This is a genomic window from Sulfurimonas sp. ST-25 (assembly GCF_048079205.1).
In the GTDB taxonomy this organism is placed as follows: domain Bacteria; phylum Campylobacterota; class Campylobacteria; order Campylobacterales; family Sulfurimonadaceae; genus Thiomicrolovo; species Thiomicrolovo sulfuroxydans.
In genome coordinates, this window is record NZ_CP182225.1 from 392,985 (window position 1) to 450,147 (window position 57,163).

Annotated in this window: 52 protein-coding genes and 5 tRNA genes (2 of these 57 only partly in view); 41 read left to right on the forward strand and 16 right to left on the reverse strand. The window is 58.4% G+C overall.

Going from position 1 to position 57,163, the window contains the following annotated elements:
- On the forward strand, window positions 1–574 hold the 3' portion of the coding sequence (locus ACM66T_RS01980) for a 7-carboxy-7-deazaguanine synthase QueE (RefSeq protein WP_231020091.1). Its footprint begins 185 nt before the window's first position; 574 of the gene's 759 nt are visible here — the last part of the coding sequence; the start codon falls outside the window, past its left edge; the stop codon is at window positions 572–574.
- 6 nt (window positions 575–580) lie between these two features.
- On the opposite strand, the gene ACM66T_RS01985 is transcribed toward ACM66T_RS01980, so the two are convergent.
- The gene (locus ACM66T_RS01985) at window positions 581–1,852 is read right to left on the reverse strand and encodes a TAXI family TRAP transporter solute-binding subunit (protein WP_231020093.1); all 1,272 of its coding nucleotides are present in this window, start codon (window positions 1,850–1,852) and stop codon (window positions 581–583) included.
- Between the two features lie 34 nt (window positions 1,853–1,886).
- Here ACM66T_RS01985 and ACM66T_RS01990 point away from each other — a divergent pair, with 34 nt between their 5' ends.
- On the forward strand, window positions 1,887–2,819 hold the full coding sequence (locus ACM66T_RS01990) for a hypothetical protein (RefSeq protein ID WP_231020095.1): 933 nt from the start codon (window positions 1,887–1,889) through the stop codon (window positions 2,817–2,819).
- A gap of 1 nt (window position 2,820) precedes the next feature.
- Here ACM66T_RS01990 and ACM66T_RS01995 read toward each other — a convergent pair whose 3' ends face one another.
- Entirely contained in the window at window positions 2,821–5,517 is a 2,697-nt protein-coding gene (locus tag ACM66T_RS01995) for a hypothetical protein (protein WP_231020097.1), read from the reverse strand.
- Between the two features lie 89 nt (window positions 5,518–5,606).
- Between ACM66T_RS01995 and ACM66T_RS02000 the strand changes: the two genes are divergently transcribed.
- Together ACM66T_RS02000 and ACM66T_RS02005 are read left to right on the forward strand one after the other, a co-directional pair.
- Window positions 5,607–6,377: a TrmH family RNA methyltransferase gene (locus tag ACM66T_RS02000; protein WP_231020099.1), complete on the forward strand. Its 771-nt coding sequence runs from the start codon at window positions 5,607–5,609 to the stop codon at window positions 6,375–6,377.
- Window positions 6,378–6,381: 4 nt separating this feature from the next.
- Window positions 6,382–7,533 carry a phospholipase A gene (locus tag ACM66T_RS02005; protein ID WP_231020100.1) on the forward strand — a complete coding sequence of 384 codons (1,152 nt, stop codon included), beginning with the start codon at window positions 6,382–6,384 and terminating at the stop codon, window positions 7,531–7,533.
- Window positions 7,534–7,539: 6 nt separating this feature from the next.
- Here the strand turns inward: ACM66T_RS02005 and ACM66T_RS02010 are convergent, their stop codons facing one another.
- Both ACM66T_RS02010 and ACM66T_RS02015 read right to left on the reverse strand, forming a co-directional pair.
- Complete coding sequence (locus tag ACM66T_RS02010) at window positions 7,540–7,860, reverse strand: thioredoxin family protein (RefSeq protein ID WP_231020102.1); 321 nt, start codon at window positions 7,858–7,860, stop codon at window positions 7,540–7,542.
- 173 nt (window positions 7,861–8,033) lie between these two features.
- Entirely contained in the window at window positions 8,034–8,789 is a 756-nt protein-coding gene (locus ACM66T_RS02015; protein ID WP_416768725.1) for a YaaA family protein, read from the reverse strand.
- Between the two features lie 76 nt (window positions 8,790–8,865).
- Between ACM66T_RS02015 and ACM66T_RS02020 the strand changes: the two genes are divergently transcribed.
- The 18 genes from ACM66T_RS02020 (at window position 8,866) to fusA (ending at window position 26,153) form a co-directional block, all read left to right on the forward strand.
- Window positions 8,866–8,941, forward strand: a tRNA-Thr gene (locus tag ACM66T_RS02020).
- Between the two features lie 55 nt (window positions 8,942–8,996).
- Window positions 8,997–9,082: transfer RNA gene (locus ACM66T_RS02025), tRNA-Tyr, on the forward strand.
- Between the two features lie 2 nt (window positions 9,083–9,084).
- A tRNA-Gly gene (locus ACM66T_RS02030) sits at window positions 9,085–9,161 on the forward strand.
- An 84-nt stretch (window positions 9,162–9,245) separates the two neighbouring features.
- Window positions 9,246–9,320, forward strand: a tRNA-Thr gene (locus tag ACM66T_RS02035).
- A gap of 120 nt (window positions 9,321–9,440) precedes the next feature.
- Window positions 9,441–10,640 carry an elongation factor Tu gene (gene tuf, locus ACM66T_RS02040; protein WP_416768726.1) on the forward strand — a complete coding sequence of 400 codons (1,200 nt, stop codon included), beginning with the start codon at window positions 9,441–9,443 and terminating at the stop codon, window positions 10,638–10,640.
- Between the two features lie 34 nt (window positions 10,641–10,674).
- Window positions 10,675–10,827: a 50S ribosomal protein L33 gene (gene rpmG, locus ACM66T_RS02045; protein ID WP_231020107.1), complete on the forward strand. Its 153-nt coding sequence runs from the start codon at window positions 10,675–10,677 to the stop codon at window positions 10,825–10,827.
- A gap of 26 nt (window positions 10,828–10,853) precedes the next feature.
- Window positions 10,854–10,929 (forward strand) — tRNA-Trp (locus tag ACM66T_RS02050).
- Between the two features lie 105 nt (window positions 10,930–11,034).
- Window positions 11,035–11,220: a preprotein translocase subunit SecE gene (secE, locus tag ACM66T_RS02055; RefSeq protein WP_231020109.1), complete on the forward strand. Its 186-nt coding sequence runs from the start codon at window positions 11,035–11,037 to the stop codon at window positions 11,218–11,220.
- A gap of 10 nt (window positions 11,221–11,230) precedes the next feature.
- Entirely contained in the window at window positions 11,231–11,761 is a 531-nt protein-coding gene (gene nusG, locus ACM66T_RS02060; protein ID WP_231020111.1) for a transcription termination/antitermination protein NusG, read from the forward strand.
- Window positions 11,762–11,785: 24 nt separating this feature from the next.
- Window positions 11,786–12,211 carry a 50S ribosomal protein L11 gene (rplK, locus tag ACM66T_RS02065; RefSeq protein ID WP_231020113.1) on the forward strand — a complete coding sequence of 142 codons (426 nt, stop codon included), beginning with the start codon at window positions 11,786–11,788 and terminating at the stop codon, window positions 12,209–12,211.
- Between the two features lie 73 nt (window positions 12,212–12,284).
- The gene (rplA, locus tag ACM66T_RS02070; RefSeq protein WP_231020115.1) at window positions 12,285–12,980 is read left to right on the forward strand and encodes a 50S ribosomal protein L1; all 696 of its coding nucleotides are present in this window, start codon (window positions 12,285–12,287) and stop codon (window positions 12,978–12,980) included.
- A gap of 175 nt (window positions 12,981–13,155) precedes the next feature.
- Entirely contained in the window at window positions 13,156–13,638 is a 483-nt protein-coding gene (rplJ, locus tag ACM66T_RS02075; RefSeq protein ID WP_231020117.1) for a 50S ribosomal protein L10, read from the forward strand.
- Window positions 13,639–13,669: 31 nt separating this feature from the next.
- Entirely contained in the window at window positions 13,670–14,038 is a 369-nt protein-coding gene (rplL, locus tag ACM66T_RS02080; RefSeq protein ID WP_231020119.1) for a 50S ribosomal protein L7/L12, read from the forward strand.
- Window positions 14,039–14,214: 176 nt separating this feature from the next.
- The gene (rpoB, locus tag ACM66T_RS02085; RefSeq protein WP_231020121.1) at window positions 14,215–18,387 is read left to right on the forward strand and encodes a DNA-directed RNA polymerase subunit beta; all 4,173 of its coding nucleotides are present in this window, start codon (window positions 14,215–14,217) and stop codon (window positions 18,385–18,387) included.
- On the forward strand, window positions 18,365–22,873 hold the full coding sequence (gene rpoC / locus ACM66T_RS02090; RefSeq protein ID WP_416768727.1) for a DNA-directed RNA polymerase subunit beta': 4,509 nt from the start codon (window positions 18,365–18,367) through the stop codon (window positions 22,871–22,873). Before rpoB ends, rpoC begins: the two co-directional genes overlap by 23 nt.
- Window positions 22,874–23,021: 148 nt before the next feature.
- Window positions 23,022–23,396: a 30S ribosomal protein S12 gene (rpsL, locus tag ACM66T_RS02095; protein WP_231020125.1), complete on the forward strand. Its 375-nt coding sequence runs from the start codon at window positions 23,022–23,024 to the stop codon at window positions 23,394–23,396.
- Between the two features lie 114 nt (window positions 23,397–23,510).
- Entirely contained in the window at window positions 23,511–23,978 is a 468-nt protein-coding gene (rpsG, locus tag ACM66T_RS02100; RefSeq protein WP_231020127.1) for a 30S ribosomal protein S7, read from the forward strand.
- An 84-nt stretch (window positions 23,979–24,062) separates the two neighbouring features.
- A complete protein-coding gene (fusA, locus tag ACM66T_RS02105) occupies window positions 24,063–26,153 on the forward strand; it encodes an elongation factor G (RefSeq protein WP_231020129.1) in 2,091 nt (696 codons plus the stop codon).
- 17 nt (window positions 26,154–26,170) lie between these two features.
- Here the strand turns inward: fusA and ACM66T_RS02110 are convergent, their stop codons facing one another.
- From ACM66T_RS02110 to prfB, 4 genes are read right to left on the reverse strand one after another with little or no spacing between them, the layout of a single operon-like run.
- Window positions 26,171–26,917, reverse strand: a complete 747-nt coding sequence (locus tag ACM66T_RS02110) for a DUF3108 domain-containing protein (RefSeq protein ID WP_231020130.1) — start codon at window positions 26,915–26,917, stop codon at window positions 26,171–26,173.
- A 9-nt stretch (window positions 26,918–26,926) separates the two neighbouring features.
- Window positions 26,927–27,670 (reverse strand): arginyltransferase, encoded by a 744-nt coding sequence (locus tag ACM66T_RS02115; RefSeq protein ID WP_231020132.1) that lies wholly within the window; start codon window positions 27,668–27,670, stop codon window positions 26,927–26,929.
- Window positions 27,667–28,269: a hypothetical protein gene (locus ACM66T_RS02120; RefSeq protein ID WP_416768728.1), complete on the reverse strand. Its 603-nt coding sequence runs from the start codon at window positions 28,267–28,269 to the stop codon at window positions 27,667–27,669. Before ACM66T_RS02120 ends, ACM66T_RS02115 begins: the two co-directional genes overlap by 4 nt.
- 1 nt (window position 28,270) lies before the next feature.
- Window positions 28,271–29,368 (reverse strand): peptide chain release factor 2, encoded by a 1,098-nt coding sequence (gene prfB, locus ACM66T_RS02125; protein ID WP_231020135.1) that lies wholly within the window; start codon window positions 29,366–29,368, stop codon window positions 28,271–28,273.
- A gap of 61 nt (window positions 29,369–29,429) precedes the next feature.
- Between prfB and panC the strand changes: the two genes are divergently transcribed.
- Window positions 29,430–30,251, forward strand: a complete 822-nt coding sequence (gene panC, locus ACM66T_RS02130) for a pantoate--beta-alanine ligase (RefSeq protein ID WP_231020137.1) — start codon at window positions 29,430–29,432, stop codon at window positions 30,249–30,251.
- A gap of 166 nt (window positions 30,252–30,417) precedes the next feature.
- Here panC and ACM66T_RS02135 read toward each other — a convergent pair whose 3' ends face one another.
- Complete coding sequence (locus ACM66T_RS02135) at window positions 30,418–32,241, reverse strand: peptidoglycan D,D-transpeptidase FtsI family protein (RefSeq protein ID WP_416768729.1); 1,824 nt, start codon at window positions 32,239–32,241, stop codon at window positions 30,418–30,420.
- Window positions 32,242–32,302: 61 nt separating this feature from the next.
- Here ACM66T_RS02135 and ACM66T_RS02140 point away from each other — a divergent pair, with 61 nt between their 5' ends.
- From ACM66T_RS02140 to ACM66T_RS02200, 13 genes are all read left to right on the forward strand, one after another.
- Complete coding sequence (locus ACM66T_RS02140; protein WP_231020139.1) at window positions 32,303–33,142, forward strand: hypothetical protein; 840 nt, start codon at window positions 32,303–32,305, stop codon at window positions 33,140–33,142.
- Window positions 33,143–33,243: 101 nt separating this feature from the next.
- On the forward strand, window positions 33,244–34,404 hold the full coding sequence (locus ACM66T_RS02145; RefSeq protein WP_231020141.1) for an FtsW/RodA/SpoVE family cell cycle protein: 1,161 nt from the start codon (window positions 33,244–33,246) through the stop codon (window positions 34,402–34,404).
- The gene (gene murG, locus ACM66T_RS02150; RefSeq protein WP_416768730.1) at window positions 34,401–35,417 is read left to right on the forward strand and encodes an undecaprenyldiphospho-muramoylpentapeptide beta-N-acetylglucosaminyltransferase; all 1,017 of its coding nucleotides are present in this window, start codon (window positions 34,401–34,403) and stop codon (window positions 35,415–35,417) included. The genes ACM66T_RS02145 and murG overlap by 4 nt, the downstream gene beginning before the upstream one ends.
- On the forward strand, window positions 35,417–36,034 hold the full coding sequence (locus tag ACM66T_RS02155; protein ID WP_231020145.1) for a DedA family protein: 618 nt from the start codon (window positions 35,417–35,419) through the stop codon (window positions 36,032–36,034). The genes murG and ACM66T_RS02155 overlap by 1 nt, the downstream gene beginning before the upstream one ends.
- A gap of 59 nt (window positions 36,035–36,093) precedes the next feature.
- Window positions 36,094–36,435: a hypothetical protein gene (locus ACM66T_RS02160; RefSeq protein ID WP_231020147.1), complete on the forward strand. Its 342-nt coding sequence runs from the start codon at window positions 36,094–36,096 to the stop codon at window positions 36,433–36,435.
- A gap of 76 nt (window positions 36,436–36,511) precedes the next feature.
- A complete protein-coding gene (gene alaS, locus ACM66T_RS02165; protein WP_231020149.1) occupies window positions 36,512–39,061 on the forward strand; it encodes an alanine--tRNA ligase in 2,550 nt (849 codons plus the stop codon).
- A complete protein-coding gene (locus tag ACM66T_RS02170) occupies window positions 39,058–39,594 on the forward strand; it encodes a hypothetical protein (protein WP_231020150.1) in 537 nt (178 codons plus the stop codon). Before alaS ends, ACM66T_RS02170 begins: the two co-directional genes overlap by 4 nt.
- A gap of 4 nt (window positions 39,595–39,598) precedes the next feature.
- On the forward strand, window positions 39,599–40,162 hold the full coding sequence (gene maf / locus ACM66T_RS02175) for a septum formation inhibitor Maf (protein ID WP_231020152.1): 564 nt from the start codon (window positions 39,599–39,601) through the stop codon (window positions 40,160–40,162).
- A complete protein-coding gene (locus tag ACM66T_RS02180) occupies window positions 40,159–40,911 on the forward strand; it encodes a M48 family metallopeptidase (RefSeq protein ID WP_231020154.1) in 753 nt (250 codons plus the stop codon). Before maf ends, ACM66T_RS02180 begins: the two co-directional genes overlap by 4 nt.
- A complete protein-coding gene (locus ACM66T_RS02185; protein ID WP_231020155.1) occupies window positions 40,908–42,005 on the forward strand; it encodes an aminotransferase class I/II-fold pyridoxal phosphate-dependent enzyme in 1,098 nt (365 codons plus the stop codon). The genes ACM66T_RS02180 and ACM66T_RS02185 overlap by 4 nt, the downstream gene beginning before the upstream one ends.
- 5 nt (window positions 42,006–42,010) lie before the next feature.
- Window positions 42,011–42,706 (forward strand): ATP-binding cassette domain-containing protein, encoded by a 696-nt coding sequence (locus ACM66T_RS02190; RefSeq protein WP_231020157.1) that lies wholly within the window; start codon window positions 42,011–42,013, stop codon window positions 42,704–42,706.
- Window positions 42,703–44,649, forward strand: coding sequence for a penicillin-binding protein 1A (locus tag ACM66T_RS02195; RefSeq protein WP_231020159.1), 1,947 nt, complete (start codon window positions 42,703–42,705; stop codon window positions 44,647–44,649). Before ACM66T_RS02190 ends, ACM66T_RS02195 begins: the two co-directional genes overlap by 4 nt.
- 33 nt (window positions 44,650–44,682) lie before the next feature.
- Window positions 44,683–45,156: a hypothetical protein gene (locus ACM66T_RS02200; RefSeq protein ID WP_231020161.1), complete on the forward strand. Its 474-nt coding sequence runs from the start codon at window positions 44,683–44,685 to the stop codon at window positions 45,154–45,156.
- 221 nt (window positions 45,157–45,377) lie between these two features.
- On the opposite strand, the gene leuA is transcribed toward ACM66T_RS02200, so the two are convergent.
- The 4 genes from leuA to ACM66T_RS02220 form a co-directional block, all read right to left on the reverse strand.
- Window positions 45,378–47,048, reverse strand: coding sequence for a 2-isopropylmalate synthase (gene leuA, locus ACM66T_RS02205; RefSeq protein WP_231020163.1), 1,671 nt, complete (start codon window positions 47,046–47,048; stop codon window positions 45,378–45,380).
- Window positions 47,049–47,181: 133 nt separating this feature from the next.
- The gene (locus tag ACM66T_RS02210; protein WP_231020165.1) at window positions 47,182–48,078 is read right to left on the reverse strand and encodes a sensor histidine kinase; all 897 of its coding nucleotides are present in this window, start codon (window positions 48,076–48,078) and stop codon (window positions 47,182–47,184) included.
- Between the two features lie 111 nt (window positions 48,079–48,189).
- Window positions 48,190–49,620, reverse strand: coding sequence for a type I glutamate--ammonia ligase (glnA, locus tag ACM66T_RS02215; RefSeq protein WP_416768731.1), 1,431 nt, complete (start codon window positions 49,618–49,620; stop codon window positions 48,190–48,192).
- Between the two features lie 126 nt (window positions 49,621–49,746).
- Entirely contained in the window at window positions 49,747–50,526 is a 780-nt protein-coding gene (locus tag ACM66T_RS02220) for a histidinol-phosphatase HisJ family protein (RefSeq protein ID WP_416768732.1), read from the reverse strand.
- Window positions 50,527–50,612: 86 nt separating this feature from the next.
- On the opposite strand from ACM66T_RS02220, the gene ACM66T_RS02225 reads away from it, so the two are divergent.
- The 5 genes from ACM66T_RS02225 (at window position 50,613) to ACM66T_RS02245 (ending at window position 54,566) form a co-directional block, all read left to right on the forward strand.
- Window positions 50,613–51,902, forward strand: a complete 1,290-nt coding sequence (locus ACM66T_RS02225) for a peptidase U32 family protein (RefSeq protein WP_231020170.1) — start codon at window positions 50,613–50,615, stop codon at window positions 51,900–51,902.
- Between the two features lie 62 nt (window positions 51,903–51,964).
- The gene (gene purE, locus ACM66T_RS02230) at window positions 51,965–52,459 is read left to right on the forward strand and encodes a 5-(carboxyamino)imidazole ribonucleotide mutase (RefSeq protein WP_231020171.1); all 495 of its coding nucleotides are present in this window, start codon (window positions 51,965–51,967) and stop codon (window positions 52,457–52,459) included.
- Window positions 52,460–52,635: 176 nt separating this feature from the next.
- Window positions 52,636–53,493, forward strand: a complete 858-nt coding sequence (locus ACM66T_RS02235) for a damage-control phosphatase ARMT1 family protein (protein ID WP_231020172.1) — start codon at window positions 52,636–52,638, stop codon at window positions 53,491–53,493.
- Window positions 53,494–53,617: 124 nt separating this feature from the next.
- Complete coding sequence (locus ACM66T_RS02240; RefSeq protein WP_231020173.1) at window positions 53,618–53,926, forward strand: hypothetical protein; 309 nt, start codon at window positions 53,618–53,620, stop codon at window positions 53,924–53,926.
- A 1-nt stretch (window position 53,927) separates the two neighbouring features.
- Window positions 53,928–54,566, forward strand: coding sequence for an HAD family hydrolase (locus ACM66T_RS02245; RefSeq protein ID WP_231020174.1), 639 nt, complete (start codon window positions 53,928–53,930; stop codon window positions 54,564–54,566).
- Here ACM66T_RS02245 and proB read toward each other — a convergent pair.
- The 3 genes in view from proB to ACM66T_RS02260 are tightly spaced (each overlapping or abutting the next) and all read right to left on the reverse strand, a layout consistent with a single transcriptional unit that may run on beyond the window.
- Window positions 54,563–55,342 (reverse strand): glutamate 5-kinase, encoded by a 780-nt coding sequence (gene proB, locus ACM66T_RS02250; protein ID WP_231020175.1) that lies wholly within the window; start codon window positions 55,340–55,342, stop codon window positions 54,563–54,565. The genes ACM66T_RS02245 and proB overlap by 4 nt on opposite strands.
- Window positions 55,339–56,823, reverse strand: a complete 1,485-nt coding sequence (putP, locus tag ACM66T_RS02255) for a sodium/proline symporter PutP (protein WP_231020176.1) — start codon at window positions 56,821–56,823, stop codon at window positions 55,339–55,341. Before putP ends, proB begins: the two co-directional genes overlap by 4 nt.
- On the reverse strand, window positions 56,824–57,163 hold the final stretch of the coding sequence (locus ACM66T_RS02260; RefSeq protein WP_231020177.1) for a proline dehydrogenase family protein. The gene runs 3,347 nt beyond the window's last position; only the last 340 of its 3,687 coding nucleotides appear in the window; its start codon lies off the right edge, out of view — the gene reads right to left on this strand; its stop codon occupies window positions 56,824–56,826.

A 57,163-nucleotide genomic window follows, 5' to 3' on the forward strand; every position in this document is an offset into this window, starting at 1 on the left:
TTTCGGTGAGCAGTGGCTCTGCATCGAGCATGCCGACGAACTCATTACGATCATGAACAGCTATACCCTGCCGCCGAAAGTCGATGTCGTTATGACCGGCGGCGAGCCGCTGATCTACGCCGAGAACGAGGTCTTCACGGCCTTTGTCCGCCATCTTGTCGACCGGGGCCACCGTGTCACCTTCGAGACCAACGGCGCGATGCCCGTCGATTTTGACCGTTTCCCGGTCTACCGCGACTGTGTATTCGCCCTCTCCGTCAAACTCTCCAACAGCGGCGAGCCATTTGAGAAACGGGTACGCCCGAACGCCTTCGTCCCCATTGCGCAGCAGGCGAAAGAGGCCTACTTCAAGTTCACGATCGACCGGGACTCCATCGGTGAAAACATGGAGCACGAGATCGACGAAATCGTCGCGCATGCGCCGCAGCTCCAGGTCTACTGCATGCCTATGGGCGGCAGCCGCGCCGAGATCGAAGCCAACACCGAGGCGGTCATTGATTTCTGCAAGGCCCGCGGCTACACCTACAGCGACCGCCTTCATATCCGCATCTGGGACGCCAATAAAGGGGTATAGCCCCTCCTAGCTATGGGCGCGGAGCTTGCCCAGGATCAGCTCGAAATGCTGGATCAGGTCGTAATACTCCCGGCGATACGAGAGCGGCACGTCGACTTTCTGGATCTTCTGCAGCGCCTCTTCGAGTTTCATGACCGCTTCGCGCCGCTGTGACGCGTCATAGCTGTCCATCTCATCTTCGATCGCGTTGAGCGTTCTGTACCAGCGGTAGATCTTGGAGCGGCTGCGCCACGTCACGAGCGGCAGGAAGAGTTTCACCAGCGGGATCATCAGGGCGATGACCGGAATGAAAAGCAGCATCAGCCGTTTGATGATCGAGGCGATCCAGAAGGGGAAGAGGCTCTCCAGCCAGCTTTCGCCGTCGCGCAGATAGACCTCCGCATCGGCGTTGATGGGGAACTCCAGGCGGGCGGTGCCGGGGAACTCGCCCTCTTTGCGGAAGACGCCCGCACCGCCGTGGACCTTTTGGGCGGCGCGCAGCACCAGCCGGATAAGATCGGGATGGAGATCGTCGCGGCTGACCAGCGTCGCTGTCGCGGCGATGAGATGCTTGGTCGTTGCGGGGAGGTTGTGTTCAAGGTCCATGACCCCTTCGTCCAGCGTGACGGCATTGAGAAAGGGGTAGCGGACGGTATAAGCGTGGGTCCGGGTGAAGTCGAGCAGTTTGATCTTCGGATCGAGCAGCAGCGTCTTCGTCAGCGGCGCGAAGGCACCGATGATGCTAAAAAGCGCATCGGCGTCACCGTCAAAAAGCGCCTGGGCCCCGGCGTCGTTTCCGAGGGAGAGCAAGGTGCTGTTCTCCGGTGTGATGCCGTTCGCCCCGAGCAGCGTGAGCGCGAGGGCCTTCGTCCCGCTCCCCTCGTCGCCGACGGCAATGCGTTTGCCTTTGAGCTCGCTCAGGTTGTGCAGTTCTCCAGCGGCGGCGGAGTAGTAGACCCATATCGGTTCGTTGTACAGGCTGGCGAGGGAGGTGAAGGGCTCGCTTTTGAACGCATCGGTGCTGCCGCTCTGCACAAAAGCGATGTCGACCTTTTTCGCTTTGAGCAGCCCCAGCGCCTCCACCGAACCGTGTGTGGGAACGATCTCGACCGTGACATGCTGTTTGGCCAGCAGCGCCTTGTAGCGCAGCGCGCTTTGGAAGTAGATGCCCTCTTCGGTGCCGGTGGCAATGGTGACGTGGTCGGGGGCCAGCGGCGGGAGGAAACGGCTGCCGACATAGAGCAGCCCCAGGAAGAGGGCGAGTATGGGCAGAATGATCTTGCAGAGATGACACTTCATGACGCTATAATAACGAAAAAAGCGAAGCGGAACGATGACACGTGTTGTGCTGGCCGTCTTGATGCTGTGCCGTGTCCTGTGGGGCGCGGATACGCCCGAAGAGGCGGCAAAGAAAGCGTACCTTGCCAACATCAACGCCCTGATGGTCTTTACGACCAAGGACGGGCTCAACTCCGGGACCTATGAGTTTACCCGGGCCAATACGAGCATGTACATCATCCACCTCCCGCTGCGCTACCAGTTTGAACCTTTCGCCCCGGACCTGAACGCCTTCGTGATCGGCGGGGTGGGGTACAGCGAAACCAAGCTGACCAACGACGTCAATACGTCGACACCGCTCTCCGGCGATATTGCGCTGAGCGCGACGAACATGCTGCGCACCTACACGGGCGGGATCGGCGGGGGGCTGCGCTACCGGCCGGGGCTGGGATTCGAGATGCTCGGCGGGGTCGAGGCGATTTACTCCCGCGTCGGCGTCAGCGCCCGCGACAATAACGGCGCAGGCGACAGTGTCGGTGACCTGTTTAAAGAGAGCTACAACGCCAACATCTCCTACCGCGTTTTTTTTGCGCTGGAGTACCGGCGTGAATGGAAAGGGTATAAACCCTACGCGACACTGACCTACGACCTCTATGAGACCAAAAGCGCCATCAGTACCAAGCAGCTGAGCAAGTTTACCACCCAGACGAACGTCACCTCCTTTTCCATCGGCGGTGAAACGGCGGCGCTGGCGAACTACGACGGAATGTACCTGACGCTGGAGGGGTACCTGCGCGGCAGTTACCTGGGGGGTGACATTACACGCGTGACGCACTTCGACGGCTACGGTACGCTCGGGGGGGTCGGCTACTGGTACGTCAGCGAGGCGATGAACTATATCGAGCGCTTTTTCCTCGAAGTGAGTACGATCCAGGCCGACGGGCTCCGGGGATATAACATCGGACTGGGGTTTACGCTGGATTATTAGGTCAGTAGGCGATGCCCACGCTGAAGCGGACACTGTGGCGGTCCGAGGCCAGCGGGGAGTCGCTGTAATAGTAGTCCACGGTGATGGGCAGCGGGAGTTTGTTGAACCAGAGCGTGTCAAGCGTCAACCCCGCCGAGGTCTCGGAGGTGTAGAGGTGCGGGCTTGAGGGGTTAAAGGGTTCGAGGTCATAGTAGGCGTACCCGGCGCGCAGGGCCTCGCGGCGGAGCGAGACGGGGAAGGTGAAGAAGTACGCGGAGAGGTTGAACACCTTGCGCAGCTCCGCATCGGCTTTGAGCGCGCTTTTGGCATACGTCGTGTCGCGTAGGGTCGGCATAATGACCGTCGAGGGGTCGTTCTCTTTGAGCTTGTCGGCGATGCCCGTCGCGAGTTTGACCCCCCGGGCGTCCAAACCGGTGTCGGCGTCGCTCTGCGAGTACTGCCCGCCCAGGGCGAGATAGAACTCGTGGCTCAGGTCGCGTTCCAACGCCGCTTCCCCGCCCCAAGCAGTGTCCCCCCGGTCGAAGGCGGTATAGGGGGTCAAAGCGTAAAAGGCGTTGCGGTACATGCTGACACCGTACTGCTCACTGCGTGCCAGGGGAAGGGAGAGGGAGATAGGGGTCCGGGTGTCCGCTTCGTAGTCCTGGTAGTAGGCGGCCCTCAGCGCGCCGTACGCGTAGCCGCGCTGCCAAAAGGGGAGCTCCGCTTCCGCCGAGAAGCCGAAAGGACGGGGAGAGGGTTCGGTGGCATTGCGCTCGGGGGCGTCGATGACACCGTAGGCAGTCACGGCGAACTGCAGGAGGTACTCGCTGTTGGCGTAGCGCATCCCGCCGAGTGTGTATTCATCGACATTCCGGGTGACGAACGCGGAGAGGAGGTTACGCGTCAGCGGGTCGGCGAAGTTGAGGGAGAGGTCAAAGAGCACGCCCGCGTCGCTGTCGCTGCCCAGAGCGACGTCCGTGCCGCTGTAGTGCAGCTCAAGGGGCGAGTGGTAGGGGTGTTCGAGGTCGAGAGCCTCCGCCGATGCATTCGTTTCCGGAGGCTTCTCCCCCGCGTGCTCGAAGAAGAGGGTGACCTCGTAGGGTGTCTCGTCGATCGTTTCGAGGGGTATCTTTTGGTAGGTATAGGCATCCGCGCCCATCACGGCCGCCAGGGCATGGGTATCGTCGATGAGGCGCGCCTCGAAGATGGTGTCGGCGGGATGCGCCCGCGTGATTTTGCCGTTATCGTAGCGGAACAGTCCGGAACCGTGCGGCGTATTGGCAATGAAGTAGACGCGGCCGCGGCCGTCGACGCCGCTGACGTTCCCGTAGTAGCCCCGGAGGGAGAAGAGCGGGGTTTTGTTCCTGTAGAGGGTGCGCGTTTTGCCTTCGCCCTGCACGAAGTAGTAGAGGTTGTCCCCGCCGTCGATAAAGACGGAGGAGTTGGTGCGGGCATAAAAGCTGTCGCCGACATAGAGCTGCGGCTGGTCGAAGGAGGCGGGCACGTCGAAGTAGACGGGGGTGCCGTCGCGGAGGTACCCTTCGATGACGCGGCCGGCCGTGCCGTCAACGAGGTGGGCACCTTCCGTATAGAGTCCGGCCTCGATGCGCAGCGGAGAGGTGTAGGCGCTGCTCTGGGTCGCGTAGCGTCCTTCGGGGGTTCTGACGACTTTTCCGGCGCGGTAGCTGCCGCTTTCCCGGCTGAGCCTGCCGCTTTTTTTGTCGTAGACGACCAGCTCGGGGAAGCTTCTGCCGGTCGCGTTGACGGTGAAGTAGACGGCATCGTTGTCGCTGTTGATCGATGTGTAGAACTGGGTGGCGGCTAGGGGCTTTCCTTCAACATCCTGCATCGCTTCCGCTTCCGATGCCATCTTGTCCGCCCAGGTCTGCAGGGCCGTTTCAAAATCGTATCCGATGCTGCGCCTTGTCGTGCGATTCGTGAAGAAGGGCCAGAACCAGTTATACGAATGCAGCCGCCAGTAGGCGTTGACATCTGCCATCCCGAAGGTACTGGCCAGGTCGTACTGGTAAAACCCCCCGAGGGTGTAGAAATGCGAGCCGTAGAGGAAGTCGTAATTGGCATTGTAGACCCGTTCGGGCGTCAGGAGACCCGCCTTTGCCTGCTGCAGGGTCGCGGCCTTGAACCGGCCGCTGTAGAGCCGTCCCCCGTTGCCGTGCCAGGATTCGTTAAGAACGGCATTTCCTTCGAGCAGAAAGCTGCTTTCAACGATGTTGGGCAGGGTGAACCAGGGCAGCAGGACGAAGCCGTTGCCGAAGACGGTGTGCAGCGTGCTGGAGACGGGGTTGTCCTTGACGTTCATCTGATAGTTATGCGCGCTTTCGTGGTAGAGCAGGGTGTTCAGCCAGGAGGTCGTGCTGAAATAGTCGATCATCAGCGCCCCGCCGCCGTAGTTGATCTGGCGGTTGAGGGGATAGGGGGTGGAGAAGCCGTTGGCGATCTGGTTGTGGCTGGAGAGCAGGCCGACATAGAGCGTCTCGTCCATCGTGTAGCCGTAGAGTTTGTCATACTGCGGCAGCAGGACGTTCTCGACCGCGGCTGCTTCCCGGGCAACGGGGAGGTTCCCCTCCGTATAGATCAGTTCGCAGCCGCCGATATCGGCCGTGAAGTAGGGCACGTCGCAGGGGACGGTACTGCTTTGCAGGAGCGCTGCGTGCAGGCCAAGGGCGGGGAGTAACAGAAGGGATGCCAAACGAACCATGCGGAAAAACCTCGGGGGAGTTGCAACATTATAGTGCCTGATCTGTTACAAATCAACCGGGTTCAGTCCCGATGGGTATAATAACGGCTATGAAAGATTCCGCAAGCTACCAAAAGAAGAAGCGTTTTTTCGAGGGGATGATCACCCTTTACGGCCGCAATGCCGTGGAGGAGGTCCTGGATGATAACGCGGTCGAGATCCATGCGCTCCACCTGGCCGAGTCGAACCAGCAAGAGGGGGTGATCGACCGTATCACCGCCAAAGCCCGTGCACGGGATGTGGAGATCAAGTACCACTCCAAAGCGGCGCTGTCGCGCATATCACGGAATGCGAAACAGGATCAGGGGGTCGCCCTCGATGTCATTGCGCCGTCCTATCAAAGCGCAGAAGCGCTGCTGGAATCGCCTGCGTCAAGCGGCCGGCTTCTGGCACTCGACGGCATCCACAACCCGCAGAACCTCGGGATGATCATCCGTTCGGCGGCGGCCGGGAACATCGACGGGATCCTGCTGCCCAAACAGGGCAGCGCCAAACTCTCTCCCCTGGTCATGAAAGCGAGCGCAGGGACGCTTTTCAAGCTGCCGATCTACTACTGCGATACGCTCCCGGAGATCCTGGAGACACTGCAGGCGCAGGGGTGGAGTATTTTTGGCCTCTCCTCCCACGCCGACGCGACGCTGCACACCCTTGCCGTGCCGGCGAAGACGGTCTTCGTGCTGGGCAATGAGAGCGAGGGAATGAGCGACGCCGTGGCGGCACGCTGCAATGCACGGTTGGCTATCCCGATGCAGCGGGGGGTCGAATCGCTCAATGTCGCCGTGACGGCGGCGCTGCTGGCATTTTTGCCGGCTGGGGAGTGAGCGCATGGGACGGGTGTTGCTGGGACTGCTCCTGCTCTGTCTGGGGGCAATGGCGGAGAGCCAGTTCGAGACGGGGATGGAGCATTACCGTCAGGGAGACTACCCCACAGCGTTCGAGATTTTCAAGGCCGCGTACGAGGCGACAGAGGATGAAGACGCGGCCTACATGCTTGCCAGGATGTACGAAAAAGGGGAGGGGGTCGACGCCGACCGCGCCAAGGCGGACAGATGGTACCGCCGTTCGGCGCGGCGCTACTTCGAGGCGGCGGCAGACTCCTCACTGCACCGGGAGAACAAACGGCTGCTTTCGACCTACCGCGAACTCGACCCGGTCGAGGACAACGAGACCGCCGAGACGATCCGCAAAAGCATCATTGCCGATTTCGGCCTGAAGACCTTTCACGAGAACTACCTGCTTCCTTTCGGATACCGTGAAGGCGTGTATGACAGCTATGTGCCTTCGGACCATTACAAGAACATCGAAGCGGAACTGCAGTTGAGCTTCCGCCTCGACTTCCTTCCCAACCTATTCGGCCTGAACGAGACCTATTCGGCTGCCTACACCCAGCGCTCTTTCTGGCAGGTCTATGCCGGCTCTGCGCCCTTCCGGGAGACGAACTACCAGCCCGAACTCTTTGTCACCTTTCCGACGGCGTCGCACAAAGTGCCGATCAAGTCGGTCGCAGTCGGGTTTGCCCACCAGTCCAACGGACAGGGGAACATTACCCAGCAGGACCTCGGCGATATCAACGTCAGCAACCCCGGTGCCCTTACCCCCTATCTGCGCAACCGTTCGCGTTCGTGGAACTACGCCTGGACGGAGGCCGTTTTCCAGACGGGCAGCCTCTTTACGGCGCTGAAGTTCTGGTACCGTTTCAAAGAGAGCGAAGAGGATGACAACCCGGACCTGACCGATTACCTTGGGTACGGCTCGGTGCGCCTGGTACTGCCCTACGGTAAAAGCATGACAAGTCTTCTGCTGCGGCACAATTTCGTGACGGGCAAGGGAGCGCAGCAGCTGATCTGGACCTATCCGCTCTCGCACCGCGAGAACGTCTTCTGGTGTCTGAAAGCCTTCACCGGCTACGGCGAGAGCCTCATCGACTACAACAACTACGTGACGAAGTTTTCGATCGGGTTCAGCTTTTCGCGCTAGCGGCGCCTAGGAGAACATGATCTCGTAGGGGCGGCGGATCGCTTCGACGACCTCGCCGACGCTCATATGGCGGCTTTTGCGCAGGAACTCCCGGCCGTCGAGAAAGACGAGGAGGGTCGGGATCGCGAAGACGCTGTAGTGCGAAGCGATCTCGGGGGATTCGGAGATATCGATACTGACGATCTCGACGGCGTCGAAGTTGGTTTCGATCGCGTCGACGAGTTTGGGCTTGAGGGCGTGGCAGACGTTGCAGGTCGGTGCGCTGAAATAGAGCATGACCGCCGGTTTTTCCCGGAGGATGTTTTCGATCTCTGTGAGTGTTTGCATAACCGAATTTTACCATGCCTTAGCACGGTTTATCTGTGCACGCCTTGCAAGAAGTGCTCTCGGAGTGCGGGCTCTCCGCCGAGGATGCAGCGAAGCGGAATTTCGCAACGCAGTGAGGACAAAACATAGCGTTAGCGTAGGCAGCCGGGCTTTTGCTCGGGAGCCGTTATGACTTATAGGATATCGAAGACCGCTTCGCGCTTGCCCTTTTTCTCCAGAATCTCCCGGCAGGCGAGGCCGGGGATCTGCGAAGCGAGCAGGGCATCAACTGTCTCATAGCGCTGCTGAGAGAGGTGGCGCAGTACGATGCCGCGGTACGCCTTCGCCCAGTGGCTCACCACTTTCCCCTCTTTCATGAACTTCATCGTTGTGACCGGCCGGGAGGGTTTGAAGAACTTGTCGTAGTAGCCTGCCCGCAGGTCGAGGATCTCGCCGTCGCCGATCAGGGCGTCGAGCGCGGCGTTAAACGCATCCTTATAATAGCGTTCGGGCGCGATGTCGCCGACCGTGTTGCCCTGCTTTACTTTATAGGTGGGGATGAGGTCGCCGCCGCGCAGCGGGCCGAAGAGGTTGGAGAAGATGACGAGCCGTTCCTGCAGATAGGCGCTCGCTTCCGTGTCGAGGGAGGGGTAATCGAGGTAGTCGTAGGCGACGCCGTCGTAGCGTTCAACGGCGGGCATGGTCGGTGCGCTGTAGAGGTCGGCGATATAGGCCCGGGCGTCCTCGGCTTTTTTCAGACCGAAAAGGGCGAGCACAGCATCCTGGTCCTGGCCGTTAACCAGGCGGTTGTAGGCATCGAGGATGGGGCCGCGGTCCGCCAGACCGAAGAGGAGATGTTCCTCGCTGAGGTTGGCGGAACTGCCGCCGGCGCGTTTTCCTTCGGAGGGGGAGAAGAGGGTGTAAATCATGCTGAAATCTCTTTTTTGCATATTGTACAAAATTTTTTCATTTTAGTCTTGACATTGCGTGTGGAATCGACTATAATTCTGGCTCAATTTCAAATACGCCGGCATAGCTCAGCTGGTAGAGCAACTGATTTGTAATCAGTAGGCCCGGGATTCGACTTCTCGTGCCGGCACCATTTCGAAATTGAATTTTCATTTAGAAACAGTGTTAGACCAGATTTAACAGGCCGTGGTGAGATACTCAAGTGGCCAACGAGGGCAGACTGTAAATCTGCTGGTTTTTACCTTCGGAGGTTCGAATCCTCCTCTCACCACCATTGCGGGAATAGCTCAGTTGGCTAGAGCGTCAGCCTTCCAAGCTGAGGGTCGCGAGTTCGAGTCTCGTTTCCCGCTCCACTGGGAGCTGTAGTATAAGTTGTTTACTACTTCACAACTACATAAATAGTTTTTAGTTTCCCATTATTACTTTATCGATTACATGCCCAGTTAGCTCAGAGGTAGAGCACTTCCTTGGTAAGGAAGAGGTCGGCAGTTCAATTCTGCTACTGGGCTCCACGGAACGTTTGGGTACGTTTCACTGTAATGCCAAAGTAATAATTGGAGCCTAAAAAGCTATTTTGTACGCTTTATCTGGTATAATTCCGTTTCCATTAATTCTTAAAGTCGGAGGACACAATGGCAAAAGAAAAATTTGAACGTACGAAACCGCACGTTAACATCGGTACCATCGGTCACGTTGACCACGGTAAAACTACACTGACTGCTGCGATCACAGCGGTACTCGCTACTAAAGGTGAAGCGGAGCTGATGGACTACGATCAGATCGACAACGCACCGGAAGAGCGCGAACGCGGTATTACGATCGCAACGTCTCACGTTGAATACGAAACAGACAACCGCCACTATGCGCACGTTGACTGTCCGGGCCACGCCGACTACGTTAAGAACATGATTACGGGTGCGGCACAGATGGACGGTGCGATCCTCGTTGTTTCTGCAGCTGACGGCCCGATGCCGCAAACACGTGAGCACATCCTCCTCTCTCGCCAGGTCGGTGTCCCTTACATCGTTGTCTTCATGAACAAAGAAGATATGGTTGACGATGAAGAACTCCTCGAGCTCGTCGAGATGGAAATCCGCGAACTGCTCGACCAGTACGAGTTCCCGGGTGATGACACTCCGATCGTTGCAGGTTCTGCACTCAAAGCACTGGAAGAAGCAAAAGCTGGTGAAGTTGGCGAGTGGGGCGAAAAGATCCTCAAGCTGATGGACGAAGTTGACGCGTACATTCCGGAGCCGGAGCGCGAAACAGACAAAGACTTCCTGATGCCGGTTGAGGACGTATTCTCTATCTCCGGTCGTGGTACAGTTGTTACTGGTCGTGTTGAACGCGGTCAGGTCTGTGTCGGTGAGGAAATCGAGATCGTCGGTATCAAAGACACTCAGAAAACTACGGTTACTGGTGTTGAAATGTTCCGTAAAGAGATGGATTGTGGTGTTGCGGGTGACAACTGTGGTGTCCTCCTCCGCGGTATCGCAAAAGAAGCTGTTGAGCGTGGCCAGGTTCTCTGTAAGCCGGGTTCAATCACGCCGCACACTAAGTTCGAAGCAGAAGTCTACATCCTCTCCAAAGAGGAAGGTGGCCGCCATACTCCGTTCTTCAACGGTTACCGCCCGCAGTTCTACGTCCGTACAACAGACGTTACTGGTGCGATCACTCTGCCGGAAGGTACAGAGATGGTTATGCCGGGTGACAACGTTGCCATCGTCGCTGAGCTTATCGCTCCGATCGCGATGGAAGAAGGTACACGCTTCGCGATTCGCGAAGGTGGCCGTACAGTCGGCGCCGGCGTCGTTTCAAAAATCCTTGCGTAATCGGGTTACCCGATTCGCAAACTAGGAAGAAACCATGCGTGAAAATATCCACCTCGCTTGTGAGAAGTGCACACGTCGCAACTACCACACAAGCAAAAACAAGAAGACACACACTGAGAAGTTCTCTGTGCGCAAATACTGCAAGTTCTGCCGCGAACATACGGTTCACAAAGAAGCAAAACTGTAAGTTGTTCTCCCGCTCGGGAGAATCATAGGCGAATAGCTCCAATGGTAGAGCGCCGGATTCCAAATCCGATGGTTGGGGGTTCGAGTCCCTCTTCGCCTGCCACATTCCTGATCAATGCAGCCTAGGGGCTTCAGTTATCGCGAATGTCAATGGGTACCTCGAAAAATCTCCGCGTCAGGTTCTTCGAGGTGCGCAAGAGGAATAGAAATGAAATCAACACTTAACAGTTATGTCAGAAACGCCCGCATCGAGCTCTCTAAAGTCATTTTCCCGACTAAAGCGCAGGTGAAACAGGCGTTCATCGCCGTCGTGGTGGTTGTTGCTTTCGTTTCGATCTTTTTGGCACTTGTAGACCTGATCATGTCTTCATCACTGTCAGCGATTTTGGGCTAAGGGAGAACATATGGCACATCAATGGTATTCTATCCAGACCTACGCAGGCAGTGAACGCAGCGTTAAAAACGCGATCCTCAACCTTGTCGACGAGCACAACCTTGCCGAGAAGATCAAAGAGGTCGTCGTCCCGACGGAAGACGTCATCGAGGTCAAAGACGGAAAGAAAAAGATCAGTGAACGTTCCCTCTATTCCGGTTACGTTTTTATCAATGTCGATCTTGATACGCCTACGCAGCACCTGATCCAGTCACTGCCGCGCGTTTCCGGTTTCATCGGTGAGGCCAACCACCCGACGCCGCTGAGCGAAAACGACATTAACACGATCCTCGACCGCGTCGAGAACCGCGCGGCGCCGAAACCGAAGGTCTACTTCGAAAACGGCGAGATGGTTCGTATCATCGACGGTCCGTTCGCGAACTTTACGGGCACGGTCGACGAGTACGACCTCGAGCACGGTACGCTCAAACTGAACGTTTCGATCTTTGGGCGCAGCACCCCGGTGGACATTTCGTACACCCAGGTCGAAAAAATTATTTAATCTTACAAAGGAAAAGGAAGCACAATGGCAAAGAAAGTCATGGGTTATATCAAGTTGCAAATTCAAGCCGGCGCTGCCAACCCGGCACCTCCGGTCGGTCCTGCGCTGGGTCAGCGCGGCGTCAACATCATGGAATTCTGTAAAGCATTCAATGAGAAGACAAAAGACAAAGCGGGCTTCAAAGTTCCGACCATTATTACGGTCTACAACGACAGAAGCTTCTCTTTTATCACAAAACAGCCGCCGGCATCTGCACTGCTGATGAAAGCAGCCGGCATCAAGAAGGGTTCTGACAACCCGCTGAAAAACAAAGTCGCCAAGATCACTAAGGCACAGCTGATGGAAGTCGTCAAGATGAAAATCGCCGACCTTAACACCGACGACGAAGAGCAGGCAGCAAAGATTCTTGCCGGTTCCGCTCGTGCGATGGGCCTCGAAATTACAGAGTAACTGTAACCAATCGAACTATCTTCGACCGCAAAGATAGAAAAAAACTGCGGCAGAATAAATTCAGGAGAATAAAATGGCTAGCAAGCGTTATAAGCAGCTGAATGAAAAAATCGACGCAGCGAAACAGTACAGCGTCGTTGAAGCGGCAGCGTTCGTCAAAGAACTGCAGTCTGCGAAATTTGATGAAACGGTTGAAATCGCGATGAACCTGGGTGTTGACCCGCGCCACGCTGACCAGATGGTCCGCGGTGCCGTTGTGCTTCCTCACGGTACAGGTAAAAAAGTTCGCGTTGCCGTTTTCGCCAAAGGTGCGAAAATCGACGAGGCAAAAGAAGCCGGTGCTGATATCGTCGGTACGGATGAACTCGTTGAGATGATCCAGGCGGGCAACATGCCGTTTGACGTTGTTGTCGCTGCACCGGACTGTATGGGTGTCGTCGGTAAGATCGGTCGTATCCTCGGGCCAAAAGGCCTGATGCCGAACCCGAAAACGGGTACGGTAACACCGGACGTCGCTACCGCAGTCAAAAACGTCAAAGGCGGCCAGGTCGCTTTCCGTGTTGACAAAAAAGGTAACATCCACGCCGGTATCGGTAAAGCAAGCTTCGACGCTGACAAGATCGCGGAGAACGTCAAAGCGTTCGTCGCAGCGATCAACAAGCAGAAGCCGGCTTCTTCCAAAGGCCGCTACATCAAGAACGCTGCGCTCTCTCTGACGATGAGCCCGGCGCTCAAATTTGACGTCGCCGAACTGGCAGACATCAAGTAATTTCTTCCCCTCCGGGGGACGGAAGTCTTGCGTTTGACATCACGGATGCCAGACGCAAGATTTTCACTAAACGAAGATCTGAAATCTTTGGACTGAAGAGAGTTGGGGGCAGCCTGTGCTGCTTAATCGGCCTTTCCCCGCCCCGCTTGAAGTTAAAGTCTGGAAAGGAGAACGAATGACAAGAGCTGAAAAAACGGAAGTCGTCAACTACCTCACCGGTGAATTCGGAAGTGTTGCGGCCGTCGTTATCTGTGACTATAACGGTCTTGGTGTTGCTGACCTCGAAGAACTGCGCGGTATGGCACGTCAAAGCGATGCGAAAGTTCAGGTTGTTAAAAACACCCTGGCGAACATTGCTCTGGCAAACGCAGAGATGACAGGCGTCGAGCTGAAAGATATGAACATCTTCATCTGGTCCGACGACGTTATCGGTGCGGCGAAAGTTGCGGCGGATTTCGCAAAGAAAAACGAGAAACTGAGCATCAAAGCCGGTTACCTCGACAAAGAGCCTGCGGACAAAGCGAAAATTGAAGCTTTCGCAAAACTCCCGGGTCGCAACGAACTGCTTGGCATGCTGGCTGCTACCTGGATGGCACCGCTCACCAACTTTACGATCGGTCTCGATGCGCTTAGAAAGAAGCGCGAAGAAGAGGCTTAATTACTTTTACTAAAACCATTAGGAGATAAAAATGGCTGTCACTAAAGAAGACGTACTCGAGTACATCTCTAACCTTTCCGTTCTCGAACTGTCCGAACTTGTTAAAGAGTTCGAAGAAAAATTCGGCGTATCTGCTCAGCCGGTCGCTGTTGCCGGCGCTGCTGTAGCTGCTGAAGCTGCCGAAGAAAAAACTGAATTTGACGTTATCCTCAAAGACGCTGGTGCGAAGAAGATCAACGTTATTAAAGTTGTCCGCGGCCTGACTGGTCTCGGCCTCAAAGAAGCGAAAGAAGCGGTTGAAACTGCCGGTTCTGTCATCAAAGAAGGCGTCGACAAAGAGACTGCCGAAGCTGCAAAGAAAGAACTCGAAGAAGCTGGCGCTTCTGTCGAACTCAAGTAAGTTTCACTATCATATCGGAAGGCCTTGCCTTCCGAGCTTTTTTCCGGGCGCTTTTGCCATCCGTTTTTGTACGGCTGGCAAAAGTGCCCTTACGTCGTTTATGGCAGGGACGCCTGCTTAGACACTGCACTTACTGAACCGCTTTCAGTAATTTAACTTCATTCGAGGTAGCCTATATGTTAAACACACTCTACTCCGGAAACCGCTTACGTGTTGACTTCGCTAAAACCCCGCAACAGATCGATGTTCCTAACCTCCTTCAACTGCAGCTGAGCTCTTACGAAAATTTTTTGATGATGGATCAGAAGGATCGCGCCGAGAGCGGCCTGGAACGTGTATTCCAGTCTGTCTTCCCGATCCATGATGCCCAGAACCGCATTACGCTTGAGTACATGGGTTCTGAAATCGGTACGCCGAAATACACCGTACGCGAATGTATGGAACGTGGACTCACCTACTCCGTCTCCCTGCGCATGAAGACCCGCCTGGTCCTCTGGGAACGCGATGAGAACACGAAAGAGAAAAAAGGTGTCAGCGAGATCAAAGAACAGTCGATCTTTATCCGCGACATTCCGCTGATGACGGACCGTACCTCCTTCGTCATTAACGGTGTCGAACGCGTTGTCGTCAACCAGCTCCACCGTTCCCCGGGCGTTATCTTCAAAGAAGAGGAAGCGACGACGGCCGGTAACAAACTGATCTATACCGGTCAGATCATCCCGGACCGGGGTTCGTGGCTCTATTTCGAGTACGACCCGAAAGACATCCTCTACATGCGCATCAACAAGCGCCGTAAAGTGCCTGTCACGATTATGTTCCGTGCCCTGGGGTACAGCAAACAGGATATCCTGAAGCTCTTCTACCCGCTTCAGACGATCGAGATTGTCGACAACGCCTTCCTGATGCCGTTTGAGCCGGAACAGTTCGACGGACGCCTGGAGTTCGACCTCCGCGACGAATCCGGCGAAGTCCTCGTCGCGGCCGGCAAACGCCTCTCTGCGAAAAAAGCGCAGAAGATGGTCGAAACCGGCACGACGCGTGTCCAGTACCCGGTCGAAGTGCTCTGCGAACGCCACCTGGCCGAGCCGATCATCAACCCGGAAACGGGCGAAGTCCTTTTCGACACGATGACTTCCATCGACGAGATGAAGCTCAAGAAGATCGCGGAAGCGGGCATTGGCTCCTTCGTCATCGCGAACGACCTGGCCTCCGGCGTCGACAGCTCCATCATCAACGCGTTCCTGGCGGATGCGGACTCGCTGAAACTGCTCAAGCAGACTGAAGAGCTCGAAGACGAGAATGACCTGGCCGCGATCCGTATCTACAAGGTAATGCGCCCGGGCGAACCGGTCACGAAAGAGGCGGCGAAAGCCTTCGTCAACCAGCTCTTCTTTGACCCGGAACGTTACGACCTGACCCGCGTCGGCCGTATGAAGATGAACCACAAACTTGGCCAGGAGATCCCGGAGTACGTCACCGTGCTCACCAACGAGGATATCATCAACACGGTCAAGTACGTCATCAAAGTCAAGAACGGCAAGGGCCACATCGATGACCGCGACCACCTCGGTAACCGCCGTATCCGCTCCATCGGTGAGCTCCTCGGCAACGAGCTGCACAACGGTCTTATCAAGATGCAGAAGGCGATCAAGGACAAGCTCTCCACGATGAGCGGACCGATGGCCGAACTGATGCCGCACGACCTGATCAACTCCAAGATGATCACTTCGACAATTATGGAGTTCTTCTCCGGCGGTCAGCTGAGCCAGTTCATGGACCAGACGAACCCGCTGTCAGAAGTAACGCACAAGCGCCGTCTCTCCGCGCTGGGTGAAGGTGGTCTCGTCAAGGAGCGTGCGGGCTTCGAAGTCCGTGACGTTCACCCGACGCACTACGGCCGTATCTGTCCGATCGAGACCCCGGAGGGTCAGAATATCGGTCTGATCAACACCCTGGCAACCTACGCGAAGGTCAACGAGCACGGCTTTATCGAAGCGCCGTACAACGTTGTCAAAGACGGTATCGTCCAGTACGGTGACGAGAACGTCATCTACCTGACGGCGACCCAGGAAGAGGGGATGACCATCGCCGCGGCATCGAACAAGGTTGATGCAAACGGCCAGTTCGCCGAAGAGCTCATCGAGCTTCGCAAAGACGGTGAAATCATTCTCGGTTCGCCGAAAGATGCAGAGTACATGGACCTCTCGTCCCACATGGTCGTCGGTGTCGCCGCATCACTGATTCCGTTCCTGGAACACGACGACGCGAACCGCGCCCTCATGGGATCGAACATGCAGCGCCAGGCCGTACCGCTCCTCAAGCCCTCCGCACCGATGGTCGGAACGGGTATCGAGAAGCTTGTCGCCCGCGATGCGTGGGAGAGCGTCAAGGCGAAGCGTGCCGGTGTCGTCGAGAAGATCGACGCCCGCCACATCTACGTCATCAGCAAGGACGAAGAGGGTGCGGTCATCGACTACTACCCGCTGCAGAAGAACCTGCGTACCAACCAGAATACGACCTTCGGCCAGAAGCCGATCGTCAAGGTCGGCGAGCACGTCGAAGCAGGCCAGGTTATTGCCGACGGTCCGAACATGGATCAGGGTGAACTTGCCCTCGGCCAGAATGCCCTCGTCGCATTCATGCCGTGGAACGGTTACAACTTCGAGGATGCTATCGTCATCTCCGAGAAACTGATCCGCGAAGATGCGTATACCTCCGTCCACATCTATGAAAAAGAGGCGGAAGCGCGCGAACTGAAGCACGGTGTCGAAGAGATCACCCGCGACATCCCTAATGTCCGTGACGAGGACCTCGCGCACCTGGACGAAAGCGGTATCGTCAAGATCGGTACTTATGTCAACGGCGGCATGATCCTCGTCGGTAAGGTCTCTCCGAAGGGCGAAGTGAAGCCGACGCCGGAAGAGCGCCTCCTGCGGGCCATCTTCGGTGAAAAAGCGGGCCATGTTGTCAACAAGTCGCTCTACTGCCCGCCGAGCATGGAAGGTGTCGTCGTCGACGTCAAGGTCTTTACGAAAAAAGGCTATGACAAAGATCCGCGTACCCTCGAGATGGAAAAAGCGGAGCGCGACGAGCTCGAGCGCGAGCACTACGACCGCCTGCTCATGATCGACAAAGAGGAGATGATGCGTGTCGTCTCCCTGCTGACGAAGTCGCCGCTGGAAAGCGATGTAACGGCGAACGGTACATCTTACAGCGCCGGTGACCTGATCAAGGCGGAAGACCTTGAGAACGTCAACCGCTTCGCGATGAACAACATCGTTAAAGCGTACAGCGAAGAGGTCCAGGCGAAGTACAATAAGACGAAGAACCACTTCCAGAAAGAGAAGAAGAAGTTCCGCGACGAGCACGAAGAGAAGCTGACGATCCTTGAAAAAGACGACATCCTCCCCAACGGCGTCGTCAAGTACGTCAAGGTCTACATCGCGACGAAGCGCAAGCTGAAAGTCGGGGACAAGATGGCCGGTCGTCACGGGAACAAGGGTATCGTCTCCACGATCGTCCCGGAAGTCGACATGCCGTATATGGCCAATGGCCGTTCCGTCGACGTCTGTTTGAACCCGCTGGGGGTTCCGTCGCGTATGAACATCGGTCAGATCCTTGAGATGCACCTTGGGATGGTCGGGCGTGAACTCGGCTACCAGCTCCAGGAACAGTTCGAACAGGAGCAATCAAACCTGATCGCTACCCTGCGCGGTAAACTCTCCGAGATTGCAAGCGCAGCTCGCCTGATGAAACTCGAGGATGCCGTTGCCAAGATGAGCGACGACGAAATCCTGAAATTCGGCCGTGACTGGGCGAAGGGCGGGGTCCGCTTCGCGACACCTATTTTCGAAGGGGTCAACGCCGAAGAGTTCGAGAACCTCTTCGCGATGGCGAAGATGGATAAAGACGGTAAAACCGTCCTGTTCGACGGTAAGACCGGCGAGCAGCTCAAAGAGCGTGTCAACGTCGGTTACATGTACGTCATCAAACTGCACCACCTGGTCGATGAGAAGGTCCACGCCCGTTCCACGGGGCCGTACTCTCTCGTTACCCAGCAGCCGGTCGGCGGTAAGGCCCTCTTCGGTGGTCAGCGCTTCGGGGAGATGGAAGTATGGGCTCTCGAGGCCTACGGTGCTTCCGCGGTCCTCAAAGAGATGCTGACGATCAAGTCCGATGACGTCGACGGTCGTGTCGCGGCGTACAAAGCATTGACAAAAGGTGAAAGCGTGCCGGAATCCGGTATTCCTGAAACGCTGTTCGTACTGACAAAAGAGCTGCAATCCCTTGCGCTTGATGTAGAGATTTTTGACGAGGTGGAAGACGATGAGCAAATTAGTGCCGATTGAAGTAACGGAAGAGAATCGCCCGAAGGACATTAAACAGCTGCAGTTCCGCCTGGCGAGCCCGGAGAAGATCCTCTCCTGGAGCCACGGCGAAGTCAAAAAGCCGGAGACAATCAACTACCGCACCCTGAAACCGGAGCGCGACGGCCTTTTCTGTGCCAAGATCTTCGGTCCGGTCCGCGATTACGAGTGTCTCTGCGGCAAATACAAGAAGATGCGCTACAAGGGTGTCGTCTGTGAGAAGTGTGGCGTTGAAGTCACGACTTCCAAAGTCCGCCGTACCCGCATGGGTCACATCGACCTGGTCACGCCGGTAGCGCACATCTGGTACGTCAGCTCCCTGCCGAGCCGTATCGGTACCCTCCTCGGTGTCAAGATGAAAGACCTCGAGCGCGTACTCTACTACGAAGCGTACATCGTCAAAAGCGGCGGCGAAGCGTTCTATGATGCGGAACAGAGCGCCCCGGTTCTGAAGTACGACGTCCTCAACGAAGAGCAGTACCGTACCCTGTACCAGCGCTACAGCGAGAGCGGTTTCGTTGCCCAGATGGGTGGCGAGGTTATCCGTGACCTGCTCGACGACATCGACCTCGTCGAGCTCTTCTCCGTCCTCAAAGAGGAGATGGAGGGGACCCGTTCCGAAGCGAAGCGCAAAACGATCGTCAAGCGTCTGAAGGTCATCGAATCCTTCCTGAATTCCGGGAACAACCCGGCATGGATGATGCTCTCGGTTCTGCCGGTTCTGCCGCCGGATCTGCGTCCGCTGGTTTCTCTGGACGGGGGCAAGTTCGCCGTCTCCGACGTCAACGACCTCTACCGCCGTGTTATCAACCGTAACCAGCGTCTGAAGCGTCTGATCGAGCTCGAAGCGCCGGAGATTATCGTGCGCAACGAGAAGCGTATGCTTCAGGAATCCGTTGACGCCCTCTTCGACAACGGCCGCCGTGCCAATGCCGTCAAGGGTGCGAACAAGCGTCCGCTGAAATCCCTCTCCGAGGTCATCAAAGGTAAACAGGGACGTTTCCGTCAGAACCTTCTCGGTAAGCGTGTCGACTTCTCCGGCCGTTCCGTCATCGTCGTCGGTCCGGACCTCAAGATGGACCAGTGCGGTCTGCCGAAAAAGATGGCCCTTGAGCTCTTCAAGCCGCACCTGATCGCGAAGCTCGAAGACAAGGGTTACGCGACAACGGTCAAAGCGGCCAAGAAGATGATCGAAGACCAGACCAACGAAGTCTGGGAGTGTCTTTCAGAGATCGTCGAAGGCTATCCGATCATGCTCAACCGTGCGCCGACGCTGCACAAACTCTCGATTCAGGCCTTCCACCCGCGCCTGATCGACGGTAAAGCGATCCAGCTGCACCCGCTCGTCTGTGCGGCCTTCAACGCCGACTTCGACGGTGACCAGATGGCGGTCCACGTGCCGCTCTCCGCCGAGGCGATTGCGGAAGCGAAAGTGCTGATGCTCTCATCCATGAACATTCTGCTTCCGGCCTCCGGTAAAGCGATCGCGACACCGTCGCAGGATATGGTCCTCGGGATCTACTATATCTCCCTGGAGAAGAATGGCGTCGTCGGTTCGAACAAACTCTTCGCCAATGTTGACGAGATCCGTATCGCGCTGGAGCAGGGTGCGCTTGATCTGCACGCCCGCATCCGTACCCGTGTCGACGGACGCATGATCACGACGACGGTCGGCCGCCTTCTTATCAAGGAGATCCTGCCTGACTTCGTCCCGGTCGATCTGTGGAACCGCGTCATGAAGAAAAAGGCGATCAACGCCCTGGTCGACTACGTCCAGAAACACGGTGGCATCGCTGTTACGGCGGGCTTCCTTGACCGTCTGAAGAACCTCGGTTTCAAACATGCGACGGAAGCGGGTGTCTCCATCTCCGTTGACGACGTTATCGTCCCGGAAGAGAAGCCGGAACTGATCGCGCAGTCCAAGGCGAAGGTCAAAGAGATCCAGAAGCAGTACGAAGCGGGTCTTCTGACCGAGCAGGAGCGCTACAACAAGATCATCGACGTCTGGACCGACGTTAACAATACGCTTGCGGGCGATATGATGCATCTGATCGAGAACGACAAAGCCGGGTTCAACTCCATCTACATGATGGCCGACTCCGGGGCGCGGGGTTCTGCAGCCCAGATCCGTCAGCTCGCCGGTATGCGGGGTCTGATGGCGAAGCCGGACGGCTCGATCATCGAAACGCCGATTATCTCGAACTTTAAAGAGGGTCTGAACGTCCTCGAGTACTTTATTTCGACCCACGGTGCCCGTAAAGGTCTCGCGGATACCGCGCTTAAGACCGCGAATGCCGGTTACCTGACGCGTAAACTCGTCGACGTCGCGCAGAACGTGAAGATCGTCGAGGATGACTGTGGTTCCCACGAGGGGATCGAGATCACGGATATCTCCATCGGTAACGAAATGATCGAACCGCTCGAAGACCGTATCTACGGCCGCGTACTCGCGGAAGACGCGATCGACCCGATCACCAACGAGATCCTCTACCCCGAGGGCGAGCTGATCGACGAGATCAAGGCGAGCAAGATCGTCGAAGCGGGCATCAAGTCGGTACATATCCGCACACCGGCGACCTGTAAGTCCGAAGGCGGCGTCTGTGCGCTCTGTTACGGTAAAAACCTCGGAACGGGCGAACTGGTCCGCAAAGGGGAAGCCGTCGGTATTATCGCGGCGCAGTCGATCGGGGAACCGGGTACGCAGCTGACCCTGCGTACCTTCCACGTCGGTGGTACGGCGTCCAGTACCCGTGAAGAGCGCCAGGTCACGGCAACGAAGAAAGGTTTCATCCGTTACTACAACCTGAAAACCTATAAGAACCAGGAAGGCAAGAACATCGTTGCCAACCGCCGTAATGCGGGTGTGCTCCTGGTCGAGCCGAAGATCAAGGCACCGTTCGACGGTACGATCGACATTCAGTCGATCCACGACGAGGTCCTTATCAGCGTCAGCAACGGGGACCAGACCCAGCGCTATACCCTGCGTAAGACCGAGGTCGCCCGTCCGAACGAACTGGCCGGCGTCAGCGGTAAGATCGAAGGGAAGTTCTACCTGCCGTACGAAAGCGGCGCGACGGTAACGGCACACGAATCGATCGTAGAAACAATCCGCGACGGCTGGAACGTTCCGAACCGTATCCCGTACGCCTCCGAGCTTCTCGTCGATGACGGTGCACCGGTCACACAGCGCGTCGAAGCGGGTGCGAAGGGTACGGTCAAGTTCTTCCTCCTCAAAGGGGATTACCTTGAGCGCTACGATGCGATCAGCAAAGGGTACGAAGTCACCGAGAAGGGGCTCTTCGCCGTGGTCGTCGACGCCGACGACCGTGAAGCGAACCGCCACTACATCGCCCGCGGCTCCATCGTCGACATCGACGATGATGCGTCAGCGGATGCGGCGACGGTTATTGCTCATGCCGCGACGACGGAATCGCTCGTCATCGCCGAGTGGGACCCGTACTCCAATCCGATCATCTCCGAAGCGGCCGGTACGGTCAAGTTCGAAGATGTCATTCCGGGCGTCACGGCCTCCGAACAGTTCGACGAACTGACGGGCAAAACGCGTCTGATGATCAACGAATACATCGCGCCGGAGTACAAGCCTGCCATCGTACTCGCTACGGAAGCCGGCGAGCTTATCCGTTATTCGCTCGAGCCGAAAACGGCGGTCTTCGCCCAGGACGGTGCGGACGTCAACGTTGCCGACATCCTGGCGAAGACGCCGAAAGCGCTCCAGAAGTCACGGGACATTACCGGGGGTCTTCCGCGGGTTTCCGAGCTCTTCGAAGCGCGTAAACCGAAAGATGTCGCCCTCATCGCCGAGATCGACGGTGTTGTCAGCTTCGGCAAGCCGCTGCGCGGCAAGGAACGTATCATCATTACCGGTGAAAACGGCATCATGAAAGAGTACTTTGTCGACAAGAACCAAAACGCCCTGGTCCACCCGGGCGAATTCGTTCACGCCGGCGAACGTCTCTCCGACGGTATGGTCTCGAGCCACGAGATCCTGCGCATCCTCGGTGTCAAAGCGCTGTACAACTACCTGGTCAGTGAAGTCCAGCAGGTCTACCGCCGCCAGGGGGTTAACATCGCGGACAAACACATCGAGGTCATCTTTACCCAGATGATCCGCCAGGTCAAGATCGTCAAGTCCGGCGATACGAAGTTCATTCAGGGCGACCTCGTCTCGAAGAACCGTTTCAAAGAGGAGAACGAGAAGATCCTGCGCCTGGGCGGCGAGCCGGCGATCGCCGAGCCGTTCCTGGTCGGTATCACCCGTGCCTCTGTCAGTGCGGACTCGATCATCTCCGCGGCGTCCTTCCAGGATACGACCAAGGTCCTGACCGAAGCGGCGGTCTCCGCGAAGATCGACGACCTGACCGATATGAAAGAGAACGTCATCATCGGTCGTACGATCCCGGCCGGTACCGGTATGTACAAAGAGTTCACGATCGACTTCGACGCGTAAGCATCTCTCTCGCGGGGCTGCCCCGCACCCTCACTCCCCTTTCTCTTAAGATAAGCTAAAATTCAACTAAACTTTAGTATTATTTCGCGTTCAATACTCTCTCGTGAGAAGTATCTACTGGAACATTTTAAATTATGAAAGGATTCAAATGCCTACAATCAATCAGTTGATTCGTAAAGAGCGCAAGGCTGCGATCAAGAAATCCAAGTCTCCTGCACTCGTAAACTGCCCGCAGCGCCGCGGCGTCTGTACGCGCGTTTACACGACAACACCGAAGAAACCGAACTCGGCGCTTCGTAAAGTCGCAAAAGTCCGCCTGACATCAGGATTCGAGGTTATCTCTTACATCGGTGGTGAAGGTCACAACCTGCAAGAGCACTCTATCGTTCTCGTACGCGGCGGTCGTGTCAAAGACCTTCCGGGTGTTAAGTATCACATCGTTCGCGGTGCGCTCGATACTGCCGGTGTTGCCAACCGTACGGTTGCACGTTCTAAATACGGTACGAAACGTCCGAAGAAATAAGAACGTCCCTATAGTCAAGCATTGAGTATCGGGGGATTGCCCTGAGAAGATGTGAATACAAAGCGAGAGCTTTGAGTAAATTTTGAAAAAAATTGAAGCAAATAAGGAAATACAATGCGTAGAAGAAGAGCGCCCGTCCGTGAGATTATGCCTGACCCGGTTCACGGCAGCAAAGTCCTGACGAAGTTCATCAATAAAATCATGCTCGACGGTAAGAAGAGCACCGCTGAGAAGATTATGTACAGCGCGCTGGATATCATCAGTGCCCGCGGCGAAAAGCCGGGTATCGAAATCTTCAACGAAGCGATCGACAACATCAAGCCGGTCCTGGAAGTCAAGAGCCGCCGCGTCGGTGGGGCAACCTATCAGGTTCCAGTAGAAGTACGCCCTGTCCGTCAACTCTCCCTGGCGATCCGCTGGCTTGTCGATGCTGCCCGTAAACGCAATGAGCGTACGATGGCAGAACGCCTGGCGAACGAACTGATGGATGCAGCGTCCGATAAAGGTTCTGCATTCAAGAAGAAAGAAGATACCTACAAGATGGCAGAAGCGAACAAAGCGTTCGCCCACTATCGCTGGTAATCGTTATGCAACCCTTCCGTGCTACTATCGCGTCTCGCTTTAGGGCACGGTCCCCTCTAACTACTATATCTAAGGCTAATAACAATGGCAAGATCTCATAAACTCGAAGATGTAAGAAATATCGGTATCGCCGCGCACATCGATGCGGGTAAGACGACGACGACCGAACGTATCCTCTTCTATACCGGTGTTGAGCACAAGATCGGTGAGGTACACGACGGTGCGGCGACGATGGACTGGATGGAGCAGGAGCAGGAGCGCGGTATTACGATTACTTCCGCAGCGACAACTTGTACCTGGGACGGTAAACAGATCAACATTATCGACACCCCGGGCCACGTCGACTTCACCATCGAAGTTGAGCGTTCCATGCGTGTTCTTGATGGTGCGGTTTCCGTATTCTGTGCCGTCGGTGGTGTTCAGCCGCAGTCTGAGACTGTATGGCGCCAGCGTAACCGCTACGGTGTACCGTCTATCGTTTTCGTCAACAAGATGGACCGTATCGGCGCGGACTTCTACGAAGTCGAAAACCAGATCCGCGACCGCCTCAAAGGTAACCCGGTTCCGATCCAGCTGCCGATCGGTGCGGAAGACAACTTTGAAGGTATCGTCGACCTCGTCAAGATGAAAGAGATCGTCTGGGATGCCGACGCGGCAATGGGTTCTGCTTACCATGAGCAGGAGATCCGTGCTGAACTCCAGGACAAAGCGGACGAGTACCGCGAAAAGATGATCGAAGAGATCTCCTCTGTCGACGGCAACGAAGAGCTGATGGAGAAATTCCTCGAAGGCGAAGAGATCTCCAACGACGAGATCATCGCAGCGATCAAACGTGCAACGATCGCAATGCACATCGTTCCGATGACTGCCGGTACGGCATTCAAGAACAAAGGTGTTCAGACGCTGCTCGACGCGGTTGTCGCTTACCTGCCGGCGCCGACGGAAGTCGCGGCGATCAAGGGTACGATGATGGATGACGAAGAGAAAGAAGTCGCTGTCGAGTCTACGGACAACGGACCGTTCGCGGCCCTGGCGTTCAAGATCATGACCGACCCGTTCGTCGGCCAGCTGACATTTATCCGTGTCTACCGCGGTATCCTGGAGTCAGGTTCTTACGCGCACAACACGACGAAAGACAAGAAAGAGCGTGTCGGCCGTATCATGAAGATGCACGCCATCAAGCGCGAAGAGGTCAAAGAGATCTACGCGGGTGAAATCGGTGCGGTCGTCGGTCTGAAAGACACGACTACGGGTGATACCCTCGCGTCCGAGAAAGACAAGGTCGTTCTCGAGCGTATGGACTTCCCGGAGCCGGTTATCTCCGTTGCGGTTGAGCCGAAAACAAAAGCCGACCAGGAAAAAATGGGTATCGCACTGGGTAAACTGGCTGCGGAAGACCCTTCTTTCCGTGTCCACACCGACGAAGAGTCCGGCCAGACCATTATCTCCGGTATGGGTGAGCTTCACCTCGAGATCATCGTCGACCGTATGAAGCGCGAGTTCAAAGTCGAAGCCGAAGTCGGTGCGCCGCAGGTTGCTTACCGCGAATCGATCAAGAACGAAGTCAACCAGGAGTACAAGTACGCCAAGCAGTCAGGCGGTCGCGGTCAGTTCGGCCACGTCTACCTGCGCATCAAGCCGGGCGAGCCGGGTTCTGGTTACATCTTCCACAACGAGATCAAAGGTGGTGTTATTCCGAAAGAATTCATCCCTGCGGTTCAGAAGGGTTGTGAAGAAGCGATGCAGAACGGTATCCTTGCGGGTTACCCGATCGAAGACGTCGAAGTCGCTCTCTATGACGGTTCCTACCACGATGTCGACTCCTCTGAGATGGCGTTTAAACTTGCCGCTTCCATGGGCTTCAAAGAGGGTGCGCGCAAAGCGAACCCTGCAATCCTTGAACCGCTGATGAAGGTCGAGGTCGAAGTACCGGAAGAGTACATGGGTGACGTGATCGGTGACCTTAACCGCCGCCGCGGTCAGGTTAACAACATGGGCGACCGTGCTGGTAACAAGATCGTTGACGCCTTCGTACCGCTCTCCGAGATGTTCGGTTACTCTACGGACCTGCGTTCTTCTACGCAGGGACGTGCGACCTACTCTATGGAGTTCGACCACTACGAAGAAGTTCCGCGCAACGTCGCAGACGAGATCATCAAGAAGCGCAACGGCTAAGCCGTTGCTCCCGGAGCCTACGGGCTCTCTTTCAACCACTCCCGCTCTACTTTCAAATCACCAAACAGTAAAACATCCTGTAAGATAGCACTTTTAACGTAAAACGATTCGTCCGTTTCGATTGCCATCTCCCCGTGGGCACTTCGGAAAATATCCTGATCGAGCTGGACCCTGTAGTGGTATGGTAAGAGGGTGCGTTCGATATGCACTTTTCCCCCGCCTGCCCCCGCGGCATTGAAGGTCAGGGGCTGCTCCGGCACGAGCGTTGCGAGCTGCTGCCGGACATTGAAATAGAGGGTCAGCAGGTCGTTGTCGGCGCGATAGGGTTCGCGTAGGAAGGCGCGGTGCTCGGCGGGTCTTATTGTCGTGACATAGCGCATGGAGGCGGCGTCGAACCGGCGCAGGGTAACGCGCATTTTTTCGTGTTGGGAGCGGTAGATGCCGCCGGGCCCGAAACGGTAGAGCTGTTCGCGGCGGTAGTCGTCCATCGTCCGTAGGACGCGGTAGCGTTCGGGAACAAGGCGTCCCTCGGCGTCGATACGCCCCTCGCTCTGAAAAAATTCGCTGTGATGGTGCGCGAGCAGGGCGGCAACGCCTTGCAGCGTCGCGTTCGCTTCGATGCGGTAACGGCCCGCGTCTGTCTGGAGCCTCAGTGTGGCGCTCCCGACCTGCCCGATGACCCAGAATGAAATGGCATAGCGCGCTTCGATCGTTCCGGCGTACAGGCTGAATGCGGCGGCGGTGAACAGGGCGAGCATACGCATCATACGAGCCTAGGAGGGGAGGTCGGTCCAGATGTCGGTCTCTTCGTCGGCGGGGCGTCCCTGCAGCTGCAGAAGAGGGGTGTAGGCGCGTTTGTACATTAGGCTTTGGCACCCTTCGACATAGTAGCCGAGATAGATCCAGGGCAGGCCGCGCTCCTTGGCCATTTTGATCTGCTGCAGCAGGGAGTATTTTCCGAGGGAGCGGCCGGCGTACTCGGGATCATAGTAGAAGTAGATCGAGGAGATGCCGCTGGGAAGGATATCGATGAGATCGACGCCGATGAGGCGTTCCCGGTCGAAATAGAGCACCTCGTAGCCGAAGTCGTTGTAGCCGTGAACGAAAGAGCTGTAGTAGTTGCGGGGCGTGACGGGCTGCTCGTCCCATCCGCGGTGGTGGTGCATATAGTGGTGATAGTCGGTGAAGAGCTCGAGGTGTTTCCGGCTCATCCCGGGGCGGCGGATCATGACACTGAGGTCCTCGTTTTTTCGCAGGACCCGTTTTTCCGAGCGGCTGAACCGGTAGGACGCGACGTCTATCTTGATACTTTCGCAGGCGCTGCAGTCGCTGCAGATGGGCCGGAAGAACATCTCGCCGAATCGGCGCCAGCCCCGGCGAATGAGGTGATCGCAGTAGCTCGGAGAACAGTGGGCGATGATCTTGTAGTGCGTCGTCTGCCCTTGATCGGGGAGGTAGGCGCACTTCTCTTCGAGGGCGCACTCTTTGAGCAGCCGGTTCGCGCCCTGGGTTTTCATCGCTTCTGCTCGATCAGCTTCGTGGTGGTGTGTTCGAGGGTGTCGATGAGACGGTTCTCCTGTTCGGGGGAGAGTTTGCCGGAGGTGATGGAGTCGAGCATCTTCTCGGCCATCTTCATCTTCATCTCCTGCTCCTGGACCCGGAGCTTGTAGAGGAGCTCATCCTCGTGGATCTTGAGGCGCTCCTTGCGGTTCTTGCCGGTGTAGTAGAAGAGGAACCAGAAGAGCAGCAGCAGGGCCGCCCCGATGAGCCAGTAGAGGTAGGTCGTCGCTTCATGCTCTTTTTCGATGGCGATCTTTTTGGTCTGGGCCTCCTCCATCGCCACCTCTTTGGTGATGCCGGCCTTGGCAACGTCGGTCTCGGAAATGAGCTTCTGGACTTCGATGTCGCGCGCTTTGTTGATCAGGGCGATCTCTTTGTCGGCGTCGGCTTTGATCTTGGCCGTTTCGATCTTTTCGGAGCGTTCGCGCAGCTGTTGCGGGGTCGCGTAGGGGCCTTTGGGGTTCTGTCCCATCAGGTAGGGCTGCTGGCGGCTGTTGCTTTCACCGCAGCCCAAGAGCAGCAGCAGCGGAAACAGAGCGAGGATCAGCCCGCGCATGCTAGCCCCTGCTCTGCGTGATCAGTACCCCTTCGAGCATCTTGTCGATGTCGCCGTCGAGGATGCCCGTGACGTTGGAGTAGGCCTCGTTCGAACGGGTGTCCTTGACCTGCTGGTAGGGCTGCATGACGTAGGAGCGGATCTGGTGCCCCCAGCCGATCTCGCTCTTCTCGATCCCGGCTTCCTCCGCGCGTTTGAGTTCGAGTTCATACTCGTAGAGGCGGGATTTGAGCATCTTCATGGCCGTGGCCTTGTTCTTGTGCTGGCTCCGGTCGTTCTGGCACTGCACGACGATATTCGTCGGAATGTGGGTGATACGGATGGCCGATTCGGTCTTGTTGACGTGCTGGCCGCCGGCGCCGGAGGCGCGGTAGGTGTCGATACGGATATCCTTGTCCTCGATGACGATGTCGATGTCATCCTCGATCTCCGGGGAGACGAGCACCGAGGTAAAGGAGGTGTGGCGCTTGGCGTTGGAGTCGAAGGGGCTGATGCGCACGAGGCGGTGAATGCCGTTTTCGACTTTCAGGTAGCCGTAGGCGTTCTCGCCCTTGATGATGATGGAGGCGTCTTTGATCCCCGCCTCTTCGCCGCTTTGGTAGTCGAGGGTCTCGACGCTGAAGCCGCGCCGTTCCGCCCAGCGGGTATACATCCGCAGCAAAATGGAGGCCCAGTCCTGGGACTCGGTACCGCCCGCGCCCGGGTGGATGGAGACGATGGCGTTGTTGCCGTCGTTGGGACCGCTGAGCAGCACCTCAATTTCCATGGTGCGGACGTTCTCTTCCAGATCGGCGGCTTCGTCGAAGAGGGTCTGGACCGTCTCCTCGTCACCCTCCTCCTTGGCCATCTCGTAGAGGTCGGCGGCGTCGTCGAGGGCCCCGGCTGCGGTCTCGTATTTGGCGAGTTTGCGTTCCAGCTGGGTCTTCTCTTTCTGCACGACCGCGGCGTTGGCGGCGTCGTTCCAGAAGTCCTGGGAGTTTTCCAGCTCCGCGATCGCTTCCAGGCGGGTGTTGATGGCATCGGGCTGGACGACGCCCGTAATATTCTGCATCTTCGTTTTAAGGGTTTTCAGCAGTTCGCCGTATTCGTAATGGTCCAAAAATGTCTCTCCAAAAATAGATCAGATATAATGCCGATTATATTCAATAGAGGCTTAAAACATGGAGATTATCAAGAGCCCCAATGCCCTGAAAGCCGCGCTTAAAGCGACGCAGGGCAGTGTCGGCTTCGTTCCGACGATGGGGGCGCTTCACATCGGTCACAAGACGCTGATCCAGGCGGCCAGAGAGGCGAACGACATCGTCGTCGTCTCCATCTTCGTCAACCCGACGCAGTTCCTCGCCGGGGAGGACTTGGAGAGCTATCCGCGCCGCAAAGAGGCCGACGAAAAGATCTGCAGCCTGGCCGGGGTGGATTACCTCTTCTACCCCGATGTGTCTGACATGTACGGCGAGGACGAAGTGAGCCTCATCGCCCCGGATGTACGCGGCTACATTCTCGAAGGAACGTCGCGCCCGGGGCATTTTAGCGGGGTGCTGACGGTCGTCAACAAGCTGCTCAATATCGTCCGTCCCGACCGCGCCTATTTCGGCCGGAAAGATGCCCAGCAGCTGATGCTCATCCAGACGATGGTCAAGAACCTTTTTATGGACGTCGAGATCGTGCCGTGCCATACGGTACGCGACAGCGACGGGCTGGCACTGAGTTCGCGCAACGCCTACCTCTCCGCCGACGAACGCGGCGAAGCACTGAAGATCTCCCGCGCACTCACGAAGGCGTCGCATCTGGTCGGAAGGGGGGTCCTGGAAAGCGACCGCCTTTATGCGGAGATGCTGGCCGTCCTGGAACCGCTGGAAGTCGAACATGTGGCCATCGTCAACCGGGCGTTTATGCCGATAGACACCGTCGACGTCGGCAATACGATCATTCTTGTCGAGGCGGTTGTCGGGACGACGCGGCTTTTGGATAACGTCTGGATTTGAGTTAGGTTGTTCGTTCCCTTTCTTCTTTGCTCGCACAAAGAAGAAACCGAACCCGAAAGAAGAAAGTGCGAAAGGCTGCCGCTTTCGGGGCATGCCATCCCCCGGTGATCCGGCTGACACGCTAAGGACCGTTTCTGACTTGACAGAAGAAATGTAAGCTTACTACTCAGTGTTTGGTACTGACCGCCACTTCTTCCGCTGCCGCCACCGGGTCCGGCACGAGATACCCCTCCCGCACCATCATATCGATCACTTTTTTGTTGACTGCGACAGCGGTCAGAGAGGCGAAGTGGTATTTCTTCGGCTTTATAACGGTGACGCCGATCGTGTAGCGGTGCCCCTGCGTGTCGTTGGCGAAGCCGAGGAAAGAGGTGTTGTACTGGTTGACGTAGCGGCCCCCTTCGGCGATGTGGGCTGTTCCCGTTTTGCCGCCGATCTCGAGGCCGGGGGTGATCGTGCCCGTTCCGGTCCCCTCCCGGACGGTTTTGATCAGGATCTTTTTCATCCTCGCGGCCGTGGAGGGGGTGAGGACCTGGACCGGGTCGTCGGTTTCAAGGGCGATGGTCTCGCCCGTCGCGGGGTCGATGAGCTTGTTGGCGACGGTCGGTGTGACCGCTTTTCCGCCGTTGTTGAAGACGTTGTAGGCCTTGATCAACTGCATCAGGTCGACGCGCAGGCCGTAGCCGTAGGCGGTGGTGGCCTTGTAGATTTCGGCGTTCAGTTGCCGGACGCTGGGGAGGACCCCGCGTTTTTCATAGGGGAACTCCATCCCCGTCGGCCTGGTCAGGCCGAAGTTCCGCAGCCCTTCGGCGAATTCGTCCCCTTCGAGCTTTTGGGCCAGCTGGGCGATGCCGATGTTCGAGGAGTGGACGATGACGTTCTCCGCGCTGATCCAGTTGAATTTGTGCTCGTCAGTGATCACCTTGCGCCCCATCTTGAAGCGTCCGCCGTGGCCGTTGACGATGTCAAAGGGGTTGACCTTCCCGTGTTCGAGCAGAATGGAGAAGACGAGGGGCTTGAGGACCGAACCCGGTTCGAAACTGTACTCAAGGGCTCCCGTATTGAGGGCGCTGTAGTCGCTTTTTTTGATCTGCGTCGGCAGAAAGCGGTTGGAGCTGGCAAGGGAGAGCACTTCCCCGTCGTCGCTGCGCATGATCACGACCATGATCTCTTCGGCATCGAGATAATCTTTCATGGCGTCTGCAATGCGCTCGACCCTTATTTGCAGGGTGACGGGAATGGTGAGCTGAAGGTCGTAGCCGTCCAGGGGCGGGGTAAAGAGGCTCTCCTTTGTCAGACGCTTGTAGTTATTGGCGTCGCGGGGAGCATAGGTGTAGCCGTTGCGGCGGGCCTGCAGCGAATCGTCAAACTGTTTTTCCAGCCCCTTGATGCCGCGGTTGCGGGTATAGCCGTCCTCTTCGAACTTGCGGGGGTAGCCGATCAGGGGGGTGAGCAGATCACCGTAGGGGTAGACGCGGGCCTCCCCGCTTTCGACAACGTTGAGGCCGTGGAGGATCGTATCGCCCGAAGGGGTTTCGTACTCGACGAAGACCCCGAGCCTGCGCAGCTCAAAGGCGAGGCTTTTGAGGTATTGTGCCCGCTTGGGGGAGATGTCGTAGCTGAGCACCACGTTGCCGCGGCGTTTGCCGAGTTTCTGGCGGATTTTCTTGACGGGGATACCGCTGTAGACGGAAAAAAGCTGCACGAAGAGCTCTTTTTTGTCGGGATCGATGTTGCGGGTGTTGACGGTCGCTTTGTAGAGCTTGCGGGTTGTGGCGATATGGAAACCGTCGGCGCTGACAAGGCTGCCGCGCATCGCTTTGGTCGTGCCGGAGGTGTAGAGGCGGGGGGTGTGGCGCTCGCCCAAAGCCTTGCCCGCCATCACGAGGGCAAAGACGGCAAACGCGAAGGAGATCATCAAAAAGAGAATGACGATTTTTTTCTTTTTGTTCAGTTCAACGTTGGCCATCGTGCTGCTTCCGCCCTGCATGTTTCAGTAATCGGACTATAGCGTTTTGTGCTTGAAAGGGGGGTTAGTGTATAGTGTGCGGATGATAATACGCACCCTGACGTTGCTGCTGCTTTTTTTGCCGGGAATCCTTGCTGCCGAAACGCTGGCGGCAGGAAGGGTCTACACCGGACCGCAGAAACTCAGTGCCCCGAATTTGGGGGCATCGCTGATGCTGCCCGCGCAGTGGCAGGCACAGCTTGTCGGCGAACGCGGTCCCCTGGTGCTGCAGTCGCCCGACGGAGCGGGACGTGTCCTTATGGAGGCGAACACGAGCGTCCTGGGCGATCCCCGGCAGATGCTCCCGCAGCAGATGCGGTATTACGGACTGGAGCTCCGCTCCTCGTCACAGATCGCGGCGCTGCGGCCGTCGCTGTTCTACCGCCTCTACCGGGTCCAGGGCGAAGAGGCCTTTACCCGGGCATTGATCCATGTCGTGCTGGGACCGCAGGGGCGTGCGGTCGTGCTCTACGGCTTTTTTACACCCGAAGGGTACGAGGGGATGCGCCAGACGATGATCACCCTCGGCGACAGCATCGGATTCACGCCCCTGCGGGCCCTGCCCGCACACGCGGAGGGGGTGTACCAGCGCATCAGCGGAGGCCATTTCGTCTTCTACCAGAACAGCGGCGCCTTTACAGAAAAACGGGAAGTGTGGCTCTGCCGCAACGGCGACACGCTGCTGCGGGGGGTCCATACCGTGGCGAATGAAACGTCGCGTCAGCGGGTGCTGCGCCGGGGGGAGTGGCATATCGAAGGAGACGATCTGCTGCTGAACTTCGGCGAAGGGGGCGTCGAACGCTACCGCGTACGCCTGGAGAACAATACGCTCTATTTCGGCGGCGCCCAGACGTTCCGCCTCCCCAACCACACCTGCGACTAGGTACGGATTCTGCCGCACGGAGCGTGCCGGGGGCGAAGCGTATAGAGGTGCCCATAAGCCTTCGGCGGCTAAAATACATCCAAAAAAAAGCCGGAGTGCGCATGCCCGATAGAACCCTGTTCGTCACCGCCTCTACGCTGATCGCGATCAGCATCGTGATGATCTACTCCCTCTCGGAATACACGGTGGTTCTCTTCGATTACGCTCCGATGCACTTTGCCCTGCGCCAGATGGCCTTTGGGCTCTTCTCCATTTTGCTCATGTGGGGCATCGCCCAGCTTGACCCCGATGTCTGGCTCGGCCGCCTCGGTTTTCTGTTCTTTCTGGGGGCGCTCGTGCTGATGATGGGGATGCCCTTTATGCCGTCGTCGTTGGTGACGGAAGTCGGCGGGGCGAAACGGTGGATCCGCTTGGCCGGGGTCTCCCTGGCCCCCGTCGAGCTTTTCAAGATCGGGTTTGTCTATTTTCTCGCCTGGAGTTTTTCGCGCAAGATCCGCCACCACAGCGAACTCGGGATAAAGGGGGAGTTCCGGCAGTTCATTCCCTATGCCGCCTTCTTTATCCTGGTGATGGTCCTGATCGCAGTGATGCAGAAGGATCTGGGGCAGGTGATGGTCCTGGCGATGTCGCTGCTCTTCATGCTGATGCTCGCCGGCAGCAGTTTCCGCTTCTTCCTGGTGCTCATGGCCTTCGCCGTGGGCGCCTTTGTCGTCTTCATCTTTACCGCCCAGCACCGGGTCGCGCGCATTATCTCCTGGTGGTCGCTGGCGCAGGACTCCATCCTCTCATTGATGCCCGAGTTTATCGCCGCGCATCTGCGGGTGCAGTCCCACGACGAACCCTACCAGATCAGCCACTCCCTCAACGCGATCCATAACGGCGGGATCATCGGTACGGGCCTGGGCAACGGGACCTTCAAGCTGGGGTTTCTGAGCGAGGTGCATACGGACTTTATCCTGGCGGGGATCGCCGAGGAGTTCGGGTTTATAGGTATCGCCGTCGTGACGGGTCTCTTTCTCTGGATGCTCAAACGCATCTTTACGATCGCCAACCGCATCGGGAACGCCCGCTATTCGCTCTTCTGCGTCGGGATCGGGCTGCTGCTGGCCTTCGCGTTCCTGCTCAACGCCTTCGGCATCAGCGGCATTACCCCCATCAAGGGGATATCGGTACCCTTCCTCAGCTACGGCGGCTCGGCGATGATGGCGTCGGCCGTCGGGGTGGGAATGGTCCTGATGATCTCGAAAAAGGCACAGTATTGAAATTCGTATTGACAGGCGGCGGGACCGGCGGACACCTGGCCATTGCCAAGGCCCTGCTGGACGCGATCTCCGCGGCAGGCGACGAAGCGATCTTCATCGGATCGACCACGGGGCAGGACCGGATGTGGTTCGGGGAGGGCTCCGCGTTTGAGCAGACCCATTTTCTGGAGACGACGGGGGTCGTCAACCGCCGGGGAGTGGCGAAACTGGCGGCGCTGTGGCGGGTGGCCCGGTCGGCACTGGAGGCAAGGCGGATCATGAGGCGCTACCGCCCCGATGCCGTCATCAGCGTCGGGGGCTTTTCGGCGGCGCCGGCCTCTTTCGCGGCCCTCTCCCTGAAGATCCCCTATTTTATCCATGAACAAAACGCCGTGACCGGGCGGCTCAACCGTCTGCTTCGGCGCTACGCCCGCTGTTTTTTCAGCTCCTACGACTCCCAGAGCCCCGTCAAAAGCTATCCTGTGAACCGCGCGCTCTTCGAATCGGCGCGGGTGCGCGAGCGCGTAGAAACGGTGATCTTCCTCGGGGGCTCGCAGGGGGCGAAGGCGATCAACGACTTTGCCCTTGCCGTCGCCCCGGCATTGGCACGGCGCGGGATCGCCATTATCCACCAGTGCGGCGAACGCGACTATGAACGGGTCCGGGAGGCGTATGCGGCCATGGGCATAGGGGCGGAGCTGTACGGGTTTACGAAGGAACTCCCCTCCCTGCTTGCGCGCAGCGACCTCGCCGTCAGCCGTGCCGGGGCGAGCACGCTCTGGGAGCTGGCGGCGAACGGACTGCCGGCGCTCTACGTTCCCTACCCCTACGCGGCGGGGGACCACCAGTACTACAACGCGATGTACCTGGCAGAGCAGGGGCTCTCCCGGGTCGTCCGGGAAGCGGAGCTCCGCCCCGAACTGCTTGAACAGATGCTCGACGAGGGTGTTGAAGCGGCCAGCAGGGGACTGCGGGCCCTGGAAGGCGACGATGCAGCCGCAGCGATCATTTCTGCCGTCCGGGGGGCGTGCTGATGCTGGCGGAACTGACGCAGTGGCTCGTCGAGGCAGTCCTGGGGCTGGGCTATGTCGGGATCTTCGCCCTGATGGCGGTGGAGAGCTCCTTCGTCCCTTTCCCCAGCGAGGTGGTGCTGGTGCCGGCGGGCTATCTGATCGCCCAGGGGGAGATGCATCCCATTGTGGTCATGCTCATGGCGCTGATGGGATCGCTGACCGGTGCGCTCATCAACTACTACCTGGCGCTCTCGCTCGGCCTTCCCCTGCTGCGCCGCTACGGGCGCTACGTCTTTATCTCCGAGAAGAGCCTGGAGCGGCTCGATGCCTTTTTCAGGGCACACGGCCCCATTTCAACCTTTTCGGGGCGCCTGCTGCCGGGCATAAGGCAGCTCATCTCCATCCCTGCCGGCCTGGCGCGAATGCCCCTGGCACCCTTTGTGGCATATACGGCACTCGGGGCGGGGCTGTGGAGCCTGATCCTGGTACTGGTAGGCTACCTGATCGGCGAGAACGAGGCCCTGCTGAAGAGCTACCTGCGGGAGATCACCCTGGCGGTTTTCGTCGGGGTGGTCCTGCTGGTCGCCTTCTATGTCTACCGCCGGAGACGACCGTGCAAAACCCCCGATGAGGTTTGAGTGACTCTTTAGGAAAACTTATGTATCATGGGGCACCGAATGCGGTGCCAGGAGACCCCATGAAAGAGACGATCGAGTCGATCAACAGGCAGTTTGATGCCCTCATCGCCAAAATCGATCCGCTGTCGGCCGAGATGCTGCGTGATCGTGACTATGCCGTGCAGCTTGCCGACTGCGTTACCCGTTCGTATGTGATGCTCAACGACGGCATGAACAGCGAGCACGAGGTCTGCTGCGCCTGTGCCCTTGAACGGGACTATCTGCGCGAGGCAATGGAGCGGCTGGAGCTGATCGGGCAGACGGGGGAGGTCGACACGGAGACGGAACGTTTCTATTTCGAGTTTGTCGCAAGCCTCTGGACCATCCGCCGCCACATCGCCGCCGCGCTTTCCCGCCTTTAGAGCTACACTTAATCCCCGCTTCGCTATAATCGCGCATATTTTACCGCGGTGCTTTGCCGCACAAAGTGATGAGAGTATGGATGTACGCGAAGCCTATCTGAAATTTTTTGAATCCAAGGGCCACACGCCGGTAGCGAGCGCACCGCTGGTGCCCGACGACGCCACGCTGCTGTTCAATAACGCGGGGATGGTCCCGTTCAAGACGATCTTTACCGGCGAGGTGCCGGTACCCGAGAACCCCCGTGCCACGTCGTGCCAGACCTGTGTCCGCGCCGGCGGAAAGCATAACGACCTGGAAAACGTCGGCCACACGGCCCGCCACCACACCTTCTTCGAGATGCTGGGCAACTTCAGCTTCGGCGACTACTTCAAAGAGGAGGCGATCGCCTACGCGTGGGAGTTCGTGACCGAGGTGCTTGCCCTGCCCAAAGAGAAGCTCTGGGTCACGGTACACGAGAGCGATGACGAAGCCGAGGCGATCTGGAAGAAGCACATCGCTGCGGACCGCATTATGCGCCTGGGGGACAAAGACAATTTCTGGCAGATGGGCGATACCGGCCCTTGCGGTCCCTGCTCAGAGATCTTCATCGACCAGGGTGCGGAGCACTTCAACGGCCCCGAGGATTACATGGGCGGCGACGGCGACCGTTTCTTGGAGATCTGGAACCTCGTCTTCATGCAGTACGAGCGCAATGCGAAGGGCGAGCTCAACCCGCTGCCCAAGCCCTCCATCGATACGGGGATGGGCCTCGAGCGCGTCGTCGCCGTCAAGGAAGGGAAGCTGAGCAACTACGACTCCTCCCTCTTTATGCCGATCATCAACAAGGTCGTCGACCTGATCGGCAAGCCTTACGAATACGCTACCGGTGCGAGCTACCGCGTCATCGCCGACCATATCCGCACCGTCCTTTTCCTGCTTGCCCAGGGGACGAACTTCTCCAACGAGGGGCGCGGTTACGTCCTGCGCCGTATCCTTCGCCGCGCGGTACGTCACGGCTACCTGCTGGGCTTCACCAAGCCGTTCATGCACGAGATCGTCGATACGGTCGTGGAACTGATGGGGCATCAATACCCGTACCTGTCGGAAAAAGCGCCCGTTGTCAAAGAGCAGATCATGCTTGAAGAGGAGCGCTTCTTCAAAACGATCGAGGATGGGATTGCCCTGTTCAGCGAAGAGCTCAAGAACACGAAGGATGTCTTCAGCGGTGAGACCGCTTTCAAACTCTACGATACCTTCGGCTTTCCTCTCGACCTCACCGAGGATATGCTGCGCGAAAAGGGGCTCGGCCTCGATACGGCGACCTTCGAGCGTCTGATGACCGAGCAGCGCGAACGGGCCAAAGCGGCCTGGAAGGGGAGCGGCGACGCCCACGTCGAAGGGGACTTCAAAACGCTGCTGGAGCAGTTCGGCGAGAACAGCTTCGTCGGTTACGGCCGCATGACAGGCGAGTCGAAGGTCCTGGCCCTGCTCAGCGAGGGCTTCGGCCGCGAAGAGAGCCTCCACGCCCGCCACGAAGGGTGGGTACTGCTGGATGAGACGCCTTTCTATGCCGAAAGCGGCGGACAGACGGGCGACACCGGTCTGCTCGAAGGGGTTGCCGAGGTCCTCGATACGAAGAAATTCTTCGGCCTCAACCTCTCCAAGATCCGCGCGACCGCGACGATCAACGTCGGCGACACCGTCACGGCGGTCGTCGATGAAGCGCGCCAGGAGATCGAACGCCACCACTCGGCGACGCACCTGCTGCATGCGGCGCTGTACGAAGAGCTGGGCGAGCATATCTCCCAGGCGGGCTCCCTCGTCGAGGCCGACCGTCTCCGTTTTGACTTCTCCCACCCCAAGGCGATGACCTCCGCGGAGATCGCCGCCGTCGAGGAGCGCGTGAACCTCGTGGTGCAGCGCGGCCTCTCCAACATGACGGAGGAGATGGACATCGAAGCTGCCAAGCAGAGCGGCGCGAAAGCGCAGTTCGGCGAGAAGTACGGTGACCGTGTTCGCGTCGTCCGCTTCGGCGACGCCTCCATCGAATTCTGCGGCGGGACCCACGTCGGCAGCACGAGCGAGATCGGGATGTTCGTCATCACCAAAGAGAGCGGGGTGAGCGCCGGTGTCAGACGGATCGAAGCGGTCTGCTCCAAGGCGGCCTACGACTACTTCAAGCAGCAGCGCCACCTGATCGGCGAAGCGGAAGCCGCCGTCAAGAACCGTGACGTGCTTGCCGGGGTCGAACGCCTCAAAGAGCAGATCAATACGCTGAAAGTGGAGCTTCAAGACGCCCAGAACGCCGCGAAGGAGTCCCTGGACGCGGAGACGATCAACGGCGTCAGCGTCTTCGTCGAAGAGATCAAAAGCGGCGACGTCAAAGGGCGCATCGACGAGCTCAAGAACATGAACGAGAGCGTCGCGGCGATGCTCTTCCAGGTCAAAGGCGACAAGGTGATGATCGCCGCCGGCGTCAAGAATGCCGGTGCCAAAGCCGGCGACTGGATCAAAGCTATCGCACCGATTCTCGGCGGCGGCGGGGGCGGACGTCCGGACTTCGCCCAGGCCGGCGGCAAAGATGCTTCAAAACTGCCCGAAGCGCTTGAGGCGTCCAAAGCCTATATTACGGAGGCGCTGTCATGAAAGAGGCCATGGTTACCTTCTTCTGGGAGTACAGCACGCTGATCGTCTTCCTGCATGTGCTCAGCGCCGTCGTCTGGGTCGGCGGGATGATCGCCATGCGTTTCGCCGCGCACAACTCCTTCATGGAGCTTGAGCCCCCGGTGCGCCTGGCGCGCACCGCCCATGCGCTGAAGCGTCTCTTCGCGATCGTCAGCCCCTTTGTTGTCATTCTGATCATCACGGCCGTGTTGATGGCCGTAGGCTGGGGCTTCCGCGCCGCGTCGGTGGACGCGAACGGCAATGTTATTGACGAAGCGGCGTTCGCGACCTATCAGCTCGTGCACGTTAAAGAGGCGATCTGGCTCATCATGGCCCTCAACCTGGGCGCCATGATCCTGCGACGCAACAAGGCGCAGAAAAAGATCGATGCCGGCGATTTCGCCGCGGCCAAAGGGCTGCTGGGGCTGATCGGGAAGTACATGGTCCCGCTGAACATCATCCTCGGTGTTATCGCCATCTACCTGGGAGTCACGCTGCGCTACTCGCACGCGTAAGGTCATGGCCGCTCCCCTCCGCCTCGCCTCCGCCTCGCAAAGCCGGGCCCTGCTGTTAGAGCAGGCCGGGATCGACTTTATCCAGACCCCGATGGACTATGACGAGGAGCAGATCGTCGCCGCTTCGCCGAAAAATTTCGTCTACCAGGCGACGGTAGGGAAGTATGAGGCAGGAATGCGGACCTTCGGCATCGAGGGGCATCCGCTCCTCGTTGCCGATTCCGTCGTGACGTCGCAGGGACAAATCCTGCGGAAGGCGCGCTGTCTCGATGATGCCCGCAATATCCTGATGACGCAGAGCGGCAGCGTTACCTCCATCATCACCTGCATGATCTACCACTCCCCCCGTCTGAAGCTCATTGACATCTCCGCGACGGATTACCTCTTCGCCCCCTTCGACCCCGAGGACCTGGAGCGCTATCTTGCCTCCGGGGAGTGGCGCGGCAAGGCGGGGGGCTGCATGGTCGAAGGGTTCTGCAAACCCTACATCCGCAGCGTCCGCGGCAATGAAAGTACCGCGATGGGGCTCAACGTCGAGGCCCTCAAACCATTCCTGGAGGGCGTATGAAACGACTTGCTACCGCAGTGATGCTCATGCTGATGATCGCCGGCTGTGCGAAAACCCCTGTGACGGGGCGTTCCCAACTCATTCTGATCTCCAACGAGCAGGAGGTCGCGCTGGGGCTCAGCGAATCGGAGAAGCTCAAAAAGAGTGCCAAACTCTCCACAAACAGTGCGCAGGTGGCGCGGGTCCGCCGCATCGGGGAACGGATCGCCGCGGTCAGCGGAAGGGACGATTTCCAGTGGGAGTTCAACGTCATCGAGTCCGACACCCTTAACGCCTTCTGCCTTCCCGGCGGGAAGGTCTATTTCTATACGGGACTGCTCAAGCTGACGGAGAACGACGACCAGATCGCAACGGTCATGGGCCACGAGATCGCCCACGCCCTCGCGCGCCACGGGGCGGAACGGATGTCGATGCAGATGGTCAGCAATGCCGGGGCGCAGCTGCTCGGCGCCGCCCTGGAGATCCCCGCGCAGTACCAGGGACTGTACAACCAGGCCTACGGTCTCTCCACCCAGCTGGGCGTTCTGCTTCCCTACAGCCGCAAACATGAATCGGAGGCGGATCAGATCGGCATCTACCTGATGTGGAAAGCGGGATTCGATCCGCACCAGGCTGTCAGGTTCTGGGAACGGATGCAGGCGGCCTCGGGTGGGAAGAAATCACCGGAGTTCCTCTCGACGCACCCCTCGGACCAGTCGCGCATCGACGCGATCAACGCCTTTATCAAAAAACTCCCCGCACAGCGATGAAGTATTACGACAACGAGCTTTCCGCCCTGAAACGTTCGGGGCGCTACCGCGAACGCCGGGTGTTCGATCCGGCGATCACGGATCTCGCCTCGAACGACTACCTGGGGCTGGCGGAAAAACCGGAACTCTTTAATGCGGCCGTCGCGCGGCTGAGCGGGGAGAAGGTACACGCCCCCAAGGCGTCGATGCTTGTCAACGGCTACCATGCCGTTCACCGGGAATTCGAAGCGGCGCTCTGCGATGCAAACGGCTTTGAATCGGGCATCGTGATGGGGAGCGGATTCAACGCGAACCTGGCGATGATCGAGGCCCTCGTGCGCCGGGGCGACGAGCTCTTTATGGATGAGAAATACCATGCCAGCGGGGTGCTCGCTTCGAAACTCGTCGAGGGGAAGGTATCGCTTTTCGGCCACAACGACGTCCGGGAGCTGGAGGAGAAGCTTGCCGCCTCCGCCGCCCGCCGGCGCATCATCGCCGTCGAGGGGATCTACTCCATGGATGGGGATCTGATGGCGCGGGAGATCTTTGCGCTCGCGGAGCGTTACGACGCCCTGCTGATCATTGACGAGGCGCACAGCAGCGGGGTGGTCGGTTCGCGGCTGCTGGGCGTATTCGATCTCTACGGGATTCCACCGAAACCCAACCACATCAAGATGGGGACCCTGGGCAAAGCGTACGGCAGCTTTGGGGCCTACGTGCTTTCGTCAAGCCATATCGCGGATTACCTCGTCAACCGCGCAAAGCCCGTCATTTACGCCACGGCGCCGTCGCTCTTTGACACGGCACTGGCGCATGCGTCGCTGAACTATATCTTGGAGAATGCCGAGGAGCTGAGGGCACAGATCGAGGCGCGTCGCGCGATGATGAACGGGCTCCTCGGCACCGCGGCGGAGGGTCTTATCGCGGCCGTCCCCGTCGGCGACAACCGGAAGGTGATGGCGATCCAGGCGGCGCTGCTGGCGGAGGGGATGCTCGTCGGCGCCATCCGGCAGCCGACGGTGGAGCGGGCGATCATCCGGCTGATCGGTCGGCTCGGAGTCGAAGAGGGGAGCCTGCGGCGCGGTTGCGAGATTATCGCCCGTTGGGTAAAATAGGCGCGATGATTCAGATTAAACGTTTGCGGATCGAATATGACGGCGGTACGCTGGTGGATATCGCCTTTGGCATCGAGAGCGCGCTGGCCCTGGTGGGACAGAGCGGCAGCGGAAAGAGCTTGACGCTCAAGGCGCTGCTGGGAATGCTCCCGCCCGCGATGACGTCGACCATAGAGATGGATGCCCCCTTTGAGCTCCGCCGCGGCGACACCGTCGCCTTCGTACCCCAAAACCCCTTTACCGCCCTCTCGCCGCTGACCAGGGTCGGCGGCCATTTCGACGGGGTTCCGCCGGCGGAAGCGGCGGCGCTGATGACGCGGGTCGGTCTGGATGCGGCGCTGCTCGAGCGTTTCCCGCCGGAGCTCTCGGGCGGGCAGCTGCAGCGGGCCGTGATCGCCATCGCCCTGTCGCACGCACCCAAACTGCTCCTGCTCGATGAGCCGACGACGGCCCTTGACCCCGAGACACGCCGCGTTATTATCGCGCTGCTGCGGGAGCTGCAGACACAGATGGGCTTCCAGATGCTCTTTGTGACCCACGATATCGTCTCGGCGCGTGCGCTGTGCGACGAGGTGTGCGTCATCCGCGAGGGCAGCGTGGTGGAGCAGGGGGCGATGGCGCAGGTGATGGCGTCGCCCGAACATGCATATACACGCACACTGATTGAATCTAGTTTCGCCGGGAGGGAGTATAGAACGTGAAAAAAATTCTGCTGTGGGGAGGCCTGGCCGGTGTGGTCGCCCTTATCCTTTTCATCGGTTACTTTGTGGCGCAGTACGGTCACGAGACCCGGAAGTTGGTCCAGTACAACCCGCCGATGACAACGTACATTTATGACCGGAACGGCGAGAAGATCGCCAATATTTTCGATAAGCAGAACCGCGCCTACGTCACCTTTGACGAGATCCCGCCGCTGGTGATCGAAGCCCTGCTGGCCATTGAAGATACGACCTTTTTCGAACACCGCGGCGTCAATGTCGATGCGATCTTCCGTGCGATCATCAAGGACATCAAGGCAGGGAAGCTTGTCGAAGGTGCGAGTACGATTACCCAACAGCTGGTCAAGAACACCCTCTTGACGCGGGAGAAGAAGTTTTCGCGCAAGCTCAAAGAGCTTATCTTCTCGCTGAAACTCGAAACGGAACTGAGCAAAGAGGAGATCCTGGAGCGCTACCTCAACGCCATCTACCTCGGTCACGGCTACTACGGGATCAAAACGGCGGCAGAGGGGTATTTTCACAAGCCGCTGAACCGCCTGACGCTCAAAGAGACCGCGATACTCGTCGGCCTTCCCAAGGCCCCCTCCTTTTACGCGCCGACACGCAACTACGAGCTTTCCCTTGGACGGGCGAACCGGGTGATCTCACGGATGCATGCGCTGGGGTGGGTGGACGACGAGAGCTACAACACGGCGCTGCAGGAGCGCCCGGGGGTCTTTGACGAGACCCTGACGCAGAACCGCGCACCCTACGTCACGGACGAGGTCCTGCGGCGGGCGGCGGTGCTTTACCCCGATATCCGGACGGGCGGCTATACGATCAACACGACCGTGGACCTGCGGCTGCAGGAGGCGGGACGTGAGGCCCTCTCATACGCCTATGACGGCATTCTCGAGCGGGCGATGAAAAAGGACGAAGATGCCAACGCCAGCCAGTTCGGAGAGCTCAACGGCGCGCTGGTCAGCATCGAGCCCACGACGGGGGAGATCCTCGCGCTCGTCGGCGGTGTGGATTACACCAAGAGCGCGTTCAACCGGGCGACGCAGGCCCGCCGCCAGCCGGGGTCCGCGTTCAAACCTTTCATCTATCAGGTCGCGCTGGATCTGGGCTATTCGCCGGCAACGGAGCTGGTTGATATCGCCCGGACCTATGATTATGAAACGGAAGGGAGCGAGAAGAAGTGGCAGCCCAAGAACTATGAACGCGATTATAAAGGGCTGATCACTTTGCGCGAAGCGCTAGTGCATTCACGTAACCTTGCGACGATCAACCTGGTGACGGATATCGGGCTCTCACGCATCTACCGCGAACTCGCCCGCTACCAGTTTGCAGGGTTGCCTAAGGACCTCTCCCTGGCCCTGGGCAGCATCACCCTTTCGCCGGTCGAACTGGCCGGCGCATACAGCTCCTTTGCCGCTGGCGGGGTGCAGAGCGATCCCTACCTTATTACGAGCATTGACAAACGGGGGACGCATTACGATGCCGAGCCGAAGCAGCGTGAGGTGACGAGCCCGGCCCAGGCCTTCTTGATGACGACGATCCTTCGCGACGTCGTGCTGCGGGGTACGGGCCGCGCCTCCGCGGTCGGCGGTATCGAAACGGCGGGCAAGACCGGGACAACGAACAACTCCATCGACGCCTGGTTCGCCGGTTACTCTCCGAGCGTGGAGACGGTGGTCTGGTTCGGAAACGACGACAATACCCCGCTGCCCAAACGGGAGACGGGGGGCCGGGCGGCGGCCCCGGCGTTTCGGAAATTTTACACCCAGCTCCTGCATCTCTTCCCGCAGGTCCCGCGCAAATTCGTGATGCCCGAAGGGGTGACGAAGGTCGAGCGTAACGGGGCAGAGGAGTTCTTTACCAAGGCGTCGCCGCCGCCGGTGGAGAAGATGCCTTCCGAAGCGGAGGACGGTCTGCTCTTCTAGCCGCCTGTGCTACAATGGCCCAAAGGAGAGCGTATGACAAAGATAACCTTTGGCATCACGGCGACGGCACTTCTGCTCCATGCGGGGGTCTTTGACGCCGGAACAAAGAGCGTGGCGCTGACCGTGGGTAGCGGCAGCGGCTTTGACAGCACCTACACGATCGTGGGGGTCAGCGCGAACTACTTCGCCTTTAACGGCCTCTCCGTCGGCGTCGGCTACCGTGGCTGGTTCGGCGGCACGCCGACGATGAACGAGGTTGACCTGCCGGTGACCTATTATATCCCCCTCTCGCCTACCTTCCGTCCTTATGCCGGTGTTTTTTACCGGCACACTTTCATCAGCGGCCATTATGACGATTACGAGACCCTAGGGGCCCGGGCAGGGATCGCCTACGCCGAAGGACGCGCCTACCTGTCGGTGGGCTGGGCCGAGGAGTGGTACAGCCGCAGCAACGGCGATACGATCCGCCGCGGCTACCCGGAGATCACCGCCGCCATCAGTTTCTAGGCTTTATGACAACAAGCAACGTAGCGGTTAGAGTGAAAAAAATAGATTGTCGAGTGGGAAGAGTGGTGTAGGGATAAGGGGCGTTGCATTTGATGCATGATGATGACGCTGCCGGGAGCAGCGTTGTACTTTTGTCCTCGCGTTGCTGCGGAATTCCGCTTCGCTACATGTGCCACAGCGGCCGAGCGTAGCGGTACGGGGCTTGGCTCCGTATCGCGTTCTTATGAATGATATGCCCGGTTCAGCGCGCTGAACATCGCCATGACCCCGGCGATGGTGATGTCGTTGTCGCGGCCGACGCCGAAGAACGCGCCGAAATCTTCCGTTTCGATCTCGATGTAGGCCACGGCCTTGGCCGACGACTGCTCCCCGCAGGAGTGCTCTGAGTACGAACGCAGCACGAAGGCGTGCGGGAACTTTTCGCCGAGCGCTTTGCGGCAGGCGTCAATAGGCCCGTTGCCCTGACCCGTGCTCGTGATCTCCTCACCCTCAAACCGGTAGGTCAGTTTGACCGTCACGATCCCGCTTTTTGACGTCTCCGAGTTGACGGCCATATCCACGAATTCAATGTACTGCGGCACCTCGAAATAGGTCTTTTCGAAAATGCCCAGGATCTCTTCCGCCGTCAGTTCGCGCCCCTCGGCGTCCGTGACCCCCTGAACGATACGCCCGATCTCGGGGTGCATCTTTTTGGGGAGCTGGTAGCCGAATTTGTCCTCGAGGATGTAGGCGACGCCCCCTTTGCCCGACTGCGAATTGATGCGGATGATACTCTCGTACGTCCGGCCGACGTCGGCGGGGTCGATCGGCAGGTAGGGCACCTCCCAGAACGGTTCGCTTTTTGCGCGCTGGTAGGCCAGCCCTTTGTTAATGGCATCCTGGTGGGAGCCGGAAAAGGCCGTATAGACCAGTTCGCCCACATAGGGGTGGCGGACATGCGTCTCGATGTCGGTACAGCGCTCGACGACGTCGACGACGGTGTTGACGTCGCCGAAATCGAGCCCGGGGTCTACTCCCTGGGTGTACATGTTCAGCGCCAGGGTGATGATATCGACGTTCCCGGTCCGTTCGCCGTTGCTGAGCAGGGTTCCCTCGACACGGTCCGCCCCCGCCAGCAGTGCCAGCTCGGTCGCCGCGACGGAGGTGCCGCGGTCGTTGTGCGTATGCGTCGAGATGAGAATGTGCTCTCGGTTGTCCAGATGACGGCTCATCCACTCGATCTGGTCGGCATAGATGTTCGGCGTCGCCATCTCTACCGTTGCCGGGAGGTTGATGATGACCGGGCGCTCCGCGCTGATGCCCCAGCGTGCCGTCACGGCGTTACAGATCTGTGCGGCGAACTCCATTTCGGTCCCGGTAAAGCTTTCCGGCGAATACTCCAGGGTGATCTCGCCGTCAAATGACGCCGCACGGCTCTTGACCATGTCGACGCCTTCGAGTGCGAGGGCGGTGATGTCGTCCTGCTCTTTTTTGAAGACGATCTTGCGCTGGGCCGTTGACGTCGAGTTGTACAGGTGCACGATCGCCTTTTTGACGCCCTGGAGCGCCTCGAAAGTTTTGTCGATCAGATGCTCACGCGCCTGGACGAGTACTTGGATGGTGACGTCGCCCGGGATCAGCCCTCGCTCGACCAGGGTACGCAAAAAGTCGAATTCGACCTTGGACGCGGAGGGGAAACCCACCTCGATATGTTTGAATCCGAGTTTGAGCAGGAGGTCGAAGAGTTCAAGTTTTTGATCCAGATTCATCGGAGTCACCAGCGCCTGGTTGCCGTCGCGCAGGTCGACGCTGCACCACAGGGGCGCTTTGTCGATGGTGTTGTCCGGCCACTGGCGTTGTGGCAAATCAATCTTGGGGTATGGGCGGTATTTACCGCTTTGAGCATTTTTCATATGCTCCTCCTTGAACTAAAATAGTCGATCTCCTGCTAGAAATCGTGCGCAATTATAGCAAAACTGTCGGCGGGTTCGGGTTCACGGCAGCACAGGGGTGCGCTTGTTCAGGCGGTCGTAAAGTTTTCGGGGGTCAGGGGAGGGGGAGCTCCAGGCGGAAGATGGCGCCGCGCTTCCCGTTTTCGACGGTCAGCGAGCCCTGCATCTTCTGGGCGATCTGGGTGCTCATATAGAGCCCGATACCCGTGCCCTTGTCGTCGCGCTTGGTCGTGAAGTTCGGTTTGAAGATCTCTTCGAACAGTTCCGGATCGATCCCGCCGGCGCTGTCCTCGACCTCGATGTAGATATGTCCGCCTTTTTTGTAGAAGCGGATCTGAATCTCCCGCACGCTGCTTTCGCGCTCGATGAAGGCGTCTTTGGCGTTGGCGAGCAGGTTGAGCAGCAGGTGCTTGAACTCGTTCTCGATCCCGCTGACGATGATCTCGCGGCCCTCTTCGACGCTGACGGCGATGTTGTTGCGGAGCATCTCGTCGTGCACGAGCAGCAGGACCGACTGGGTACAGCGTTTGAGCCCGAAGGGGCCGCTCTCTTTGTCGGGGCGGAAGAAGGTGCGGAACTCGCTCAGCGTCGAGACCATGTGTGTGATCTGCTCCTGGATGTCCTCGACGAACTTTTCGACGTATTCCAGGGTGACGTCCCCAGCTTCAAAATCCATCTTCAGCAGGTCACCGTACATGCTGAGCGCATTCAGCGGCTGTTTCCACTGGTGGGCGACGGCGTCCATCATTTCGCCCATGGCCGCCATCTTCGCCTGGTTCTGCAGTACTTTTTCGCGCTCCAGGCGTTTATCGATCTCTTCAAGGACCCGTGACTCCAGCATCTGCTCGCGCGTGGTACCTTCGGTCGTGTAGCTTGCAATCAGGAGTTCGATCTTCTCGCGCAACCCATTGTCACACTGTGTTGAGAGGGCAAGGATGTCTTCGATAAGTGTTTGGGTCTTTGGCGCTTTCACTCGTTCCTGTCTTTGCATTAAATAATGTTTAGAATATATGATTTATTTATAGCGAAACTAGGATAAAGGGGGGCTGATTTTAGCGGAAAAAAACAAGAGGGGTTTACCCCCGTAACAGGGGGTATGTGATTAGCACATGTAAGTGCTTTTGAATTCGTAGGCAGTCGGGCGGCCTTCGTCCGGCCATACGTCGCGTTCGAATTTGTAGTGCTGGTACGTCGTGATGAACTCATCCGTAAAGACCGGCTTGAGGAACTCGTTGTCAGCGATAAGGGCTTCCAGCGCTTCGCGGAGGGTATGCGGCATCTGCGGGATACCTTTTTCGCGGATTTCGTCCAGTGTCAGTTCGAAGAGGTCTTCGTCCATCGGACCGACCGGAACTTCTTTGCTTTTGATACCGTCGAGGCCGGCCATCATCATAACGGCAAAGGCAAGGTACGGACATGCTGTAGAGTCCGGGAAGCGCATTTCGATACGCGTCGCTTTTTCGCCCGCACCGTACGGGATACGGCAGGAAGCGGAGCGGTTCTGGCTGGAGAAGGTCAGGATGCTCGGCGCTTCGAAGCCCGGGATCAGACGCTTGTAGGAGTTGGTAGAGGCGTTGGTGAACGCCGCAACCGCTTTCGCGTGCTTGAAGATACCGCCGACGTAGTTGAGCGCCATTTCGGAGAGGTTACCGTAGTTACCCTCTTTGTAGAAGAGGTTCTTGCCGTCTTTCCACAGGGACTGGTGTGTGTGCATACCGTTACCGTTGTCGCCGAAAAGCGGTTTCGGCATGAAGGTTGCCGTTTTACCGTTGAGGTGTGCGACCATTTTGACGACGTATTTGTATTTCTGGACGTTGTCAGCGGCACCGATGATGTCGGAGAAGACGACACCGATCTCGCCTTGGCCCTGGGCAACTTCGTGGTGACCCAGGACGACTTCGAGACCAACTTGCTCGAGGACCATCATCATTTCCGCACGCAGGTCGACCATGGAGTCAGTCGGCGCTACCGGGAAGTAACCGCCTTTTGTGCCCGGGCGGTGACCAGTGTTGTAGGTCTCTTCGAAACGGGTGTTGGAGTTCCACTCACCCTCTTCGGTATCGATGCGGTAGCCAGCTTCGTTGATGGAGTCGACAAAGTGGACTTCGTCGAAGATGAAGAATTCATTTTCCGGTCCGAAGTAAGCCGCATCGGCGATACCAAGCTCTTCAGCATGCTTGAGCGCTTTTTTCGCGATGGAGCGCGGACATTTTTCGTAGAGTTCGCCTTTGTAGATGTCGAAGACGTCACAGAAAACGATGATGGTCGGATCGGCGGTAAAAGGGTCGAGGAATGCCGTCGGTACGTCCGGCTTGAGGATCATGTCAGAGCGGTTGATCGGCTGCCATGCTTCGATAGAAGAACCGTCGAAAGGGAATCCGTTTGCAAGATTGTCGGCGTTAACGGCGCTCATGCGGTAGGTGAGGTGGTGCCATGCCCCTTTGATGTCCGTGAAACGAAGGTCGACAAACTGGACGTCGTTCTCTTCACAGTATTTAAAGAACTCGTCAATGCTGTTAACGAATTTTCCCATTGATTTCTCCTGTGGTGATAATTTGCGGTAAGTATAGCCGAAATGCCTTTACGCTAGCGAAAGAAGTGTGGTTAAAAATTGGGCAATTTGTCGCTTTTTGTAGGGAAATGGGGTGGAAAAGCGGTGTTAGAGCGCGACGCTGTAGGCTTTTCTGTTACGGAAGTATACACATTCGCTGTACCCCGCTGCCCGGGCGAGGGCCTCTGCCTCATCTCTGAACAGGCCGATCTGCCCCGGGGCGTGCGCATCGGAACCGAAGGTGACGGGGATGCCCCGTTCATAGGCGGCCCCGAGCAGTGCCGGCGAAGGGTAGGCTTCGGCGACAGGTTTGCGGTAGCCCGCGACGTTGATCTCCATCGTCATCCCCGCCGCGGCGACGGCATCGAGGGCCGGGGCCGCGATGGAGACGATGTCGCGTTTGGGCATGAACTTGAACACCTTGATAAGGTCGAGGTGGCCGACGATATCGAAGAGGCCGCTTTTGGCCATCGCTTCGACCTGCCCGAAATAGCGCTCCCAGATGACGTCGATATCCTCATGCTCGTACTGTCCGATAAATTCGGGATTGTCGAACCCCCACTCGTCCAGGAAGTGCACGGAACCGATCAGGTAGTCGACATCGGCATTCAGAACACGCGTGTCCATATGGCCCTCGAGGTAATCGACCTCGTAGCCGAAGAGAATGTCGATCTTCCCCTCATACTTCGTCCTCGCGTCCATGACCATCCCGTGGTACTGTTCCATCTCTTCGAACTTCATACGGTATTTGGGGTCGAAATCCATCGGCGCGTGGTCGGAAAAACCGAAAACGTCGATACCCGCGGCGAGAGCCGCGGCGACGTATTCGTCCACCGAGCCTTCGGCGTGGTTGCAGAGCGAGGTGTGGTTGTGCAGGTCGATTTTCATAGCTTGATTCCCATATTAATTGTGTATTATAGGCTGAGAACCAAGAAGGTCGGGTAAAATACGCAAAAAGATTCAAAGAAAAAAGAATGCATAAAGTTGAACTACTCTCCCCGGCGGGCAACCTGGAGAAACTGAAGATCGCGATCGACTTCGGGGCCGATGCCGTCTACGGCGGCGTCAGCCACTTTTCCCTGCGGATCCGTTCGGGCAAAGAATTTACGATGGAGAGCTTCAAAGAGGGGATCGACTACGCCCATGCGCGCGGCAGAAAGGTCTACGCGACCATCAACGGTTTCCCCTTCAACTCCCAGCTGAATCTGCTGGAGAAACACATTCTCGCGATGGCGGCGTTGGAACCGGACGCTTTCATCGTCGCGACACCGGGCGTCCTGCAGCTGGCGCATAAACTCGCCCCACAGATCCCGCTGCATCTCTCCACCCAGGCCAACGTCATGAACGTGCTCGATGCGAAGGTCTACTACGAGATGGGCGCGCGCCGTATCATCGCTGCCCGGGAGATCTCGCTCAAAGACCTCAAACAGATCAAAGCGGAGCTGCCGGACCTCGAACTCGAAGTGTTCGTCCACGGCTCGATGTGTTTCGCCTACAGCGGCCGCTGCCTTATCTCGACCGTGCAGAGCGGCCGGGTCCCCAACCGCGGCAGCTGCGCCAACGACTGCCGCTTCCCCTATGAACTCTACGCCGCGAACCCGGAGACGGGAACACTGTTCCGGCTGGAAGAGGACCCGGGCATCGGCACCTACATTATGAACTCGAAAGACCTCAACCTCGCTTCGCACATCAAGGAGATCCTCGATGCCGGTGCGGTCGACTCGCTGAAGATCGAGGGACGCACGAAGGCGAGCTACTATGCCGCCATCACCGCCAAGGCGTATCGCATGGCCATCGACGACTACTATGCGGGCCTGGAACCGAGCGAACGCTACCAGGAGGAGCTGAACACGATGCAGAACCGCGGCTTTACCGACGCCTACCTCGTCAACCGCCCTTTTGAGAAGCACGACACCCAGAGCCTCGATTTTACGATGCAGATGGGGACCCACCAGGTGAGCGGCATGGTCACCGAAGACGGCGGGCACTTCCTCTGCAAGTATACGACCCGCCCCGGCGACGAGGCGGAGATCGTCGCGCCATGGGATGCGGTGCTCTCTCCCTACGAGAACGAGTACGGGTCGATTTTTGAGCGCGACGGACGCTGGTATGTCCGTTTCAATAAGCTCGTGGCGGAAAACGGACGGGAGTGGGATGCGGTGCACAGCGGCAACGTCAACCCCATCGCCCTCCCGGGCACACTGCCCCAATACAGCTTCCTCCGCATCCCCGCCGACGGGATCGACCAGTCACCGCCCGTCTAGCGGCGCCGCTAACGCCAGCCGTGAATTCGCTATAATTCCGCATCAAAATACAGGGGCATGAAATGAAATTCGTTTCAATCATTATCGGATCCAAGAGTGACTATGACGTCATGAAATCGTGTGCGGATACGCTGGAAACCTTCGGGGTACAGTATGAACTCATCATCTCCTCGGCGCACCGTTCGCCGGAACGTACCAAAGAGTACATTCTTGAAGCGGAAGCCAAGGGGGCCCAGGTTTTCATTGCCGCGGCGGGCATGGCGGCGCACCTCGCTGGCGTCCTGGCCTCCAAAACGGTCAAGCCGATCATCGGCGTGCCGATGAGCGCCTCGGCGCTGAGCGGGATCGACGCGCTGCTCTCCACCGTTCAGATGCCGGCGGGCATGCCGGTCGCGACCGTCGCCATCGGCAAAGCGGGTGCGATCAACTCGGCGTACCTCGCAATGCAGATCATGGCGCTGGAGAGCGAAGACCTGCGCATCAAGCTCCAGGAAGACCGCGTAGCCAAGGCGAAAAAAGTCGAGATGGACTCCCTCGAGATCGAGACCAAGTTGTAATTGAACGCCGTCAGGAACAAGTCCCTGACGGCTACGCTCAGCCGCTGTGGCGCTGAAGCACAAAACAAGGGTACCGCTCGCGTAGCGATGTGTCCCTGAACGCTGCTGTGTCCTCGTTCCTGCGGAATTCCGCTAGGCTACATCGGCAGCGTCGTAAACCAAGGAAAGTGATTTAGATGAAAATCGAAAATGCCTGTGTCGAATGTATTATCGGGCAGACGCAGCGGGTGGCGGATGCGATCGGGGCTGATGACGCTCTCCGCGAGAAGATCCGGAAAGACGTTTTGGCAATGTCGAACGCGTTCGATTTTGCCAAGTCGCCGCCGGAAGTCGCCCGGGAAGTCTACGAACATCTGGCCGTGCTCGCCGGGAAAAAGGACCTCTACGATGAGGTCAAGCGCCACTCCTCCGAAAAAGCGAAAACCTTCATCCCTTTCCTGCGCGAACAGATCGCCAAGGCTGACGATCCCTTTCTGACGGCCGTCAAAGTCGCCGTTGCCGGGAACGTCATCGACCTGGCCGCCGAGGTGAGCTTCGACCTCGACACGGAAATCGACAAGCTCTTCCATACCCACTTTGCCCACGACGACGTCGATGCGTTGCGGCAGCGCCTTTCCGGTGCGAAGACGCTGCTCTATATCGGTGACAACGCCGGCGAGCACCTCTTTGACGCCCTGGCGATCGAAGCCGTTGCCGCGCTTTACCCGCAGCTCGCGATCACCTACATGACCCGCGGCAAGCCGATTATCAACGACGTCACCTTCGACGAGGCGATGGCGGACGGCCTGGCGGAGGTCGCTACCCTTGTCGACAGCGGCGTCGACACCCCGGGCTTCGTCTACGAGCGCGCGTCGGAGGAGGCGCGGCGCCTTTTTGACGAGAGCGACGTCGTGCTCACCAAGGGGATGGGCAACTACGAATGCCTCTCCCCCTCGCCGCGCGGCGACCTCGTCTATCTGCTCAAAGTCAAATGCAACGTCGTCTCCCGCTCCATCGGCGCGGAGATCGGCAGCATTATCTGCAAACTCGTCTGACATACCAACCCGCTTTTCAACCCGACCCGGCCGTTTATGGTATGGTTTCACAAAGGCATATCCAAATCCCACGCATGGGTTTTAGCTATGCCCTGAAAAAGGAACTGCAATGACGGGTGAAATGATGATTAAGTATATTGTACTCTGCGACGGGGATCTGGAGATTAGTGTTACGTTGGCGGATCTGCTCCAGAACGAAGCGGTTGCACGGGCGATCAAAAATGCCTATGCCAAGGGAAAAAGGGATATCGAGGCCGTGGTGACGGACCCCGGCGCGCTGACGATCAAGAACAAAAAGGCGCTCCAGACGGTGACCATCCCCAAAGAGAGTTTTATGGATGCGCTGACCCTCGCAGAAGAGGACGCGAAAGCCAAAAAGCTTTTGAAGAAAGGGTGCGACCGCATCGAGATCGTCGATATCGAGACCCTCTGACGTGCGAGGCAAAAAGTACATTCTCTTCGATAACGACGGCGTCCTCGTCGAGACCGAGGCGTGGTACTTCCGGGCCAACGTCGAAATTCTGAAAACCATGGGCATCACCCTTGAAGAGGCGCGTTACCGCGAGATCATGATCAACGGCCAAAGCGCCTTTCTGCTCGCGGAGGAGGCGGGGTACGATACGGAAACGGTCGAAGCGGCCCGCAGCAGACGCAACGATCTCTACCAGCACTACCTGCAGACGGAGGAGATCGCCATTCCCGGGGTGCACGAGGTGCTTGACGCCCTCAAGGAGCGCTACCGGATGGGCATCGTCACCTCGGCGCGGCGGGAGGATTTTGAACTGATCCATGCGGGCAGAGGGATCACGCACAGCATGGAGTTCGTCCTCTGCAGCGGCGAATATGCCCGTGCGAAACCCTATCCCGACCCCTATCTGAAAGGGCTGGAACTGCTCGGCGGTGCAAAGCATGAAGCTGTTGTCGTCGAGGATTCGCAGCGGGGGCTGCGTTCGGCGGTGAGCGCGGGGATTGAGTGCGTCATCGTCGAGAACGCCTTTACGGCGCAGCACGACTTCTCAAACGCGACCCACCGTATCGGCACGATCGAAGGGTTGCTGGGGCTGCTGGATTAACCTGCCGCCTGCGGCCGCGGTTCAAAGAGCGTCCCCAGCGTCTGTTCGCCGTGGATCAGGAACTGGACCGCCGTGGAGAGTTCGAAGCCGTTGCAGAGGAACATCCGTTTCCCACGCCGCAGCAGGAAGTCCGCCGCCATCAGCTTGGTGACGATCCCGCCGGTGGCAAAGGGGTCGTTGGGCGTGGATTCAGCCTGCAGTGCCTCCGGCGGGACGGCGTGGAGCACACGGTGGCGTTTCGCGTCCTCATGTTCGCGGGGGTTTTTGTCGTAGTAGCCGTGGATGTCGCTGAGGATCACGAGCAGATCGGAATCCGTCGCATAGGTGACATGGGCGGAGAGCTGGTCGTTGTCCCCGAAGAGCTGCTCGGGGGTGGAGGTGATGTCGTTTTCGTTGATGATGGGGAGGATGTCATTGGCCAGGTGCGCGTTGATGATCTCCTGGAACATCGCCGTGCGTTTGCGCGAATCGAAGTCGTCCTCCGTCAGAAGGATCTGCGCCGTATCGATATGGTAGGTGTCGAACTCTTTTTTGTAGCTGCTCATCAAAATGGGCTGACCGGCGGCCGCCAGGGCTTTTTTGCCGACCCGTTCGCGCTTGTCGAGTTTCAGCGCGCAGTAACCGGCCGCCACCGCTCCCGATGTGACGAGGATGACATCGTACTGCCCGCGGATGTCGGCGATCATCTGTACGAGGGCGAGGATACGCTCCCTGGCGATCCGGTTGCCCTCGGTGAGGACGGCGCTGCCGACTTTGATGACGATACGTTTGCTCACACCTTCCCTTTTTTGCGTCTGAAATCGCCGCTTGTCTCTTCAACGCGGTGCAAGATCGATTCGGGGACTGGGGACGTTACCGGTGAAACGAGCCTGATGGCCATCCAACCGGCCACAAATCCCGGCAGCAGTTCGTAGAGGTCAAAAAGACCGCCTTCGAGCTGTTTCCAGACAATGACCGTGAGAGCGCCTGTCACCATGCCGGCAATCGCCCCGCCTTTGGTAATGTCGCGCCGGTAGAGGGAGAGGATGATCAGCGGTCCGAAGGCCGCCCCGAAGCCGGCCCAGGCATAGGCGACGAGGGAGAGGACGCTGGAATTTTTGTCCGTGGAGAGGTACCAGGCGATCAGGGCGATCGCGATGACCGTGGCCCGTCCGACCCAGACCAGCTCCCTGTCGGTTGCGTTTTTGCGCAAGGTGGCGTGGTAGATGTCCCGCGTCAGGACCGACGAGGAGACCAGCAGCTGCGAATCGATCGTGCTCATGATGGCCGCGAGGATGGCGGCAAGGAGGAAGCCGGCGATCCAGGGGTCGAAGAGCAGCTGCGAGAGGGTGATAAAGATCTTTTCGGGGTCGGCGAGGTCTGTTCCCGACGAGACGACGTAGGCGAGGCCGAAGAAGCCGACGGCCAGGGAGCCGACAATGGAGAGGCCCATCCAGCCCATGCCGATCGCCTTGGCGTGGTGCATCTCGTCCTCGCTGCGGATCGACATGAAGCGCACGAGGATGTGGGGCTGCCCGAAGTAGCCCAGCCCCCAGGCCATCAGGGAGAGGATGCCGATGACGCCGGTGCCGTGGACGATGTCGAGGTGTGTCGGGTCGATCGACTCGATGAGGTCCAGGGCGGCGGAGAGGCCGCCGAGGTGGGTGATGACGACCGCGGGCGTGATGATAAGGGCGAGCATCATCAGGATTCCCTGGATGAAGTCGGTCCAGCTGACGGCGTTGTAGCCGCCCAGGAAGGTGTAGGAGACGATGATGATGCTGCCGACGGCGAGGGCGACGGCGTAGTCGAGGTGGAAGGTCGCTTCAAAGAGCTTTGCCCCGCCGACGAGGCCCGAGGAGGTGTAGAGGGTATAGAAGAGCAGGATGACGAGGGCCGTGATGACGCGCAGATGGCCCTTGGCATCGCCGAAACGGTTGGCGAAGTAGTCGGGGATCGTGATCGCATCGTCAAGGCGGTGGGTCATGATGCGCAGCGGCCGGGCGACGTAGTGCCAGTTCAGGTAGGCGCCGATGAGCAGACCGACGGCGATCCAGCTGCCGGCGATCCCGTCGCTGTACATCATACCGGGCAGCCCGAGCAGCAGCCAGCCGCTCATATCCGAGGCCCCCGCGCTCAGCGCCGTCACGCCGGGACCGAGACCCCGCCCGCCGAGCACGTAGTCGCCGAGGTCCGCGGTTTTAAAGTAGAAATAGAGGCCGATGGCCACCATCACGAGCATGTAAAGGCCGAACGAGATCAGTACGGGTGTCTGCATTTATACCTCCTCATCCGGGTGCAGGCCGGCAATGCCGAGGTTGCCGTAGCGGTGGTAGCTGTTGGAGATGCTCTGTTCGATGAAGTAGTGCATCAGTTCGATCCGCCCGTGGGCGACGAATGCTTCCTTGGCGATGTAGACGGCCCGGTCGGCCACGGCGTCGAAGAGGGCCGGGGAGACGATCTCCGGGCGGAGGAAACGGACCCGTTTGTAATGGGGGATCCGGTCGATGAACACCGCCTCGCTGTCGCGGGTGATGGCATCGTGCTCCCCGAGCAGGCTCGCCTGCTTCGATTCGAGCCAGAGGAACTCCGGCTGCCGGGAGTGTTCGGGCAGGGAG

Bases quoted from the DNA above. Each gene is read 5' to 3' on its own strand.
- ACM66T_RS02140 (WP_231020139.1), top strand. From the start codon at position 32,303: ATGATAATACGCACCCTGACGTTGCTGCTGCTTTTTTTGCCGGGAATC.
- ACM66T_RS02180 (WP_231020154.1), top strand. From the start codon at position 40,159: ATGAAACGACTTGCTACCGCAGTGATGCTCATGCTGATGATCGCCGGC.
- rpmG (WP_231020107.1), top strand. From the start codon at position 10,675: ATGCGTGAAAATATCCACCTCGCTTGTGAGAAGTGCACACGTCGCAAC.
- ACM66T_RS02000 (WP_231020099.1), top strand. From the start codon at position 5,607: ATGAAAGATTCCGCAAGCTACCAAAAGAAGAAGCGTTTTTTCGAGGGG.
- rpsG (WP_231020127.1), top strand. From the start codon at position 23,511: ATGCGTAGAAGAAGAGCGCCCGTCCGTGAGATTATGCCTGACCCGGTT.
- rpoB (WP_231020121.1), top strand. From the start codon at position 14,215: ATGTTAAACACACTCTACTCCGGAAACCGCTTACGTGTTGACTTCGCT.
- nusG (WP_231020111.1), top strand. From the start codon at position 11,231: ATGGCACATCAATGGTATTCTATCCAGACCTACGCAGGCAGTGAACGC.
- ACM66T_RS02115 (WP_231020132.1), bottom strand. From the start codon at position 27,670: ATGAAAACCCAGGGCGCGAACCGGCTGCTCAAAGAGTGCGCCCTCGAA.
- rpsL (WP_231020125.1), top strand. From the start codon at position 23,022: ATGCCTACAATCAATCAGTTGATTCGTAAAGAGCGCAAGGCTGCGATC.
- ACM66T_RS02210 (WP_231020165.1), bottom strand. From the start codon at position 48,078: ATGCAAAGACAGGAACGAGTGAAAGCGCCAAAGACCCAAACACTTATC.
- rplJ (WP_231020117.1), top strand. From the start codon at position 13,156: ATGACAAGAGCTGAAAAAACGGAAGTCGTCAACTACCTCACCGGTGAA.
- rpoC (WP_416768727.1), top strand. From the start codon at position 18,365: ATGAGCAAATTAGTGCCGATTGAAGTAACGGAAGAGAATCGCCCGAAG.
- rplA (WP_231020115.1), top strand. From the start codon at position 12,285: ATGGCTAGCAAGCGTTATAAGCAGCTGAATGAAAAAATCGACGCAGCG.
- ACM66T_RS02135 (WP_416768729.1), bottom strand. From the start codon at position 32,241: ATGCAGGGCGGAAGCAGCACGATGGCCAACGTTGAACTGAACAAAAAG.
- ACM66T_RS01990 (WP_231020095.1), top strand. From the start codon at position 1,887: ATGACACGTGTTGTGCTGGCCGTCTTGATGCTGTGCCGTGTCCTGTGG.
- ACM66T_RS02145 (WP_231020141.1), top strand. From the start codon at position 33,244: ATGCCCGATAGAACCCTGTTCGTCACCGCCTCTACGCTGATCGCGATC.
- rplK (WP_231020113.1), top strand. From the start codon at position 11,786: ATGGCAAAGAAAGTCATGGGTTATATCAAGTTGCAAATTCAAGCCGGC.
- purE (WP_231020171.1), top strand. From the start codon at position 51,965: ATGAAATTCGTTTCAATCATTATCGGATCCAAGAGTGACTATGACGTC.
- ACM66T_RS02240 (WP_231020173.1), top strand. From the start codon at position 53,618: ATGATTAAGTATATTGTACTCTGCGACGGGGATCTGGAGATTAGTGTT.
- putP (WP_231020176.1), bottom strand. From the start codon at position 56,823: ATGCAGACACCCGTACTGATCTCGTTCGGCCTTTACATGCTCGTGATG.
- ACM66T_RS02185 (WP_231020155.1), top strand. From the start codon at position 40,908: ATGAAGTATTACGACAACGAGCTTTCCGCCCTGAAACGTTCGGGGCGC.
- ACM66T_RS02235 (WP_231020172.1), top strand. From the start codon at position 52,636: ATGAAAATCGAAAATGCCTGTGTCGAATGTATTATCGGGCAGACGCAG.
- maf (WP_231020152.1), top strand. From the start codon at position 39,599: ATGGCCGCTCCCCTCCGCCTCGCCTCCGCCTCGCAAAGCCGGGCCCTG.
- ACM66T_RS01985 (WP_231020093.1), bottom strand. From the start codon at position 1,852: ATGAAGTGTCATCTCTGCAAGATCATTCTGCCCATACTCGCCCTCTTC.
- ACM66T_RS02005 (WP_231020100.1), top strand. From the start codon at position 6,382: ATGGGACGGGTGTTGCTGGGACTGCTCCTGCTCTGTCTGGGGGCAATG.
- ACM66T_RS02200 (WP_231020161.1), top strand. From the start codon at position 44,683: ATGACAAAGATAACCTTTGGCATCACGGCGACGGCACTTCTGCTCCAT.
- ACM66T_RS02170 (WP_231020150.1), top strand. From the start codon at position 39,058: ATGAAAGAGGCCATGGTTACCTTCTTCTGGGAGTACAGCACGCTGATC.
- ACM66T_RS02190 (WP_231020157.1), top strand. From the start codon at position 42,011: ATGATTCAGATTAAACGTTTGCGGATCGAATATGACGGCGGTACGCTG.
- tuf (WP_416768726.1), top strand. From the start codon at position 9,441: ATGGCAAAAGAAAAATTTGAACGTACGAAACCGCACGTTAACATCGGT.
- ACM66T_RS01995 (WP_231020097.1), bottom strand. From the start codon at position 5,517: ATGGTTCGTTTGGCATCCCTTCTGTTACTCCCCGCCCTTGGCCTGCAC.
- panC (WP_231020137.1), top strand. From the start codon at position 29,430: ATGGAGATTATCAAGAGCCCCAATGCCCTGAAAGCCGCGCTTAAAGCG.
- ACM66T_RS02120 (WP_416768728.1), bottom strand. From the start codon at position 28,269: ATGCGCGGGCTGATCCTCGCTCTGTTTCCGCTGCTGCTGCTCTTGGGC.
- fusA (WP_231020129.1), top strand. From the start codon at position 24,063: ATGGCAAGATCTCATAAACTCGAAGATGTAAGAAATATCGGTATCGCC.
- glnA (WP_416768731.1), bottom strand. From the start codon at position 49,620: ATGGGAAAATTCGTTAACAGCATTGACGAGTTCTTTAAATACTGTGAA.
- ACM66T_RS02220 (WP_416768732.1), bottom strand. From the start codon at position 50,526: ATGAAAATCGACCTGCACAACCACACCTCGCTCTGCAACCACGCCGAA.
- alaS (WP_231020149.1), top strand. From the start codon at position 36,512: ATGGATGTACGCGAAGCCTATCTGAAATTTTTTGAATCCAAGGGCCAC.
- ACM66T_RS02225 (WP_231020170.1), top strand. From the start codon at position 50,613: ATGCATAAAGTTGAACTACTCTCCCCGGCGGGCAACCTGGAGAAACTG.
- ACM66T_RS02155 (WP_231020145.1), top strand. From the start codon at position 35,417: ATGCTGGCGGAACTGACGCAGTGGCTCGTCGAGGCAGTCCTGGGGCTG.
- rplL (WP_231020119.1), top strand. From the start codon at position 13,670: ATGGCTGTCACTAAAGAAGACGTACTCGAGTACATCTCTAACCTTTCC.
- ACM66T_RS02110 (WP_231020130.1), bottom strand. From the start codon at position 26,917: ATGCGTATGCTCGCCCTGTTCACCGCCGCCGCATTCAGCCTGTACGCC.
- secE (WP_231020109.1), top strand. From the start codon at position 11,035: ATGAAATCAACACTTAACAGTTATGTCAGAAACGCCCGCATCGAGCTC.
- ACM66T_RS02010 (WP_231020102.1), bottom strand. From the start codon at position 7,860: ATGCAAACACTCACAGAGATCGAAAACATCCTCCGGGAAAAACCGGCG.
- leuA (WP_231020163.1), bottom strand. From the start codon at position 47,048: ATGAAAAATGCTCAAAGCGGTAAATACCGCCCATACCCCAAGATTGAT.
- ACM66T_RS02015 (WP_416768725.1), bottom strand. From the start codon at position 8,789: ATGCAAAAAAGAGATTTCAGCATGATTTACACCCTCTTCTCCCCCTCC.
- ACM66T_RS02160 (WP_231020147.1), top strand. From the start codon at position 36,094: ATGAAAGAGACGATCGAGTCGATCAACAGGCAGTTTGATGCCCTCATC.